Source organism: Kribbella sp. NPDC049584, assembly GCF_040675555.1.
Taxonomy (GTDB): domain Bacteria; phylum Actinomycetota; class Actinomycetes; order Propionibacteriales; family Kribbellaceae; genus Kribbella.
In genome coordinates, this window is sequence record NZ_JBFAPF010000007.1 from 1 (window position 1) to 55657 (window position 55657).

Here is a 55657-nt window from a genome sequence, read left to right on the forward strand (position 1 = left end):
TTTGTTTCTTTCCTGGTGTCTGGGGTTGGCCCCGGGGGGGGCCCCCCGGGGGGCCCCCCCGACCTCGGGTGGCACCGGATGGCCAGTTCTGGCCGTGGCCTACGTAGGCCAGAGATGTTGCTGGACACCCTGACGTAGCGCTGGCGAAACTGCTTGCGCGTCGTGCCCGTGCGGCGAGATCCGGGCGCACCATCAGGGAGGGTTCAGCATGCAGACTGGGTCCGAGCTGTCGATCCTCGGGGTCGGCGAGTTCGAGGAACGGGCGTACCGGATCCTGCTGCGCTGGCCGGGCCTCACCGTGAACGGGCTGGCCGACAGGATCGGTTCGCCGGCCGGGCGGGTTCGCCGCGCCGTCGCCCGGCTCGAGCAGACCGGGCTGATCACGAGGTCGCCGGTGCCCACGCCCCGGTTGTTGCCGGTGGCACCGGATGCGGCGATCGAGGCTCTGGTACGCCGGCAGGAGTCCGAACTCGAGCGGATCCGGGCACTGGCGACGGCGTGGGTCGCCGACTTCCGCTCGGGTCGCAGTACGGGGCCGACCGAACTGATCGAGGTCGTGATCGGTGCCGACGCGGTGCTGAGCCGCTTCGATCAGCTCCAGCGCGCCGCAACGCAGGAGGTGCAGGTCCTGGACACTCCGCCGTACGCGAGGGCGGCGGGGCCGGACACCAACGCCGTTGAGTTCGAGGTGCTGGCCAGGGGCGTGACCTGCAAGGCGATCTACGACCGGGCCGCGCTGGAACAGGCGCCGAACGCGGTGACTGCGATTCTGCGGTACGTCGCCGCCGGAGAGCAGGCCCGGGTCACGTCCGAACTGCCCTTGAAGCTGGCGACCTTCGATCGCAGGACGGCGTTCATCCCACAGTCGATCGACCAGGGCGACATCGCCAGCGCGATCGTCGTCCACCCGTGCAGCCTGCTCGACGTACTGCTGCTGGTTTTCGATCAGCTGTGGCGGCAGGCAACGCCGCTGACCGCTCACGGTTCGCTGCGGGCCGCCGACCAGGAGGGGACGTTCGAACCGGCTGAGCACGATCGACGCGTCCTGGTGTTGCTCGCCAGCGGGATGAAGGACGAGGCGATTGCGCGGCACCTGGGCTGGAGTTATCGAACCACCCGTCGGCGGATCGCCACGCTGATGGCGGCCTTGGGAGCCGAGACGCGGTTCCAGGCCGGTCTGCTCGCCGCGCGGGCGGGCTGGTTGTGAGCCGGATATCCCGACGGGAATGTCCCGCCGGGAGAGTGAGCGAGGGGTGAGGCGTGCAACGCATGACAAGACGTAATGGCCGGATGACAAGACGTGGTGGCCGAACTGCCCGGATCTTCACGGTCGTCCTGACCACGATTGCCGCCTTGATGGCGTCCGCAGTGACAGTCCCGGTCTTCGCGCCCTCGGAGGCGGTCGCGGCCGGCAGTCCGACGGCAGGTGGTCCGCACGGCAGCCGCACCGTCCCGGCGGGCTGCAATGTCGCCGAGACGGCCGCAGACGGTTCCACTCCGCTGGCCCGCTGCTATGCGGTCGGGTGGGCCGGCGATCACGGTGCCTTGGCGCAGCGGACGGCCGGGCCGCTCCCCGGCTCGTTGGGGCCGGCCGACATCAGGGCGGCGTACGCCCTGCCGGACGGCGGCGCCGGGAGGACCGTGGCGATCGTCGACGCATTCGGCTACGAGAACGCCGAATCCGATCTGGCCGTGTTCCGGGCGCACTACGGCCTGCCGCCGTGCACGACGGACAACGGCTGCTTCCGGAAGATCGACCAGCGCGGCGGAACGGACTATCCACAGGAGGATCCCGGATGGTCCATCGAGACTGCCCTCGACCTGGATGCGGTCTCCTCGGCCTGTCCGGACTGCCACATCCTCCTCGTCCAGGCCGACAGCAACAGCTCACCGAGTCTCGGTCAGGCGGTCGACACCGCCGCGTCCCTGGGAGCTGTGGCGATCTCCAACTCCTACGGCATCGACGGTGAACTCCCGTTCGAGACGTACTACGACCACTACTACGACCACCCCGGTGTCGCCGTCACCGTGTCGTCGGGCGATGTCGGCAACGTTCAGAGCTACCCGGCCACCTCGCCGAACGTGATCTCGGTCGGAGGTACGAACCTGAGCCGGGACGACTCGGCTCCACGCGGATGGCACGAGACGGCGTGGACCGACGGCGGCAGCGGTTGCTCGCTCTATGAGCCGCGTCCCGACTACCAGGACGGCCTCGACACCGGCTGCCCGGACACTCGGGCCACCGCCGACGTGTCCGCGGTCGCCGACCCGGAGACCGGGCTCGCGGTCTACAACACACTCGGGCAGGACGGATGGGCACAGTACGGCGGTACCTCGCTGTCCGCGCCGCTGGTCGCCGCGATGTACGCCCTCGCGGGCACGCCCGTACCCGGAAGCAATCCGGTCACCTACCTGTATCGCCACGACAGCTCCCTGAACGACGTCACCGAGGGCGCTGACGGTTCGTGTGGCGACGTACGGTGCACGGCAGGCGCAGGCTGGGACGGCCCGACGGGCGTCGGTACGCCCAACGGTGTGTCGGCGCTGACGCTCGGGTCGCCTGGTTGGGTCTCGGGCTCGGTGCGGACGCGGAATCAGCCGCTCGACGGTGCGACGGTCACGTTCACCGACAAGAGCGGCTATCGCACCCGCGCCGTCGTGGACAAGTCGGGGAACTACCGCGTCGCGGTGGCCGCAGGGACGTACCGGGTCGTCGCCTCGAAGTTCGGGTACGCCGACGCGACGTTCGACGAGATCACCGTGTCCGCGGGTGCAACACTGTCGAGGAACTTCGCGCTGACCGCAGTGGCACGTCGTACGGTCAGTGGCACCGTTACCGATGGATCCGGTCAGGGCTGGCCGATGTACGCGAAGATCTCCATCGACGGATATCCGGACGGAGCCGTCCACACCGATCCGTTCACCGGTCGTTACAGCGTCGAGCTCCCCGTCGGAAGGACGTACAAGCTGCGCGTCCAGGCAGCCGACCTGCCCGGCTACCAGACCGCCGACTCCAGTGTTGCCGTCGGCAACGGAAAGGGTGCGCTGGTGCGCGACGTCGCGCTGGGCGTGGACGAATCGAGCTGCACAGCGGCAGGGTACGGTCGCGCATTCCAGGGCGCCGGTACCGGCTTCGAGGGATGGTCGGGCGCGCAGGACGACTGGACGGTGACCGACGACGCGGGCAGCGGCAAGACCTGGACGTTCGACGACCCCGGTGCCAAAGGCAACCTCACCGGCGCCGGCGGCCAGTTCGCCATCGTCGACAACTGGTCGTCGCCGGTCGACCGGAATGACACGAGCCTGGTCAGCCCGGTCGCGGACCTGTCCGGGCGCTCGCAGCCGGTCGTCGGTTTCGACACGTACTACTACGACTACGGGTTCGGTGAGCAGGACGGCGTCGTCGACCTGAGCCTCGACGGAGGAGCGACCTGGCAGAACGTCTGGCGCGCGCCGGACTCCTTCGTCCAGGGACACGTGGAGGTGCCGATCCCGCAGGCCGCGAACAAGGCCGATGTCCGGGTGAGGTTCCGCTTCAGTGGGGCGGCCGACAACTTCTGGGAGCTGGACGATGTGTACGTCGGCAACCGGTCGTGCGAGGCGGCACCGGGTGGGCTCGTGGCAGGTTTCGTCCGGGACCACAACACCGGTGCCGGGCTGACCGGCGTACAGCTCGACGGTGGGACCACTCCGGCGGTGAGCCACACGACGACCGACGACTCGCAGCTCGCTGACGGCTACTACTCGCTGTTCGCCCCGACGGGCAACGTTGCGCTCAGCGCCACTGGACGGCAGTACGCCGAGGCGAAGCAGACAGGGCGGGTCGCCGCGCACCGGACGACCCGGCTCGATTGGTCCCTCGAAGCAGGACGGGTCACCGTGACTCCGTCGACGGTCTCGGTCAACGCCGGCAAGGGGCCGATCGGACCTCGGACGATCACGCTCACCAACCACGGCACGAAGCCTGCTCAGGTGTCGCTGGTCGAGCAGGACCGTGGATTCACGGCGACCGACGGTCACCACCGGACGACGGCTCCCGGGGCGCCGCTGCGGCGGGAGAAGGTGGACGCATCCCCGCTGTCGTTCGCGAAGGGGACCCAGAGCGGGCACAACCCGGTGCCGTCCCGGGACGCGTCGACGAATCCGGCGTGGTCGCAACTGCCGAACTACCCGACTCCGATCATGGACAACGTCGTCGCAGCGAACGACGGAGTCGTCTACTCGGTCAGCGGAGCCACGGACGACGGTCTGACCGCCGCCGGCTACGCCTACGACCGGACAGCCGGTTCGTGGCGGCGGATCGCCGACCTGCCCGAGCCGCGGGAGAGTGCGGTCGGCGGCTTCGTCGCCGGCAAGCTGTACGTCACCGGAGGCTGGGACCCGCAGGGCAACCCGAGCTCGGCGACGTACGCGTACGACCCGGCGAAGAACCGGTGGTCACGCGTGGCCGACCTCCCCGTGCCGAGCAGCGCGTCGTCGGGCGCGGTCGTCGGCGATGCCTTGTACGTGGTGGCCGGCTGTGCGTCGCAGGCGTGCACAGAAGCGACTCCGACCTACCGGTACGACGTCGGTCGCAACACGTGGACGCGCGTTGCCGCGTACCCGGAACACGTCGTGATGGCAGGGTGCACGGGGTCAGGTGACGGACTGATCTGCGCCGGTGGCCTGGTGCCGCTGCTCGACGACCCGTGGCACGAGTTCCCGATCGCGAGCGCCTACCAGTACAAGCCCGATTCGGACAGCTGGGCGCCGATCGCCGACATGCCGTACCCCGCCTGGGGCATGGCGTACTCCGGCAGCGGCGGCAAGCTGCAGCTGGTCGGCGGCATCACCGGTGGCTACATCACCAACCAGGCCGTCCAGTTCGATCCGGCGACAGGTGCCTGGTCGGACCTGCCGAATGCGACGTACAGCATGTTCCGTGGAAGTGCGGCCTGTGGGCTGAGCAGGATCGGTGGCTCGATCGGCGGTTTCACCGCGACGCCGTTCGCCGAGTACCTGTCCGGTCAGGATGCGTGTGTCCTCGGCGCGGACGTGAGTTGGCTGTCGGCTGACCGTACACAGGTCACCGTTCCGGCTGGTCGTTCGGTGACGGTTCGACTGCGGTTCGACGCTGCGGCGACGTCCACGGCAGGGAAGTACGACGCCCGCCTGGCCTTCACGTCGGACACGCCGTACGGCATCACACCGGCGACGGTCACGCTGACGCGGCGCTGACGCTGCGACGCAACGTAGATCCGGTGAAGGTTGCCGGATCTACGTTGCGGGCGTCCCGCGCTCGCCGTACACGGCCGTGACGAGTGCGATCAGCAAGCCGGCCAGGAACATGTGCACGAGCACGACACCCCAGGGCAGTCCGGTGAAGTACTGCGTGAAGCCGACGGCGCCCTGCAGCAGCTCGACGGCCAGCAACCAGGCCGCCAGCTTGCGCAACGTGCGCGAGGTCGCGGTGACCCGGGTCGCGATCACCAGCGCGATCGTGATGCCGAGCAGCCCGAACACCACGTCCGCGTGGAGCTGACTGACGAGTTCGGGATCGAATCCGTTGCGCCCGGTCTTCGGGTCGCCCGAGTGCGGGCCGGCGCCGGTGACAATGGTGCCGAGGGCAACAGTCAGCCAGACGGCCACCACGCAGGCGGTCGCGAGCGCGCGGACCACCGGGGGAGTGTGCGGATACGGGCTGGTGCGTGATCGGCGCATCATCGACACGGTCAGCGTGATGATGATCGGCGAGACCAGGAAGTGCGCAGAGACGATCCACGGGTTCAGTCCGGTGAGCACGCTGATACCGCCGATGACGGCCTGCAGCGGTACGCCGAGCGCCGCCGCCGTCGCGAGCCGGCGCAGGTCGCGGCGGATCGGGCGGTAGCGCATCACGACCAGCCAGGTGCAGATCGCGACCACACCGACCACGAACCCGAGCATGCGGTTCGTGAACTCGATCGCGCCGTGATAGCCGAGCGCGGCATGCGGCACGTACGAATCGTCCGTGCACGACGGCCAGGTCGGGCAGCCGAGCCCCGAGCCGGTCAGCCGGACCAGTCCGCCGGTCACCACGATGCCGATGTTCACCACGATCGAGGCCCAGCCCCAGCGGCGGACCACGTCCAGGCTCGGCTCGGGCACGAGTCGCCAGAAACGGCTGACTGGTTCAGCTTCTCGAGGCGGAGGCTCCGTCGTCATCACCGGGACACTCTAAAGGTCAGTCCCAGCGGAACGTTCGGGACACCAGGTAGCCGAGCACCCCGGCCCACAGGGCGAGCGACAGCGCGGCGGCCCACGGGATCACTCCTTCGACGGTCGAGTTGGCCAGCCCGTTGGCCAGGGCGGCACTCGGCAGCAGGCGTACGACGCTCTGCATGCCGGACGGGTACTCGTCGACGGGCGTCATGATCGCCCCGCCGACCAACAACAACAGATACAGCAGGTTCGCGGCAGCCAGCGTGGCCTCCGCACGCAGTACGCCGGCCATCAGCAGCCCGAGTGATGCGAAGGCCGCGGTGCCGCACAGGACCGTGAGGACCACCCCGACAACGGCTTCGGCTCCGCCTACCGGCTTCCACCCCAGGGCGAGTCCTGTCCCCATCAGGACGGCGAGCTGGATGAGCTGGACGATCAGGACGGCGCCGATCTTGCCGGCGAGCAGGCCAGTGCGGGACAGCGGCGAGGCGCCGAGTCGTTTGATGACGCCGTACCGGCGCTCGAAACCGGTCGCGATGGCGAGCGAGGTGAACGACGAGGACAGGATGGCCAGGGCTAGGACGCGCGGCACGGCCTGGTCGATCGGTCGGCCGTCGCCGAGCGGCAGGCGGTCGCCCAGCCCGGTGGCGCCGAGCAGGAGCAGGATGCCGAGCGGGATCACGAGCGCCAGCAGCAACTGCTCGCCGTTGCGGACGAGCAGCTTGAACTCCATCCGCGAGTGCGCCAGCACCTTCCGCGGCCACGGCGCACTTCCTGGCTGGGGTGCGTAACCGGTCATGGGGCCTCCCGGTCTGGACTGAGGAGCGCAGGGAGCGAAGCGACCGGAGCGACGAGGGAAGGCCGGGAGTTACAGCCCCATGACCCGCCGCGACGGAGTCGTGGCATTAGTAGAGTCACGAGCGCTCCGGTTTGGCGGTGAGTTCGAGGAAGACGTCCTCGAGGGACTTCTTGTGGTGTTCGGTCAGGTCGTCCGGGGTGCCGGAGGCGATCACCTTGCCGGCCGACACCACGTGGACCTGGTCGGACAGCTGTTCGGCCTCGTCCATCGCGTGGGTGGTGAGGACGACGGTCACGCCGTCGTCGCGCAGGTCGCGGATCACCTGCCAGATCTCGCGCCGGCCGTGCGGGTCCAGCCCGGTCGTCGGCTCGTCGAGGAACGCGATCTCCGGCCGCCCCACGATCGCCAGCGCGAACGACAGCCGCTGCTTCTGACCACCTGACAGCCGGCGGTACGGCGTCCGTCCGCAGCTGCCCAGGTCGAGACGCTCCACCAGCAGCGCGATGTCGAGCGGGTGGGTGTGCAGCGTCGCGACGTACTTGAGCATCTCGACGGCACGGACGCCGGACCAGGCGCCGCCCTCCTGGAGCATCACGCCGATCCGCGGCATCAACTCGTCGTGATCCGCGATCGGGTCCAGCCCGAGCACCCGGACCCGCCCGGAGTCGGGCCGGCGGAATCCCTCACAGCTCTCCACGGTCGTGGTCTTGCCGGCGCCGTTGGGGCCGAGCACGGCCGTCACCGTGCCGGCGGTTACGGTGAGACTGAGACCGTCGACCGCGGTCTTCTCGCCGTACCGCACGACGAGGTTGTCGATCTCTACCGCGACTGGCACAACGGCAGCATAGAGAACCGGTTGAGAGAACCCTCGCTCCGCTCGGGGTTGGGGGGCGGGAAGTGACCTCGCTCACGGTCCGGTCCGGAGCGCCGCGTGGACGCGTGAACCGGTTAGGGGAGCCTTATTTGAAGGCCCCGGGTATTTACGCGACACTGATGTTGTGAAAAATCCTGCGAACAACGGAGCCGTGCCCCACGGCGCCGGTAGCGCGCGGGACGAGTCCACCCGGGACCGGGTCGCACGCTCGATCCTGACCAACGGTCCGTCCAGCGCCGCGGTGCTGGCGGAGCGGCTCGAGCTGACCCCGGCGGCGGTCCGGCGGCATCTCGACCACCTCCTCGACGAGGGTCTGGTCGAGTCCCGCGAGGAGCGCGTCTACGGCCCGCGCGGCCGCGGCCGCCCCGCGAAGGTCTTCGTGCTGACCGACACCGGCCGGCACGCCTTCCACCAGGCCTACGACGACCTGGCGGCGACCGCGATGCGGTTCATCGCCGAGGCCGGCGGTGAGGACGCCGTGGCGGAGTTCGCCCGGCGCCGCGTCGCCGAGGTGGAGGAGCGGTACCGGGAGCAGCTCGCGCTGGCTCCCGAGAGCAAGAAGACGCAAGCGCTCGCCCAGGCCCTGACGGCCGACGGGTACGCCGCGTCCACGGCGGAGGCGGGCCACGGCGCCCAGCTCTGCCAGCACCACTGCCCGGTCGCGCACGTGGCCGAGCAGTTCCCCCAGCTGTGCGAGGCCGAGACCGAGGTGTTCTCGAGACTCCTCGGCAAGCACGTGCAGCGACTGGCCACCATCGCCCACGGCGACGGTGTCTGTACGACGCATATCCCAGGCCCTGTCGACTCAGTGCCTGCTGCCCCTGTATCCGACGGCGAAGCTGCGAGGACCGCACGATGACGCAAACCGCTCACCCCGAACTGGAAGGCCTCGGCAACTACCAGTACGGCTGGGCCGACTCCGACGCCGCCGGCGCGGTCGCCCAGCGCGGCCTGTCCGCCGACGTGGTGCGGGGCATCTCCACTCTCAAGAACGAGCCGGAGTGGATGCTCGACCTGCGGCTGAAGGGCCTGAAGCTGTTCGACCGCAAGCCGATGCCGTCGTGGGGCGCCGACCTGTCCGGGATCGACTTCGACAACATCAAGTACTTCGTCCGGTCGACCGAGAAGCAGGCGTCGAGCTGGGAAGAGCTGCCCGAGGACATCAAGAACACCTACGACAAGCTCGGCATCCCGGAGGCGGAGAAGCAGCGTCTGGTCGCCGGCGTCGCCGCGCAGTACGAGTCGGAGGTCGTCTACCACCAGATCCGTGAGGACCTGGAGGCGCAGGGCGTCATCTTCCTCGACACCGACACCGGCCTGAAGGAGCACCCGGAGATCTTCAAGGAGTACTTCGGCTCCGTGATCCCGGTCGGCGACAACAAGTTCGCCTCGCTGAACACCGCGGTCTGGTCCGGCGGCTCGTTCATCTACGTGCCCAAGGGCGTGAAGGTGGACATCCCGCTGCAGGCCTACTTCCGGATCAACACCGAGAACATGGGCCAGTTCGAGCGGACCCTGATCATCGTCGACGAGGACGCCTACGTGCACTACGTCGAGGGCTGCACGGCGCCGATCTACAAGTCGGACTCGCTGCACTCCGCGGTGGTCGAGATCATCGTGAAGAAGGGCGCCCGCTGCCGCTACACGACGATCCAGAACTGGTCGAACAACGTCTACAACCTGGTCACCAAGCGCGCCACCTGCGAAGAGGGCGCGACGATGGAGTGGATCGACGGCAACATCGGCTCCAAGGTGACGATGAAGTACCCGGCCGTCTACCTGATGGGCGAGCACGCCAAGGGCGAGACCCTGTCGGTCGCGTTCGCGGGCGAGGGCCAGCACCAGGACGCCGGTTCGAAGATGGTGCACAACGCGCCGTACACGTCCAGCTCGATCGTGTCGAAGTCGGTGGCCCGCGGCGGCGGCCGGACGTCGTACCGCGGTCTGGTCGAGGTGGCGCCGGGCTCGCACCACAGCAAGTCCACGGTGCGCTGTGACGCGCTGCTGGTCGACACCATCAGCCGTTCGGACACCTACCCGTACGTCGACGTCCGCGAGGACGACGTGGCGATGGGGCACGAGGCGACCGTGTCCAAGGTCAGCGACGACCAGCTCTTCTACCTGATGAGCCGGGGCATGGCCGAGGACGAGGCGATGGCGATGATCGTCCGCGGCTTCATCGAGCCGATCGCCCGCGAGCTCCCGATGGAGTACGCGCTGGAACTGAACCGACTGATCGAGCTGCAGATGGAAGGGGCCGTCGGCTGATGTCGTCGTCTGACACCCTTGTTGCTACCGGCAACAAGGCGCACTCCCACGGGCCGGGTTCCCCGGTCCCGCTCCAGGCCCGCAGCGAGCGGCCCACGTCGTACGACGTGGCCGACTTCGCGGTGCCGAACGGGCGCGAGGAGGAGTGGCGCTTCACCCCGGTCAAGCAGCTCAAGGCCCTGTTCGAGGACGCGGCCGGCACCGAGACCCCCAAGGTCGACGCGTCCGGCCCGGAGGGCGTGGTCTTCGAGACCGTCGCCGCTGACTCGCTCAAGGTCGGCAAGCCCCAGGACCGCTCCGCGGCCGTCGCCTGGAACCACGCGGGCGACGCGTTCGCGGTCCGGATCCCGGTCGAGGCCGAGCTGACCGAGCCGGTGCACGTGAACGTCGCGAGCCTCGGCGCCCGCGGCTTCAGCCACCTGATCATCGAGTCCGGCCGGCACAGCAAGGCGATCGTGATCATCGATCACAGCGGCTCCGGTGAGCTCGGCAGCAATGTCGAGATCGTCGTCGGCGACGGCGCCGACCTGCGGGTCGTGTCGATCCAGCAGGGCGACCACGAGTCGATCCACCTCGGCCAGCACGACGCGCTCGTCGGCCGGGACGCCCGGCTGCACCACGTCGCGGTCACCCTCGGCGGCAAGATCGTCCGGATCGGCACCAACGTCCGGTACGCGGGTCCCGGCGGTGACGCCGAACTGCTCGGGGTGTACTTCGCCGAGTCGGGCCAGCACCACGAGAACCGGCTCTTCGTCGACCACGAGGCGGCCAACTGCAAGAGCAACGTGCTCTACAAGGGCGCGCTGGCCGGTGACAACGCCCGCTCGGTCTGGATCGGCGACGTGCTGATCCGGGCCGCGGCCGAGGGCACCGACACCTTCGAGCTGAACCGCAACCTGGTCCTGACCGACGGCGCCCGCGCCGACTCGGTGCCGAACCTGGAGATCGAGACCGGCGAGATCGAGGGCGCCGGTCACGCCTCCGCGACCGGCCGGTTCGACGACGAGCAGCTGTTCTACCTGCAGGCCCGCGGCATCCCCGAGGACGCGGCCCGGCGGCTGGTCGTGTCCGGCTTCTTCAACGACATCATCGGCAAGATCGGTGTCCCCGAGGTCACCGAGCACCTGCACGAGGTGATCGAGGAGAAGCTCGCCCGGACGGCGGAGCTCAGCGCGTCCGCCAAGGCGGTCATCGGCCAGTGAGCGACACGTTCGAGCGCGCCTGCGCCGCCGCCGACGTACCCGACGAGGGAGTGATCCCGGTCGAGGTCGGCGGCGTGGAGGTCGCGGTCGTGAAGAGCGAGGGACAGTACTTCGCGGTGCGGGACGAGTGCTCGCACGCGCAGATCCAGCTGTCCGAGGGCGATGTCGGCGAGTGCGAGATCGAGTGCTGGCTGCACGGGTCCCGCTTCGACCTGCGCACCGGCGAGCCGACCAGCCTGCCGGCCTACGACCCGGTGCCGATCTACCCCGTCCGCCTCGACGGTGACGACGTGCTCGTCGACGTGAAGAACCCCCTGAACCAGCAGTCCCTGTAAACGAACCGGAGATAGAAGAACTCATGGCGACACTCGAGATCCGCGACCTGCACGTGTCGGTCGACACCGAGAACGGCCCGAAGCAGATCCTGCGCGGCGTCGACCTGACCATCGCCGGTGGTCAGACGCACGCGATCATGGGCCCGAACGGCTCCGGCAAGTCGACGCTGGCGTACTCGATCGCCGGGCACCCGAAGTACAACATCACCAGCGGCACGGTGACGCTGGACGGCGAGAACGTGCTGGACATGGCCGTCGACGAGCGCGCCCGGGCCGGCCTGTTCCTGGCCATGCAGTACCCGGTCGAGGTGCCCGGTGTCTCGGTGGCGAACTTCCTCCGGACCGCGAAGACCGCGATCGACGGCGAGGCGCCGAAGCTGCGCACCTGGGTCAAGGACGTCAACAAGGCGCTCGCCGACCTGGACATGGACGCCGACTTCGGCACGCGCAACGTGAACGAGGGCTTCTCCGGCGGTGAGAAGAAGCGGCACGAGATCGTCCAGCTGGAGCTGCTGAACCCGAAGGTCGCGATCCTCGACGAGACCGACTCCGGCCTCGACATCGACGCGCTGCGGATCGTCTCCGAGGGCGTCAACCGGTTCGCCGCCCAGGGCGACAAGGGCGTTCTGCTGATCACCCACTACACGCGGATCCTGCGCTACATCAAGCCGGACTTCGTGCACGTGTTCGTCGACGGTCGCGTCGCCGAGGAGGGCGGCCCGGAGCTGGCCGAGGAGCTCGAGGCCAACGGCTACGAGCGGTTCCTGAAGGCAGGCGCGAAGTGACCGACGCCCGGACCACATTCAGCAGTCCGCTGGACCTGCAGTCGGTCCGGGCGGACTTCCCCATCCTGTCGCGCGAGTTGGCCGGTGGTTTCCCGCTGGTCTACCTGGACTCGGCGAACTCGTCGCAGAAGCCGCGCCAGGTGGTGCAGGCGATCGAGGACCACTACCTCAAGCACAACGCGAACGTGGCCCGGGCCATGCACCAGCTCGGCGCCGAGGCCACCGCGGCGTACGAAGGCGGCCGGGACAAGGTCGCGGCCTTCATCGGCGCGCCGTCGCGGGACGAGATCGTCTTCACCAAGAACGCCTCCGAGGCGCTCAACCTCGCCGCGCACACGCTCGGCGCGTCGCTGAAGCCGGGCGATGTCGTGGTCGTCTCCGAGATGGAGCACCACAGCAACATCGTCCCGTGGCAGCTCGCCTGTGAGCGGACCGGCGCGACGCTGAAGTGGTTCGGCGTGACCGAGGACGGCCGGCTCGACCTGTCGAACATCGACGAGCTGCTCACCGAGCAGACCAAGGTCGTCGCGCTGACCTGGGTCTCGAACGCGCTCGGCACGATCAACCCGATCAGTGACATCGCCGCGAAGGCGCACGCCGTCGGCGCGACCGTTGTCGTCGACGCGTCGCAGGCCGTCCCGCAGTTCCCGGTCGACGTCTCGACGCTCGGCGCCGACCTGCTGGCCTTCACCGGCCACAAGGTGGTCGGCCCGACCGGCATCGGCGTGCTCTGGGGCCGCTACGACCTGCTCGCCTCGCTTCCGCCGTTCCTGGGTGGCGGCGAGATGATCGAGATCGTCCGGATGACCGGTTCGACGTACGCCGCTCCGCCGGCCCGGTTCGAGGCCGGTACGCCGCCGATCGCGCAGGCCGTCGGGCTCGGTGCGGCCGTCGACTACCTGTCCGGGATCGGCATGGACAAGATCGCTGCCCACGAGCACGCGATCGTCGAGTACGCGCTCGAGGGGCTGAAGACCGTTCCCGGTCTGAAGATCCTTGGACCGACGGAAGCCGCCGACCACGGCGGTGCGATCAGCTTCGCGCTGGACGGCGTCCACCCGCACGACGTGTCGACCGTGCTGGACACCCGCGGCATCGCCGTACGGGCCGGGCACCACTGTGCGCGTCCGGTGCACGAGCGGTTCGGAATGCAATCGTCGACCAGAGCGTCTTTCTATCTGTACACGACCCCCGAGGAGATCGAGGCGCTCGTGGACGGCCTCGGATTCGTGCGCAAGTACTTCAAGGTGGATTGATATGCAGCTCGACAACCTCTACCAGGAGATCATCCTGGATCACTACCGCAGCCCGCACCACGCGGGCCTCGCGGACCCGTACGACGTGGAGGTGCACCACGTGAACCCGTCCTGCGGGGACGAGGTCACGCTCCGGGTCGAGCTCGACGGCGACACCGTCAAGGGCGTCACGCACAGCAGCGTCGGCTGCTCGATCAGCCAGGCGGCGACGTCGGTGATGTCGGACCTGGTGATCGGCAAGCCGGTGTCCGAGGGCATGGCGACGTACGAGAAGTTCCTCGAGCTGATGCAGGGCCGGGGGAATGTCGAGCCGGACGAAGAGGTACTGGAGGACGGTGTCGCGTTCGCCGGCGTCGCGCAGTTCCCGGCCCGCGTCAAATGCGCGTTGCTGGGCTGGTCGGCGTGGCGCGATGCCACGGCCCAGGCCCTCGCAGCAGGAGAAGGAGTGAAGAATGCCTGACCAGACCGACGAGAAGATCGAGCTCCCCGAGGTCGACCTCGAGGCCGCGGCTGCCCAGCCTGGCACGACTCCGGCCAAGGTCGAGGACGTCACCGAGGCGCTGAAGGACGTCGTCGACCCTGAGCTCGGCATCAACGTCGTCGACCTGGGCCTGATCTACGGCATCACCGTCGACGACACCAGCACGGCGATCATCGACATGACGCTGACGTCGGCGGCCTGCCCGCTGACCGACGTGATCGAGGACCAGACCCGGATGGCGCTGGACGGTCTCGTCAACGACTTCCGGATCAACTGGGTCTGGATGCCGCCGTGGGGCCCGGAGAAGATCACCGACGACGGCCGCGACCAGTTGCGTGCTCTCGGCTTCAACGTGTGAGTCGCACGGTTTCGGTAGCGCCGGGCCGACTGGACAGGTGGCTGGACGGCTTCGGTGAGCGCCATGGCGCGGTGCGGTACGACGTGACGCCGACCAGTGTCACGTTGTCCGCCGAGGACGGCTCGACCGCCGTCGTCACGGTGCCCTTCGAGCCCCTCGCGGTCTTGTCCCGCGAGGGGCTCGTCGCGCATGTGCTGGCCGAGCGGCGTCTCGGCGTACTGCTCGTACGCCGGGGCGGGTACGGCGCCGGAGTGTTTGCCGGGGGCAAGCTGCTCGACTCGAAGGTCGGCTCGCGGCACGTGCAGGGTACGACGAAGGCGGGCGGCTGGTCGCAGCAGCGGTACGCGCGCCGGCGGGACAACCAGGCCCGCGAGGCGTTCGCGGCCGCGACGGAGGTCGCCGTACGGATCCTGGCGCCGGCGCGGCTGGACGTCCTGGTGTGCGGGGGAGACCGGCGTGCTGTCGACACCGTGCTCGAGGATCCGCGCTTGAAGGACCTGCCGGGGATCGTGCGGCCGCCGTTCCTCGGCGTACCGGATCCGAAGCAGAAGGTGCTCGAGCAGGCCGGCGTCGACGCGCTGGCGATCCGGATCGACGTGGATCAGTCGGCCTAGGCGTTCACTCGATGGTGGCCTTCGTCACGTCAGGATCGTTTGTACAGCGCGCGGAAATCCTCCAGCGTGCCGCGGTAGTACTCCAGGTCGTCGTGCAGCTTGGCGCGGCTGACCAGATGCGGGTGGCGGGCCTTCGCCGCCGCGCCGTACTCCGACCAGATGTCCGCGTCCGGGACCTCGTCCGCGCCGTCGGGCAGGAACTTGATCGCCTCGCTGACCGCGTCGGCGGCGAACTCCCAGTTCAGCTCGACGATGGTGCGGTCCTGGTCCGGCGCGCCGGTGTAGGCCATGTCGGCGTCCAGCGCCCGGCGGGCGAACGACGCGGAGACGATCGCCCACTGCGCCGCGTCGATCAGCTGGGACTTGCCCAGACCGAACCGCGCGCCGACAGCGGTGGCCGCGCGCTCCGAGGCGTACGGGATGGTGATCTCGCCGGCCTGCGACGCGAAGACCCACGCGTCCGGGCCCTCGGTGACGTTGACTCCCGGCTCGGGCCGGGCCGGCACGACCGCGGGGGCCTCCGGGTCGGCCGCGGTCACCAGGCTCACATAGATCTGGGCCTCGGTCAGGGTCCTGGCGGTCAGCATCGGTTATCTCGCTCCTAGCTCTCGGCCCAGCTCGTCGTACGTGTCCCGCGCTATCAGCAACCGCTCGAGCCGGAACCGCCCCGGGTCAGCATCGCGGACCGCACCACCTTCCCGCGTCCAGAACCCGTCCTGCGGTACGGCGTCCGCACCGGGCGGCACGAACTTGATCACCTCGTCCACGGCTGCGCGCGCAACGGCCAGCACCTTACCGGCCTCCGCGGGATCCGGGGGGACTTCCGAGGCAGCAGTGTCGGCGACCTCCAGCCACTGGCCCGCGTCCAGCACCTCCGACGGCTCCGATCCGCCGAACGTCGGCCAGTCGCGCACCGGCGTCTCCCGAACCGGTAGACCGAACAGGTACTCGCGTTGCGCGTTACAGCCGGGACAGATCGCGGCGTAGCTGGAGGTCAGCTCACCGTCGACCTCGATCAGCGCCTGCTCCCACGGCGCGTCGATCGACCCGCAGTCCGGGCAGGGGTGCAGCTCCAGATACAGCTGCGCCTCGTCCCGGGTCCGCGCCACCGCGAATGCCATACCGCCCCTCTCGATCGCCCGAAATCATCGCCTTCAAAGTCCGGTCATCGTCTGTCCGTGGCCGGTCGGTGCAACCGTTCGGCCGCCTGGCGGATGGTGCGCGGCCGGAGCGGCCGCCGGCGTCATCGTGTGCGCGGCGGTGGTGTAGTCGAGCGCTTTCAGCACATCCCGAGGTACGCCGGCTTTCTCCAGCTCGGCCGCGACCTTGCCGCTGAAGCTGCCGTCCGGCGGCGACGTGTTGTAGAGCTCGCGCAGGTCGACCCGGCCCTCGGCCATCCGTGCCAGCTGCGGATTCAGCGTCGCGAACGCGGAGGCGAAACCACCGTCGTTCACGCCGAGCAACGTCGGAGGCCTGTTGCGGGCGGGATCGCCGGGCAGCGCCTGGTACTTCCGCTCTGTGCCGTCGGCCTCCTTGACCAGCAGCACAACCGGCTTCTGCGTCGCTTGTGCCCGGTCGATCGCCGCCAGCAGGGGGCGGTACGGCTGGTGCACCCCTTCGGTCTTTCCGTCGGCGTACTCCGTCGCCACGAGGTCCGGCCGTCCCAGCTTCTCCGGCACGGCCTGCAGCCGGGAATTCGCCAGCACGGAATCCAGCTCTGCGCCCTGCTCCAGTTGCCGGAGGCCTTCGAGGTAGCGGTGAGCGAGCATCCGCACGAACAGCTGGCCGTTCGCCAGATTCGGCACGTGGGTGGTCTTCCTCGTGACCTGCTCGCCGCGGCCGTTGTCGGTGCTGGTGCGGATCGTGGCGTCGTACACGACCGGGATCCGGACCGTGACCATCTGGCCTTCGAGGAACCGGCTGAGCTCGAGCCGGGTGCCGTTCGCGTCGCCGGTCTGCTCCTTGACCTGCTCGCCCATCGAGCCGCTGACCGACACGATGCCGCCGTCCAGCCCGCCGGTCGCGGTCACCGGCGTACGACGGTTGCGGGAGCTGCCGGAGCGCGCCACCCGCTGGCTACGCCAGACGTGGCCCTCCTGACCCGGCGAGGGGTCGCCGTCCAGCTCCCAGCCGACCGGGGTGGCGTTGACGGTGACGTTGATCATCGTCTTCCCGTTGCCCGGCTGCGCCATCGGCACCAGGTCGATCCCGCCGTCCAGCAGCCGCCCGACCTTCGCCTTCAGCGCGCTCGGCTTGAGCGTCGCCCGGATCAGGTGCCGGAAGTCGGCCAGACCACGCCGCCCGAGGAACTGCCGCTGCCGCAGTACGGCGGTCAGGTTGTCGAACAGCTGGTCCTGCTTCTTCTCACCCCGTCCGAACGGCACCGACCGGAGCGGCATCGCGCCCTCCGGGAGCCGCACCGTGCGGTGGTCGGGTCGTTCCTCGGCCTGCTCAGCGGTCTGCGGCGCCGGGCCGTCCTTCAGCTCGCCTTCCGGCATCATCGTGTAGAGCGTCGCCGTCAGCTCGCGCGGCGCGGACCGGGTGACCTGGACGTCCGGGTCGAGCCGGCGCAGCTTCGCGCTGGTGCTGGTCATCGCTGCCGCGCCGGCGTTGTGCAGCCGGACCACCTCGGTGGTGAAGACCACCTTCCGCTCGGCAAGGTTCCGGACGAAGTCGCCGTGCCGACGGATGTTGGTGTTCTGGTGACCGTCGCCCAGGGTGTCGGTCGTGGTCAGGTCGGTCGACAGACCGCCGGTCGGATTGACACCGCCCTGCCCGGGCAGTCCGCCGTCGGCGCCGACGGTGATCGACCGGGTCCTGCTCACGGACCGGTCGCGCCCCTCGTAGTCGTACATCTGCTCGGCTCCACCGGCCTGTTCCGGTGCCAGCTTCGGCCGGCCGTGCTCGTCGAGGAGAAGCTTGCCGTCCTTGTCGGTCTGCACCGCGCGGACAGTCAGATCGCCCTCGAAGTGCGCCCGCACCACGACCACGATGACGTCGGGATGCTCCCGGCCGTCGAGCGGCGCCTCGAGCGGGATCTCCAGCCCGGCCGGGCCGAGCATGTCGTCGAGCTGGCCGCTGAGGTTCTCGGGTTTCAGAGCGATGTCCAGCCCGGCCTGCAGCACCGGACTCGCGTTCCGCAGGCCGGGTGCGACCTCGTCGACCTGGGCCGCGACCTGTGGTTCGAGGTCGACCGGGCGGGTCACCTGGCCGGAGATGACCACCAGCTTCTCGACCTCGGCCGCGCCCAGGCTGTCCTTGTAGGCCCCGGTGGCGTGCATGGTGCGGCCGGTCCTGGCAAGCTCGTCGGACTGATCGATGCTCGCGGTGAGCTTCTCGTCCTCGGTTCGGTACTGGTCTGCCGCGGCGAGGCCTTCCGCGCGGAGCTTCGCAGCGAACCGCTCGGTCGTGTGCGTCGCCGCCAGACCAGTGGTGACGCCCTGCTTCTCCAGCGTGTAGCGCCGGACGAAGCCGCCACGGACGCGCGGACTGAGCGGCAGCTTGTCGTTCAGGTACCGCTCGGCCGCATCGCTGACCACGCTCAGCGGCAGGTCGAGCTTGTTGGACGCGTAGAGCTCCAGCGCCCGCCGCTCGGCCATCAGCTTCTGCACGGTCGCATCGGGCAGCGGCACAGTCTTGACGACCTGCCCGTTGTGCACGATGTCCGCGAACATCCGGTACTGCTCGAGGAACTGATGGTGCGTGCCGGCATTGATCAGCAGACGCTCTTCGCCCGACGTCTCGCTGACCGTGGTCGATTGCGCAGTACCTCCGGTCCGGCCGAGCGACGCGCCTCCGGAGTACGCCGATCCGTCGGCCGCGACCGGGCCGCCGCCGGCCCTGCCGCTGACGCCGCCGGAGGTGGACGTCCCCGAGGTGTACCCGACGTCGCTCATCGTGAAGTTGATGTCGACGCTGTTCTGCTGGGTCATCGCGACATGGGTGAGGCTGACCGCCTCGCCGCGGATCTGCACCTGGTACTGCTGCGGCAGGATCGTGCCGTCCCGGAAGGCGTGGACCGGATTGCCCGGCGCCTGCACGACCATGAACGTCGGCTTGTACGTCCCGTTCATCCACTCGCGGTTGGCGATCAGACTGGTCGGGGCCAGCGCCGCGTGCAGCGCCGGCAGCGCGGTGGAGTCAGCACGGATCGCCGGGATCGCGTCGACCAGCGCGTCAGCCGCGTTGCCCGCGTCGACGGCGACGGGTATCGCCTGCTGGACGGCCTCCGCGGTCGGAGCCTTCGGGTTCTGTGCGAACACCGGTGCAGCGGCCCGGGCCAGCGAGCTGTCGTAGGCGAGTTCCATGCTGCCGAGGACATCGGCCAGCGGCGGGGCATCGCCCTCGTCGGTGATCTCCGCGAACCTGATCCGGATCCTCTGCCTGACCCGGTCGAGCGGTTCGGTGCTCTCGCGCAGCGTGACCCGGTTGATCCGGAGTCCCGCCGTCCAGCTCATGTTCCGCATGAACGCGGACCGGCTGACCTTCACCCCGAGCTTGGCGGCCCAGCCGCGGATGCCCTTCGCCGGTGCGATCCCGCCCTCGATCCCGGCGGAGACCGGGACCGAGCTGCTCCGTCCGATCGTCCGGCTGGAGGCCACCGAGCTGATGCCGAGCGGCACCTGGTTCTCGTTCGTGCTCGTGCCGCGGCCCTCGGACACGAAGGTCCCGGTCTTCTCGTCGTACTCCTGGTCGGCGGTCAACCGGAACGGGCGCCAGCGCGGTGTGCCGGCGAAACCCTGGTCCTCGAGTACGACGATCAGGCCGCCCTGGCAGGCCTCGTTCATCCCCGCCGCGAGCCGCGCCGCACTGATCGCCTGGACGACGCGCTCGTAGTTGGCGAGCTGGGACCTGGTCGCCGGCCGGTCTCCGCGTGGCCGGTCGTGCTCGTCGAGCTCCGGCACCAGGCCTTCCGCCTGGAGCCCCATCAGCGCGTCATGACAGGCATCGTCCGCGCCGACGACGTTCTGAACCATCCCCTGGCCGACGCCGCGGATCTGGTTCGGTCCGCGGCCCATCCACGGCGGCGCCGTCTGCGGGCCGGTCGGCGGCTCCGGGTCGTTGCGCAGCAGCACCCGGCCGTCCTGGTCGGTCCGGATCGCGTCGTGCTCGTCCCGACGGATCGCCTTCGCATCCGCGCGCCCGCCGGCCCGGAGCAGGTCGTTCTCCGCCACCCGCATGTGCGCCGTACAAGGACTCTTGACGACGATCGGGGGTTTCTTGTCGCCGACCCGGCGCAGCGTCGCGGTCGTCCGGAGCGGGACCTTGACGCCCTGGGTCCCCATGAAGCGGTGGACGACGGGCGAGATCGTCGTGTTGCTGATGTTCTGGCCGCCCTGCCGGGACACGTTCCGCCCGGCCGAGACGCTCGGCGAGAGGTTCACACCAGAACCACCGACATCGTTCAGCACCGTCGCCGCGCCCAGCGGGTGGGCCGCGTCCCGTACGCCGGGGAACGACAGCGATCCGGTGCCGGTGAGGGACGCGCCGTACGTCTGGCTGGCGTTGCCGCCGAGGAAGCCGACCGGAACCTTCTCCATCCCCATCTCAGAGCTGAACTCGCCGATCAGCTCGGCAGCGCTCCAATCGGGTGTGACCTCCCAGGTGAGCTCGTACTCGTTGTTGTCGGCGGCCCGGAAGCTCCGGGTGAGACCGCCCGGACGGCTCATGTCGTGGATCAGCCGTGGAGTGTCCGCCACGATCAGGCCGGAGATGTGGCTGGCGGTGACCTCGTCCAGGTCGCCGTACCGCTCCTGTGCCTGCCTGATGACGTCTGTCGCGACGCCACGCAGACCGTCGACGTTGTCCATCGTGAAGCGCGGGAACTCGCCGGTGACGTCCTGGGCGTGGCCGAGCTCCGCGAGCGTGACCGTTTTGGACGGTGGCTTCACGGTGTACGGACTGGCGACCCAGGTCTGCTGGGGACCGGCGTCGATGCTCCGGACCGGTGACCAGGGCTCGGTGGGGGAGTTGCGTACCTCCACCTCGAGAATGCCGTCCCACTCCACCAGAAGCGACTCGCCACGATGGACGCTGACCCAGCCGAGCTGATGGTGCCCGGTCTCGCCGGCGTTGTCGGCGAGAGTGTGGCCGTGGGTCACTTCGAGCTTCGGCTTGGTCAGCTGGGCGGCCGCGTGCAGCGGCGTACCCGGTGCGGCCATGGCGAGGATCGGCTGCAGGTTCAGGCCGACGGTGGTGCTGCCGGAATGCGTAGCGGTGGTGCCTGCGCTGATACCGCCTTCGCCGAGCGTGCCGGACATCTGCTCGGCCATCTCGAAGTCGCGGCGGGTGATCTCGCGGAGGTTGCGTGCGCGCATCCGGACCCGGACCTCGGGCATCTCCGAGACGCTGCCATCCCCGTCACCGGGGACCGGGAACACCATGCCGTCCTGCGAGAGCAGCAGGCGGTACTCCGCACTCTCCAGCGGCAGCGGCCCGGTCCGAGGCAGCTGGCGCGACGCGCCGCTCGCGGTCAGTTCCTCATTGATCACGTCGACCGGCAGGGTGACCGGAGCACCCTCGGGCGTGCCGGTCATCAGCACATCCGCGACCGGCATCGCGGCCTTGTAGCTCTGCTCGTACTTGGTGACCTGACTGCGCGCCGCGTCGGCCAGCGCGAGGAGCTGGCCTTGCGATCCGCCCGAGTCGATCCCGTCGAGGAGCGTCCGGTACGCCCTCAGAGCCTTCTGCGCCTCGGCCGCGGCATCGCCGTACGCGTCGCGGATCTCCTTGTGCCGGGTGGACTTGTTCTCAGCGGCCGTGGCCGTGACCCGCATCATCCGGGCGCGTTCGGCGGCACCGGCGTCGAGGCCCTGTTCCTCCGTGTCGGCCTTGCGCCTGGTCTCTTCGGCCAACTCTGCGGCGGCTAGCGCCGTCTCCGCCTTGGTGGCCGACTGCGACTGGAGCTCGGTGACCGAGGACTCGAGCGACTGGATCTGGGTGAGGACCTCTTCGCGCAGGTGCGCGACCGAGTGCGGCGCCGGCCGCTCGTTTGCGCGTGCTGCGGCGATGCCGAAGGCCGTTGCGTCGGGTCCTGCGATCGCCTCGGCGGACCAAGGCAGAACAGGCTCGAGTCCGCCGTGGCGCCGGATGGTCCTGGCCAGTCCGTTGAGGTCGCGTTCCAGCTCCGACAGGCTGCGCGGCCCACTCGGCGCGCCGTTGGCCAGCGTCTCGGCGCGTGCCTGCTGCCAGTCCCGCACCATGACCTGGTACGCCGCGTGGTCCGCGTGGAGCCGGCGGTCGCGCCGCTCGTGGCCGAAGACCGACTTCAGCCGGCGAAGTACGCCGTGCGGCCGGTCCGCCTGCGCGGCCGCGATCTCCTGTGTCAGCAGGGAAAGCTGGTGGGTCCATACGTGACGCAGCTGCTCGTCCGCGAGCCGCGGGGAGATCTGCAGGACGTGCGGGTCGTCCGCCGTACCGGACCGGATGATGCCCTGCGCCATCGCGCCGAGCGTGGTCTTCCCGATCTCGACCCGGACATACTGCGGTACGTCGGTGACCGTCGTCCGCAGGATCGCGTGCTGCCTCTGCAGGTCGATGACCGGCTGATCGGTCACCGAGGCGGCCAGATCCACCTGGTTCATCGCGGCAAGAGCCGTCAACGCACCGGACCCGGTCAGATCGGTCTGGCTACTCGGTCGTCCGCCGGCACCGGTCACCAGGCCCGTGCCGTGAACTTGCGAGGTCCAGACCCGCCGACCTTCGGCACGTCTGTGGTTGCTGCCGACCGGAGCGCGATGTCGCCGGCCGGCCGAGGGGTTCGGTGGCCCGTTCACGGGCCCGTTCACGCCGACAACGAGGGCATCGCGGCTGATCGTCGCCGAGGCCGACACGATCGTCGACAGCGCGACGGGTCGCGCCGATCCGCGCAGGCGGTCCAGCCTGGCTGCGGCCTCCGGGTCATCGGGAGCGGCACTGATCAGCGCGTATCTGAGCAGCGCCTCAGCCTCGGCACGGCGGGACTGGTCCAGCCCCGGGCCACGCAAGTACTGGTCGAGCGCTCCGACCGCGCCGCGAGCCGGCACCTGACCGCGGGCGCGGGCGACCTCGGCCCCGAGCACGCAGATGGCCTCGGCCAGCAGACGGTCGTCGGCGGCACGGTCCGCGGCCCGGCGAGCGAGTTGCGCCTCCAGGGCCCGCATGACGTGCGCCGGGACCATGTCGTCACGACCGGTCAGCCAGACCCTGCCGTTACGCAGCGGAACGGCTGACGGGTGAAGGATCCCGAGTGCGGTTCCCACTGCCCAACGGGCGCGAGTCGTCGGATCGACGGCAGACGAAATGGGTGTGGTCAGCCGACTCGCCCCCTCTCGTCGGGTGTCCAGATGCTCACCAGTTGTCACTAGGACGTCCTAGTTCCGGAATCTAGCAAACAATCGGTTACCCGCCAGCAACTCGAACCACCCGAACTGTTAACGATTTACGCCGGACCGCCCACCTAGGATCGAATCCATGGTCGAGCGGCTCGGTTCATCGCAGTGGAGCGTCTCCGAGGCGCGCAGCATGGTCGCCCGGCTACGGCACGTCGCCGGCGACGGCCCGGAGTACGACGGCATTGAGCTGTTCACCGCGCTGTGTGCGTACCTCGATCAGCTGCACGGGAAGTCCGGCTTCGACTACGTCTATACCGGAGCCGAGCGGCAGGCACTCGCGGACGCGGTCCGGGAGGTCCGCGGGCCCAGCGGCGTCGGGGATCCGGAGAGTGACCGGCTGGTTCAGCCGGTCAACGCGGCGGTCACGCTCGTCGAAGGACGGGAGCTGATGACCTGGCTGGAGCACCAGAGCGGGTGGCAGCAGGACCTGGGCAAGGCGCTGCGCGCGCTGTACACCTATCTAGACCAATTATATGGCGGTCCGGGCGCCTTCAACGAGCTGCTGACCACCTTCGAACGCAGGCGGGTCGCGGCGCGATAACGGCACCGGCCTGCTGGCCCGAGTGGTACCTAGCTGCCATTACGGTAGGCGCGTGAGTCTCTCGTCCTCCACGCGAACCCCTTCCCAAGGCGCCCGGGCCGCGGGCCGATCGGCAGGTGGCCCGAACCGCCTCCCGAGCAGCCGGGAGCGGCGTCCGGCCCTGGCCGCGCTCGCGGTGATCCTGATCCTGCTCGGTGCCGCCGGGTCGGCGTTGATCGCACTGAACAGCGGCAACCGCTCCGACTTCGTGGCGATCTCCGCCGACAGCCTCCCGCCCGGGCACAAGCTCGAGGCGAAGGATCTCTCCCGCGGCGACCTGGCCGGTGCGACAGGTGGTCTGATCCCGTGGTCCCAGGCGAGCAAATACCTCGGCCGCTACACAACTACCTGGCTCTACAAGGACCAGTTCGTCACGCCGGAGAACTTCAGCAAGGACGGTCAGCAGCCGATCCCGTCCGGCGCGGCCCTGGTCGGCATCAGCCTGGAAGCCGGGCGCGCGCCGTCGGACGGGCTCGACGTCGGCGACATCGTCTCGATCACCCGGGTCCCCACGGCCAATCAGGACGGGACGTCGGCGTTGACGCTGGTCAAGGCGGCCATGGTGACCTCGAGCGCGGGTGCCATCACGGACTCCAAGACCAGCGCGAACAGCTCGCTGAACGTGACCGTGCTGATCCCGTCCGACCAGATCACCACGGTCGGCGCCGCGGCGGCGTCCAAGTCGCTGATGGTGGCGAAGCTGGCCCCGGGGACCAAGACCGACGTGGAGCGCAACGGCGGGGCGAACTGATGGCGTTGGTGGCATTCGCGAGCGCGAAGGGTTCACCCGGCGTCACCACCGCGAGTCTGGTCATCGGTGCGCTCTGGCCGCGGCAGGTGCTGCTGGCCGAGTGCGACCCGGCCGGCAGCGACGTGGCGATCCGGATGACCGGACCGGGTGGTTCGGCGCTCAACTCCGACCGCGGCCTCGTCAGCCTGGCCGCCGCGAGCCGCAAGGGCCTGGGCGACGAGGTGATCCTCGCGCACAGCCAGCAGCTCGACGGCGGTCTCGACGTACTGCTCGGTGTTCGTTCGCCGGAGCAGGTCGGCGGCATGGGTGGTCTGTGGCATCCGCTGGGCATCTCGTTCAACCAGATGCAGAACAGCGACGTACTGGCGGACTGTGGCCGGATCGGTGCGTCCTCGCCGCAACTGCCGGTCATCCAGTCCGCGCGGCTCGTCGTACTGGTCTGTACGGCGACCGGCTCGTCGGTCGCGCACTTGCGCGAGCGCCTGTCCACTCTGGCGCACCACGTCGACGCACAGCTCGGAGTGGTCGTCGTCGCCGACCCGAAGCGGCGCGACGGCGTCAAGCAGGTCTGGACCGTGCTGGACGCGATGTCCGTACCGGTGCGGCACCGCTGGCACCTGGCGTACGACCCGGCCGGTGCGGCGTTCTTCGACGGACGCGGCCACGGTCGTCTCGACAAGACCCCGCTGATCCGGTCCGCGACCGACATCACCGCGGAGATGGCATCCCTGGTGTCCGCACCGCCGCCGCAGGACTTCGACATGGCCAACGCGGCTTTCCCGTCGGGTGAATATCGATGAGCGCTGATCAGGAGCTGGTGCGCAAGCTGCGGGTGCAGGTTGCGGAGCGGCTGAACGAGCAGCGTCGCCGCGACCAGGTGAACGGCGTACCTCCGATGAGTGCGGAGGACGAGCGGGAGTACGCACGGTCTCTGATCGTGCAGGTGCTCGAGGACCATGCGCGGTACGAGCTGGCCGAGGGCCGGACGCCGCCGACCCCGGACGACGACGCGCAGATCGCCGGCGCGATCCACTCCGCGCTGTTCGGGGTCGGCCGGCTGCAGCCGCTGATCGACGACCCCGAGGTCGAGAACATCGACATCAACGGCTGCGACCAGGTCTTCGTGCAGTACGGCGACGGCCGCGAGGAGACGCCCGGTCCGGTGGCCGAGAGCGATGAGGAACTGGTCGAGCTGATCCAGGTGCTGGCCGCGCATGCGGGCCTGACCAGCCGCCCGTTCGACTCGGCCAACCCGCAGCTGGACCTGCGGCTGCCCGACGGCTCCCGGTTGTCCGCGGTGATGGGCGTGACGTCGCGGCCGGCGGTCTCGATCCGGCGCGCGCGACTCGGCAAGGTGTTCCTGCGCGACCTGGTGCAGAACGGCACGATGACCGATGACATCGCCTCGTTCCTGCGGGCCGCGGTCGCGGCGCGGAAGAACATCATGATCGCGGGCGCGACGAACTCCGGGAAGACCACTCTGCTGCGCGCGCTGGCCAACGAGATCCCGCCGCACGAGCGCCTGATCACGGTCGAGCGCTCGCTCGAGCTCGGGCTGGGGGAGTTCAAGGACCTGCACCCGAACGTGGTCGCGTTCGAGGAACGGCTGCCGAACTCCGAGGGCGTCGGCGAGGTCACGATGGCCGATCTGGTCCGCCGCTCGCTGCGGATGAACCCCTCGAGGGTCATCGTGGGTGAGGTGCTGGGCGACGAGATCGTGACGATGCTGAACGCGATGAGCCAGGGTAACGACGGCTCGCTGTCGACGATCCACTCGAACAGCTCGATGGAGGTGTTCAACCGGATCAGCACCTACGCGATCCAGGCGATGGAGCGGCTGCCGATGGACGCCACCCAGATGCTGATCGCCGGTGCGCTCGACTTCGTCGTGTTCGTCCGCAAGCACAACGACTACACCCGCGGCGGCGGCCTCAGCCGGTACATCGAGAGCATCCGCGAGGTGACCGGCTGGGACGGCCGGGTGCTGTCCGGCGAGGTGTTCGCCCCCGGACCGGACGGTCGGGCCGCAGCGCACGCTCCGATCGCCTGCATGGACGAACTCGAGCACTTCGGGTACCAGCCGCTCGTGCACGGAACGTGGGCGTGAGGCGATGAGCAACCAGACTCTGCTTGCGCTGCTGTGTGGGGCGGTGGTCGGCGGCGCGGTGCTGCTGCTGATCGTCGCGATCCGCGGCACCGAGCCGAAGGACGAGACGCCGTCCCTGTTCCGCAACCGCGGCGCCGGCAGCCGGCGGAACCTGATCCGCCTCGGCGCCGGCATCGCGGTAGGCCTGGTCGTGCTGGTGGTGACCCGCTGGCTGGTACTCGCGATCGCGCTCGGTCTGCTGGCCGGTATGGCGGACCGCTTCTTCGGCGGCACCGGTGAGGAACGTCGCGCGATCGACCGGCTGGACGCCCTGGCCACGTGGACCGAAGCCCTGCGCGACACGATCGCCGGCGCGGTCGGTCTGGAGCAGGCGATCCCGGCAACCGCGGTCAACGCGGCGCCCGCGGTCAAGCCCAGCCTCAACCTGCTCGTCGACAGGCTGCGCATCCGCGAACCGTTGCCGTCGGCCCTTATGCGGTTCGCCGACGACCTGAACGACCCGTCCGCCGACCTGATCGTCGCGGCCCTGGTGCTCAACGCCCGGCTCCGCGGACCCGGTCTGCGGGAGGTGCTGAGCGCGCTGGCGGACTCGGCGCGCGAGGAGCTCGACGTACGGCGGAAGGTCGCGGCGGAACGGCGATCCACCCGGCGCAGCGTGCAGGTGGTCGTCGCGATCACGCTGATCATGGCGGCGGGCCTGGTGTTGTTCAATCCGACGTACATGGCGCCGTACCGCAGCTTCATCGGGCAGGCAGTGCTGACCGTTGTGATCGGCCTGTACGCGCTCGGTCTGCTGTGGCTGCGGCGACTGGCCAAGATCGAGGTGCCGGAGCGGTTCCTGATCGGCATGAGCGCCGACGGCCGGCTGAGCCGGCCCGGTGACGACCGGATGGAAACGGTGAGCGGATGACCTGGGCCTTCATCACCGGCGGCCTGGCCGGCCTCGGCGTGTACGTCGCGATCCGGATCTTCATCAAGCCGCGGACCAACGTGCTGTCGACGATCGCGCGGATCGACGCCGGGCGCGGCGGGTACACGAGTGGCGCAACGGCGAGCGCGGCCGGCGAGCGCGTGCTCGGCGGCGTCGACCGGGCCCGGGAGACGCTGGGCCGACGGCTCGAGGCCGAGGCGAACGCGCGCGGCTGGGCGTTCGGCAAGCTCCGCCGCGACCTCGCGGTGATGAACCAGCCGTTCGCCGCGATGCTCGCCACCAAGGTGTTCTTCGCACTCGGCGCGCTGATCCTGATCCCGATCGTGCTGTTCCTGTTCTCCGCGATCGGGTTCGCCGCACCGGGCGCGGCGCCGGCGATCGTGACGCTGGCGTTCGTGGTGCTGGCGTTCTTCCTGCCCGACCTGGCCTTGCGGCAGGAGGCGGAGAAGCGGCGCCGCGACTTCCGGCATGTGGTCGGCAGCTTCCTCGACCTGGTCGCGATGAACCTGGCCGGCGGCCGCGGCCTGCCCGAGGCGCTGATGACCGCGTCGACGATCGGCGAGCACTGGGCGATGGCCCGGATCCGGCAGGCGCTCGCGAACGCGCGACTGATCGGGATCACGCCCTGGGACGCGATGGCACTGCTGGGCGAGGACCTCGGTGTCGAGGAGCTGCGGGACCTCGCGTCGGCGCTGGCGCTGGCGGGCGACGAGGGCGCGAAGATCCGCTCGTCGCTGCTCGCGCGGGCGGCATCGCTGCGGCGCAAGGAGCTGGCGGACGTGGAAGGTAAGGCGGGTGAGCGCTCTCAGTCGATGCTGGTTGCGCAGCTGGTCATGATCTCGGCATTCTTCCTGTTCCTGGCCTTCCCGGCCGGAGTGGCCATCCTCGGAAGTTAGGGAAAACAGTGACCAGGGCACGGGATCCGCGAGGCGGCGTAGCCCGTCGTACAGGGCATACTGAGGCCTCCTTCGGCCTCACGATCTGGAAGGCAATCGGATGACCTCGGAGTTGATGTTCTGGCGGACCATGGCCCGCTACGCGCTCGCACGGGCGCAGGCCCAGCGGGCCCGGGCGCGACAGGGGCACACCGAGTTGGGCGCCTCCGCACTCGAGTGGGCGATCATCTCGGGGATCCTGGTCGTCGCCGCACTGGCGATCGGCGTAGTGGTCAAGCGCGTCATCAGCAAGCACACCGCCGATATCGATACGGGCAGCTGACGGTCGCAGGTATGCGTTCGGGCCGGCTGAAGTTGCGGCGCAGACGGTCGGAGCGAGGAGTCAGCACACTCGAGCTGGCCATCCTCGCGCCGGCGATCCTGACGCTGATCTTCCTGTCCATCCAGACGGCGCTGTGGCTGTACGGGCGTTCGGTCGCACTGAACGCCGCGGAAGAGGGTGTGTCCCGGCTCCGGCTGGTGCAGCCGACCGTCTACACCACCGCGGTGGGGGAGAAGGTGCGGTCGGACATCCAGTCGTACGCGGCACAGCTCGGCGGTACGACGTTGCAGCACACCGAGGTCCCGTTCCCGGCGTACAACAGCCCGGAAGGCTCGGTCTCGTTCACCGTCACCGGGGACACCGTCTCGCTGGTCCCCGGACTGAAACTGAAGGTGAGCCGGACCGCCACCGGCCAGATCGAACAGTTCCAAGCCGACAAGTGAGCGTGAGGATGAAACTGGGGACGCGCGGGCAGCACAGGCAGCGCGGCACGATGGCGCTGGAGATGGTGATCCTCGCGCCGGTGCTGCTCCTGCTGTTCATGTTCCTGCTCGCCTGCGGGCGGTACTTCCAGACGTCGTCGCTGCTGGAGAGCGCGGCGCGGGACGGAGCCCGCAGCGCCAGCCAGGCGCGGTCGTTGCCCGAGGCCCAGACCCGGGTGGACGAGGCCGTGAGTACGACGATGGGCCAGGCGATCAAGTCCTGCAAGGATTCCGCGTCCGGCTCGATCACCACCGGGTTCGTAGCCGGGTCGCCGTTGTCGGTCGAGGTCACCTGCACGATCAACTATCGCGATCTGGGGCTGCTCGGACTCGGCGGCGACACCACGATCACCAAACGCTTCACCTCGTCCCTCGACCCGTACCGGGGGGTGCGCGGTGACGGCTCCTGAACGGCACCGTTCGCGGGTGGTCGAGTTCTTCCGGATCGATGCCCCTGGCAACCATCGGCTGTTCTCCCGCGGCGCGCTGAGTCCCGCGGTCGCGATCCTCGCGGTGATGATCTTCACGCTGGCCGGCCTGGTGATCGACGGCGGGCGTCAGCTCGGCGCACGGTCCCGCGCGGTCGGGTACGCCCAGGAGGCCGCTCGCGTCGGCGCCGCGGCGATCCAGCTGAACGTCGCCGAGGCGAAGATCGACACCACGAAGGCGGCCACCGCGATCTCCGGGTTCTGCGCGCAGGTGCGCAACAACGACCCGGCCGTCACCTCCTGCGGTCCGACCACGCTGACCGACAAAGAGGTCGACATCCAGGTCGACATCGCCAACAAGACCACGTTCCTCGGCCTGATCGGCAAGACGTCGTTGAAGGCGAGCGGCACCGGTCAGGCGCACGCCGAGCAAGGTATCGAGAAGGCCGACGAGAGCCCGACGATCCCGCCGATCTCGGTGTACCCGACCACCGACGGCCCCGGCGCGCCGACCTCCATCGCCCACCCGCCGACGATCGACCTGCCCTGCCCGACCTGGACCGTCGGCTCACCGACCCCGACCTGGACCCTGTCGCCGTTCCCGTTCCCCGCCACCTGCTCGCCGAACGTCACGCCGCCCCCGGACACCAACTCCTCACCGCCGCCGTCCCGCGATCCGTCCGAACCCCCGTCCACTACGGAGCCGCCGTCAACGACCAAGCCGCCCGGCCGCTAGAGACCAAAGGATTGCCTCCCGTGCGTAGGTTCACCCTCCCCGCCTTGCTGGCCGCCGTCCTGCTGCTGAGTGCCTGCAGCAAGAACTCCAACGACGGCACCCTCCCGGTCCCCGCCGGCGGCTCCGACCCGAGCTCGCCCTCGACCACACCGTCCACCGAGCCCAGCACCACTACCCCGACCCAGCCCGCCACCACCACCAAGCCGACCACGGCACCCAAAGCACAAATCATCATCAAGGCCGGGAACTTCGCCTCCAACCCCGCCGTCCAAGGCCTCGTGACCAGCTACCCGCTGTACTTCCAGGCGCTGGTGTCGAAGGACGACACGGTCCTGCGGAAGAAGTTCCCGTCGTACTTCTACTCAGACGTGTCGCAAGGCATCTACGACGCCCAGCGCAATGGCTGGATCATGAAGCCCCCGGGCAGCGTGGTCATCGTCGGCGCGAAGCGCACGGCCGACGGCACGGTCGCGGTGCAGACGTGCCGTTCGCAGCGGACGCAGTACTGGGACCCGAAGGCGAAGCAGTGGACGGTGGTGACGCCGAACGGCTCGCCCGAGGTGATCGAGATGATCCAGACCGGCATCGGCTGGCTGCCGTACCGGTTGGCTACACCGAAAGGCGTGAACTGTGCGCGCGTGCACTATCCGGCCTAGATCGGAACCCGTGAATTCACATTCCGAATAGGTGACGGGGCATTGAGCAACGGGCATGATGCACCTGGTCGAAGATAACCTGCCGAAGAGCTGTCGAATCTGGGGAGTGAGGATGCAGAACCGAGTGGGCCGCGGACTGCTGGTCCTGAGCGCCGTCCTCGCACTACTCATGGCCGGCCCGGTCACCACGGCGTCCGCGGAGACGATCCAAACAGGCACCTCGGTCTGCAGCATGTACGTCAACTCGATCGGCTTCGGCGCGTACTGCAGCAACGGCTCGGCCTACATCCCGACCGGAAACAGCACGCCCCCACCCACCTGGCGGGAGCGACTCGGCGGCAAGCCGTTCATCCCATGCCGTGACTTCGACATCCCGGACGGCATCCGGCTGCCGAAGGCACCGGAGGGAAAGAAGTGGGTGATGCGGATCACGATCACCGACTACAACCTCGACACTTACGACGGTGGCGACAACGCGCATCTGGAGCGCGCATATGTCCCGGTCGGTCCGGTGGAGGAGGCGCAGTGCCCGTTCCCGAACTACATGGAGCCCTTCTGGCACCAGTTCAGGAGCAGCTATCCACCCCCGGCGCTGGTGGTCATGCCGACGTTCACGCCTCGGGTCAACGTGCCGGCCTTCTTCTCGCTGACGGCGGACAGCTCGAAGGTAGAGGCCGACCCGAAGAAGGATCCCGGCAAGTACAGCGGGTACATCGACCCGACGCACAACTTGACCATGCGCGGCCTGGTCGTCGAGATGACGATCGATCCGGGGGACGGGACCAAGCCGTTCAAGTGCGCGATGGGTGTGACTCCGGAGGACGATCCGGACGGGTATGACGAAACCCAGGATCCGTTCCATCAGATCAACACGTGCAAGCACACATACAAGCGATCCAGTGCGAACCAGCCCGATGACATGTACACCGTGAAGCTGACGATCACGTGGGAAGTGTCGTACTGGGTCGGTAAGGGCCAAGGCGGCTGGCAGCCGATCGGGCAGGCGAACGTGACGGCGGTCCAGCGGCTTCCGGTTCAGGAAGCGCAGGCCATTGGTGGTTGATGGTGGGGGTATGGAGGAGCGATGGTAAGGACGAATGAGCCGGTGCGTGCGGCGCGGTTGCCGCAGCGGCGGGTGGGGAGTCCGGGCGCGGACCGGTTGAAGGGGTTCGTCGCGCTGCTCGCGATTCTGGCGATCGTCGGCGGTGTGCCGTACATCTTGCTGCGGTTCTTCGGGACTCCGTGGCCGGACAAGATGCCGACCAGCAGCATGCTGCTCGACGAGCTGAGCATCCGCACCGTCCTCGGCATCATCGCGTTCGTCATCTGGGTCGCCTGGCTGCACTTCGTCATCTGCCTGATCGCGGAAGCCGTCGCGGAGATCCGCGGCCACGGCCTGTCTCCACATATCCCGTTCGGCGGCGGTTCGCAGACGATCGCCCGCCGGTTGATCGGCACCGTCGTACTGATCGCCGCCGGCGCGGGCGTCAGCCTGCCGGTCGCGAGCGCCGTCACCACTTCCGGCCCGGCCGCGCCGACCTCGGTGTCGGCACGGCACGGGAGCGAGCAGAGCTCGACGTCGCAGTTCCGTCAGACCGAGGCGGCCAGCAAGATCCTCGCGGGCAACCAGAAGACGACGACCGGCGTACGGACGAACCACGACCATCAGGGTCAGGTCATCAAGTACACCGAGGTCCGTCCGCCGCAGGGACGCAACTACGACTGCCTGTGGGACATCGCCGAGCGGTACCTGGGCGAGGGTCGCCGGTACAAGGAGATCTACGACCTCAACAAGAACAAGCTTCAGCCCGACGGTCGCCGGCTGACCAACCCCGATCTGATCATGCCGGGCTGGCAGGTGCGACTGCCGAGCGACGCCAAGGGTCCGGGTGTGCACACGGTGCGCGTCAGCATCGACGACCGCACGGGCAAGACCACGGTCAGCACGAAGACCACGACCGAGACCCGCACGGCCGTCAAGCCCACGGTCAAGGCGAAGACCGAGACCAAGGCCGGCGGCAAGACCGAGACGAAGACCAGCAGCCCGACCCGGTACTCCGAGCAGGGCATCGAGCCGGGTTCGTCGATCGTCATCGGCACCAGCCAGAGCGACCCGGGCGCGAAGAACGTCAAGCCGGGGGAGCCGAGCGTCTCCGTCGAGCCGCACGTTCCGGGGACGGGGCAGGCTGGGAAGGGCGAGCCCGCCGGTGGCGGTGTGCAGGTGCCCGAGGCGACGCCGGTCGCGACCGACGACGGCGGCATCAACCTGCAGCAGGCCGGTATCTACGGCTTCGGTGCTGCGTTGCTCGCGGCGGGCCTGGCGCTGGCGCTGAAGCGGCGCCGCGGCTGGGCGCAGGGTCCCGGCCCGAAGGCTGCGGGTCACCGTCAGACCGAGGTAAGCCTGCGGCTCGCGTCGGATGTCCCGACCGCGCAGTTCGTGGACAACGCGCTGCGCAAGCTCGGCGCGGACATGACGCAGCTGCAGCGGCCGATGCCGAAGGTGGTCGCCGCGCTGGTGACCGACCGGGCGCTGACGCTGGTGCTCGACCCGTACGAGACTCAGCCCGAGCCGCCCGGTCCGTGGCAGGCGATTGCCGAAGGCACCCGTTGGACGCTGCGCCGGGCGTACGGTCCGAGCGGCGAGGTGAACGCGCCCGCGCCGTACCCGACGCTGGTCACGGTCGGCCAGAACGCCGATGGCGCCACGGTGCTGATCGACCTCGACACTGCGAACGGGATCGTCTCGTTCGGCGGCGTGACCAATGCGTCTCGCGACGTGGTCGGTTCGCTCGCTGTTGAGCTGGCGACCAACCTGTGGTCCGAGGGCGCCCACATCAGCATGGTCGGGTTCGGCGACGACCTGTCGTCGCTGGCGCCGTCGCGGCTGAGCTACTGGATCCGTCTCGACGACGCGATAAGCGAGGTTGCCCGGCGTACCGAGGCGCAGGTGCAGGCGTGCCAGCGGCGGAACGTCGACTCGGTCGCGAACGCCCGGATGACGCACCCGGACGCGGCGTTGTGGGGCTCGGAGATCATCTTCGTGTCCGCGCCGCCGTCGCCGGAGGAGCAGGACCAGCTGAACCGGCTCGCCGCGGACGCCCAGCGCAGCATCGCGGTCGTCGTGGTCGGCGACGTGATCGACTCGCCGTGGCGCTTCGTCGTGGACGAGAAGAACCAGGCCGTCTGCCGGCTGCTCGGTCTCGAGGTCGACGCGCACAGCGTCAACCCGGAGCAGTTCGCCGACCTGGTCGCGCTGTTCGACGCGGCCGAGGTGGATGCGCGCGACAAGCGGCGCGCGGAGCAGGACATGCCGGCGTACGAGTTCTCGACCACCGATCTCAGCCAGCCGGCTCCGGTCGAGGTCGACCTGCTCGGTCCGGTCGAGGTCGACGCCCGCGGTGTCATCGACGAGGGCCGAGTCTCGCTGTCGACGGAGATCATCGCGTTCCTCGCGAGCCAGGACTACGGCGTACACCCGAACGTGCTCGCCGGTGCGATCTGGCCGCGCGGCATCAGCGAGGAGCTGCGTGACGCCGCGCTGGAGCACACTCGCCGGTGGGTGGGGGTGGACGCCATGTACGCCGACGAGTCGGGCCGCTGGATGCTGAACCGCAGCGTCGTGCGGGTCGACTGGGACGTGTTCCGGACCCTGGCGAAGCAGGCGACGATGGTGGACGACCCGCGTGGTCCGCTGTCGACGGCGCTGAGCCTGGTCCACGGTCCCGCCTGGTCGAACCTGCCCGGCGGCCGCTACTCGTGGCTCGCCGCGTCGGGGATCGAGCGCCGGATGGCCGAGGCTGTCGTCGACGCCGCACTGCGGCTCGCCGAGGCGTCCCTCAGCCACAACGACGGCAACCTGGCCCGCACGGCCCTCCAGACCGGCCTGAGCTTCTCGCCGGCCTCGGAAGAACTGTGGCGAGCCACGCTCCGCCTCGCGTCCCACTTCGGTACGACGGCCGACGTCACCAACGTCGCCGGCCAGATGTACGCCGCCCTCGCCAAACACGGCGCCCCCCGCGGCCCGGAAGCCGAGACCGACGCCCTCGTCGACGAACTCCTCCCCGGCTACCACCGCCCCGCCAAGGTCGCCTGACCCGCAGCAACCGAAGCAGCAAACAAGAACCGCCCCGCAGCACTGACTGCGGGGCGGTTCTGCTTGGCCGGTCAGAGGGGGTTGGCGGACCAGGTGTCGCAGGCGGTCATGTCGCCGGAGTCCATGCCCTTCTGGAACCACTTCATGCGCTGGGCGGCGGTGCCGTGGCTGAAGGACTCCGGGGTCACCTGGCCCTGGGTCTTCTGCTGGATGCGGTCGTCGCCGACGGAGGCGGCGGCGTCGAGGCCGCGGGCGATGTCGTCGTCGGAGAGTTCGGTGATGAGCGGCTGGCCGCTCTTGTTCGGGACCGTGGTGGCGTGGTTGGTCCAGATGCCGGCCAGGCAGTCGGCCTGGAGTTCGGAGCGGACCGAGTCCGAGGTCGGGCCGTTGCGGGTCTTGATCCGGTCGAGGATGCCGTACAGGTTCTGGATGTGGTGCCCGTACTCGTGCGCGATCACGTACGCCTCGGCGAACTCGCCGCCACGCGCGCCGAGGTCCGTCTGCAGCGTCTCGAAGAACCCGAGGTCCAGGTACACCCGCATGTCAGGCGGGCAGTAGAACGGGCCGACGGCGCTGGTCGCCGGGCCGCAGCCGGTGTTCACCGAGCCGTCGAAGACCCGCATCGGCGCGCGGGTGTACTTCTTTCCGCGCCGAGGCAGTTCCGCGGCCCAGAAGCTCTCGATCGAGTTCTGGTAGAAGACGAACCGGCAGTTCGAGTTCGACTGCAGGTCGGTGCCCTTCTTGCAGGAGCTCAGGTTGCCGGGTGCCGTGTTCTGCGCGGCGGGTTGGTCGCTGCCACCTCCGCCTGGCAGGCCGCCGGTCAGCAACAGGATCACGACCAGCAGGATGATGCCGCCGATGCCGCCGCCGACCGGGATCACCCCGCCGGGCAGGCCGCCACCGCGTCCGCCGCCACTGCCGCGGGTGTCCTCGACGCCACTGGTGTCGAGATCCGCATCCGGATTGAATTTCACGCCACATACACTAGACCTGAGAGCGGGGGATTTCGGCGTGCCGCGACACCGCCGTGGCCCGCCTCGTCAGCCCGTAGCCCAGCGTAAGGACGCCTGCGAACCCCGATGATCACTGTCTCCAATCTCGAGGTTCGCGTCGGTGCCCGGCAGTTGCTGGCGCCTGCTTCGTTCCGGGTCGGCCCCGGCGACAAGGTCGGGCTGGTCGGCCGCAACGGCGCCGGCAAGACGACCCTGACCAAGATCCTGGCCGGCGAAGGCCTGCCGGCGAGCGGTTCGGTGACCAGGTCGGGCGAGATCGGCTACCTGCCGCAGGACCCGCGGACGGGCGACCTCGAAGTACTGGCCCGGGACCGGATCCTGGCCGCGCGCGGGCTGGACGACGTCGTACGCCGCCTGCGCAGCGCGGAGAAGTCGATGGCCAGCGCCGACGAGAAGACCCGCGCCAAGGGCATGCGCCGGTACGAGCGCGCCGAGGCCGACCTGCACGCCGCCGGCGGGTACGCCGCGGAGTCCGAGGCGGCCCGGATCGCGGCCAACCTCGGCCTGCCGGACCGCGTCCTCGGCCAGCCGTTGGCGACCCTGTCCGGTGGTCAGCGCCGCCGCGTCGAGCTGGCCCGGATCCTGTTCGCGCAGGCCGAGACGCTGCTCCTGGACGAGCCGACCAACCACCTGGACGCCGACTCGATCATCTGGCTGCGCGACTTCCTCAAGTCGTACGCCGGTGCCGTGATCATGATCAGCCACGACGTGAACCTGCTCGAGGAGACCGTCAACCGCGTCTTCCACCTGGACGCGAACCGGGCCGAGATCGACGTCTACAACGTCGGCTGGAAGGCGTACCTGACCCAGCGCGAGACCGACGAGCGCCGCCGCAAGCGCGAGCGCGCGAACACGGAGAAGAAGGCCACCCAGCTGGTCGACCAGGCGAACAAGATGCGGGCGAAGGCGACCAAGGCGGCCGCCGCCCAGCAGATGCTGCGCCGCGCCGAGCGGATGATGTCCTCGCTGGAGGACGAGCGCCAGGCGGACCGGGTCGCGAAGATCGCGTTCCCGACCCCGGCCCCGTGCGGGAAGACGCCGCTGATGGCGCGCGAGCTGTCGAAGTCGTACGGCTCGCTGGAGATCTTCACCGACGTCGACCTCGCGATCGACAAGGGCTCGCGTGTCGTCGTCCTCGGGCTGAACGGCGCCGGTAAGACCACCCTGCTGCGGATCCTCGGCGGGATCGAGAAGGCCGACACCGGCGAGATCATCGACGGACACGGCCTCAAGCTCGGGTACTACGCCCAGGAGCACGAGACCCTCGACGTCAACCGGACCGTGCTGGAGAACATGAAGTCCGCCGCCCCGGACCTGAACGAGACGCAGGCCCGCAGCGTGCTCGGCTCGTTCCTGTTCACCGGCGACGACTCGGACAAGCCGGCCAGCGTGCTGTCCGGCGGCGAGAAGACCCGGCTCGCCCTCGCGACCCTGGTCGTCTCGGCGGCGAACGTGCTGCTCCTCGACGAGCCGACCAACAACCTCGACCCGGCCTCCCGGGCCGAGGTGCTGAACGCGATCCGCTCGTACACCGGCGCGATCGTCCTGGTCACCCACGACGAGGGCGCTGTCGAGGCCCTCGAGCCGGAGCGCGTCGTACTGCTCCCGGACGGCGTCGAGGACCTCTGGTCGAACGACTACGCCGACCTGGTCTCGCTCGCCTGATTACTCCGGAGTAATATCCGGTGGCATGACGGATCTCGGACTGCGGTTCTCGGTGGACGGCCCGGTGGCGCGCGTGGTGCTGGACCGGCCGGAGGTGCGCAACGCGCAGACCCCGGCGATGTGGAGTGCCCTGGCCGACTTCGGTACGTCGTTGCCGCCCGAGGTCCGCGTTGTCGTGGTGTCGGGGGAGGGGCCGTCGTTCTCGGCCGGCCTCGACCGGCGCCTCATCATGGGCGAGAACGACCTCGGCCAGGAGCCCTTGCTCACCCTCGGCGCGAAGCCGACCGCCGAGGTGTACGAGCTGATCGCCGGCTTCCAGGCAGGATTCTCGTGGTTGCGCCGCCCGGAGATCATCAGCATCGCCGCCCTCCAGGGCCACGCGGTCGGCGCGGGGTTCCAGCTCGCGCTGGCGTGCGATCTGCGAGTCGTCACCCCGGACGCCCGCTTCAGCATGCGCGAGCCGTCGCTCGGCCTGGTCCCGGACCTCGGTGGCACGCAGCCGCTGGTCCAGCTGGTCGGCTACTCGCGGGCGCTCGAGATCTGCGCGACCGGTCGCTGGGTCGAGGCGGCAGAGGCCAAGGAGCTCGGGCTGGCCAACATCGTCGTACCGGCTGAGGAGCTGGAGGCGACCGTGAAGGATCTGTCCGACGCGGTGCTCGGCCCGCTGCCCGGAGCGATCCGCGAGACCAAGGCGTTGCTCCTCGGTGCCGCGGACCGCTCGTACGACGACCAGCTCAAGGCGGAGCGGGAAGCTCAGGAGCGTCGACTCAAGGAGCTCCTCGCCGCGCTGCAGGGCTAGTGCCAGTTGCTGACGAGTACGTCGTTCGGCGCGGGCTCGCCCTTGCCGGTCTCGACGTACTGCTTGAGGCTCATCAGGAACGTGGCCCACTTGGTGCTGCAGTGGTACATGAACTCGACGGGCTCGCGCCATCCCTCTTGCTTGAAGAGCACGATCGTGTACTCGTCGGTCTGTGAGAGCTCGAAGCTGACGTGGGTGCCGATCCATTCGTCGGGTCCGCCAACGACCTCCCAGCGGACGAGCTTGCCGGGTGTGGTTTCGAGGACCTTCATGTCGAAGCCGTCCCCGCCGGCGGTGGCGAAGCGGAACTCGATGACGTCGTCGACGTCGCCTTTGGTGTCCTCGGTCCACCAGCCGGCGAGTCCGTCGATCGTGGTCAGTGCTGCGAACACGTCCTCCGGCGACGCGATGATTCCGACTCGGTGCAAGATGTCGTACATGGTTGTGCCTCTCAGTTGTTGTCTCGGGTTTTCTGGATCGCCTCGGCGATCCGCCTGATGCGCTGCAGCCGCCGGTCCCAGGCGTCGGTGACGTCGGTCAGCTGGTTGATCGCGCGGGCGAGCTGCGACTCGTCCACGGTGTAGCGACGTTCGCGTCCGGACGGTGTGGAGTGCACCAGACCGGCTCGCTCGAGTACGACGAGGTGCTTGGCAACCGCCTGGCGCGTGACGGGCAGCTGGTCGCTGAGGCTGGTCGACGTACCGCCGCCGTCGGCGAGCAGCAGGTCGAGCATCCGTCGCCGGGTGGGGTCACCGATCGCCGACCAGAGCTCGTCGTCGATCACAGCCGGTTCGCCAACCCTTCGGCGTACGGCGTGATGCGCGGGATGAAGTAGTCCCAGCCGCTGGTGTGGTCCGCGAGCAGGTCGTCGGACTTGTCGGCGTCGTCGTACCCGGTCTCGGCGAACCGGAGCAGCGTGCCGCCGTCGGCCGGGATCAGGTCGAACGTGACCAGCACCGAGTTCTCCGCGGTGGCGGGCTCGTCGGTGTAGGCCCAGCGGAAGGAGAAGCGCCGCGGCGGGTCGGCCTCGACGACCGTCAGCGGCTCGACCATCTTGCCGTTGTCCTGCCGGAAGGTGACCGTGCCGGTGGCGCCGGGCTTCGGGTCGAGGTCCACCTCGTCCGGCCACCAGGCGCACAGGTGCTCCGGCGAGCTGACCACCTCGTACACCACCTCGGGGGTAGCCTCCACCCGAATCTCCCGCTCGATGCTCCTGGCCATTGCCCTCATCCTTTCGCAACCTTTTGTTGCACATGACTGTAGACGACGATCGTGTGATGTGCAACCAATGGTTGCGGGAAGTCTCGAGCGGCGGGAAGTGTTAGAAGATCTATCCAGAGGGAGGGGACTGAATGTCGTCACCGATGATGCGGCCCGGCATGGGCGCGATGGGCTGGCGCCGGCAGGACGCGTCGGTGGCCGGGCAGAAGCTGGCGAAGGGCACGCTGCCGCGGATCGCGCGGTTCGCGAAGCCGTACCGCTGGCACATCGCCGCGTTCCTGCTGCTGGTGATCGTGTCCGCGGTGCTGGTGATCGCGTCGCCGCTGCTGTTCAAGAAGATCGTCGACGACGGGATCACGAAGGGCAACGCCCGCCTGGTGACCGCGCTGGCCCTGGTGGTCGCCGTACTCGCGGTCTTCGAGGCGCTGCTCGGTCTGATCCAGCGCTGGTTCTCGGCGCGGATCGGGGAGGGGCTGATCTTCGACCTGCGGACGAGGGTGTTCTCGCACGTCCAGCGGATGCCGATCGCGTTCTTCACCCGCACGCAGACCGGCGCGCTGGTCTCCCGACTCAACAACGACGTGATCGGCGCGCAGCAGGCCTTCACCTCCACGCTGTCCGGCGTGGTCTCGAACGTGATCAGCCTGATCCTGGTGGTCGGCGCGATGCTCGCGCTGAGCTGGCAGTTGACCGTGGTCGCGATCCTGATGCTGCCGATCTTCCTGATCCCGGCGCGGGTCCTCGGCCGTCGGCTGGCCGCCATGACGCGCGAGCAGATGAACCTGAACGCCGAGATGTCCACCGCGATGACGGAGCGGTTCAGCGTCGGCGGCGCGCTGCTCGTCACGCTGTTCGGCAAGCCGCACCTGGAGACCGAGGACTTCGGCGAACGCGCCGGCCGCGTCCGCGACCTGGGCATCCGGATCGCGATGCTCGGGCGGGTGTTCTTCACGGCGCTGACCTTGGTCGCCGCGCTGGCGACGGCCTTGGTGTACGGCGTGGGCGGCAACCTCGCCGTGCGGCAGACCCTGACCGTCGGAACACTGCTCGCACTCGTCGCGCTGCTCGGCCGGCTCTATGGGCCGCTGACCGCGCTGTCCAACATTCGGGTCGACGTGATGACCGCGCTGATCTCGTTCGAGCGGGTCTTCGAGGTGCTCGATCTCGAGCCGATGATCAAGGACGCGCCGGACGCCGTCGACCTGCCCGAGGACGCGGCGAGCGTCGAGTTCGAGCATGTGGCGTTTGCTTATCCGACCGCGGAGCAGGTGTCATTGGCCAGCCTCGAGGCTGTCGCCGTACTGGACAAGCGCGTCTCGGCCCAGGTCCTCGAAGACATCAGCTTCGCCATCCGCCCCGGCCAGATGATCGCACTCGTCGGCCCGTCCGGCGCAGGCAAGACCACCATCACCAACCTGGTGGCCCGTTTGTACGACGTGAGCGGGGGAGCGGTCCGCGTCGGCGGCAAGGACGTTCGCGAGGTCACGCTGCAGTCGTTGCACGACACGATCGGGTACGTCACGCAGGACGCCCACATGTTCCACGACACGATCCGCGCCAATCTGCTGTACGCCAAGCCGGACGCCACCGAGGACGAGATGGTTGCCGCGCTGACCGCCGCGCAGATCTGGGATCTCGTCTCCGGCCTGCCGGATGGGCTCGACACGGTCGTCGGCGATCGTGGTCACCGGCTATCCGGTGGCGAGCGGCAACGACTCGCGATCGCCAGGTTGTTGCTGAAGGCCCCGAAGATCGTCGTACTCGACGAAGCGACCGCACACCTCGACTCCGAGTCCGAGGTCGCGGTGCAGCGGGCGCTCGACACGGCACTGGAAGGGCGTACGTCGCTGGTCATCGCGCACCGGTTGTCGACCGTGCGGAACGCCGACCTGATCCTGGTCGTTGACCATGGCAACATCGTCGAGCGCGGCACGCACGAGCAGTTGCTCGCGGCAGGTGGCGAGTACGCTGATCTCTACCACACGCAATTCGCAGAATCCGGTGCAGTATCTGGTACCGCGGCAGGTGTCTGATGATCAAGCTGGCGCTCGTTCTCGCAGCGGGGTACGCGGGTTTCAAGGTCGCGTACCACTCCGAGGACGGCCGCCACTACGGCCGCACGGGTGAGCGTGCGGTCAGGACGACGCTGTCATTGCTGATCGCGAGTCTCGCCGGCGGCGTCACCTACGCGGCCCTGCTGTCGCACTGACGCAGCCTTCTGCGTGTCGTGCTCGAGCAGATGCAGGACGGGTACGCCGAGATGCCGGCGCGCCGAGGTGGTCCAGTCGAGGTGGAAGAACTCTGCCACGATGTGCGGGCGGGTCAGGATGATGACCTCCTGTCCCTGGGCCTGCTTCACGGTCGCGATCAGGGCGTCGATCGGCCGCTCGTGCGAGATCCCGCCTTCGGCGTGCTGCCCGAGGTCGCGGAGCCGCTGGACGCTGCGTCCGCTGCAGCCCTTGGCCTCGGTGTCGATCGCCTTCTGCGCCTCGGCGAGGTCCTCACGCTGGCCGGCGAGCCCCGGGCCGTAGAGGTCCGCGGTACCGAGTGCGCTGATCGAGGCCTCGACGCCAGCCTCGGCGTTGTGGCACGGCACGAGCACGTGGTACATCACCGGCTCCGGCATATCGTTGTGTAGTTCGACGACGCGTTTCGCGTCGGGCTCGGACAGTTCCTGTTCGACGAGCAGTACGACGTCGTACATCGCAAACCTCCGATGCTTACCAGTCGGTATACCCCCATAGTGCCCCGAACCGGTCCGAAAGTATTCAACTGGATCGTTGCAGTCTCCGGCGTCCGTACGTCCGCAGCGCGCGGAGCAGATCCACCTCGCGGAACGCGGGCCAGTACAGGTCGCAGAACTCGATCTCCGAGCGAGTTGCCTGCCACAACAGGAAGTCCGACATCCGCAACTCCCCGCTGGTCCGGATGACCAGATCCGGATCGGGGAGCCCGGGGACGTAGAGGTGCCGGCCGATCTCGTCCTCGCTCAGCCTGTCTGCGACATCGGCCAGTGTGCGCCCCTCGACGGCGGCCTGGTCGAGCATCGACCGTACGGCGTCGACGAGCTCGAGCCTGCCGCTGTAGCCGATGGCAATCGTCAGGTCGCCGGCGTCACCACGATCCTGACTGAGCTCGACGGCCTCCTTCAGCGCCCGAGTCGTTGAGTCAGGCAACAAGTCCAGCTGGCCCGCGATATGCAGCCGCCAGCGATGGTCCCGCCGGACGTGATCCGCGAGGACGGTCTCGGTCAGCTCCATCAGGTAGTCGACCTCGCCCGAGTCCCGCTTGCGCAGGTTGTCGGCCGACGCAACCCAGGCAGTCACGCACCGGATGCCGGCGTCCGCACTCCACTGCAGGAACTGCTCGAGGTGTTTGGCGCCGAAGCGGTGACCGATCCGCACGTCGTCGTACCCCGCGCCACGCGCCCAGCGGCGGTTGCCGTCCATCACGATCGCAACGTGCTGCGGCTTCGGCAATCCCGCGAGCTGGCGGCGGAGGCGGGCGCTGTAGAGGCGGTACAGGCTGCGCATCATCAGCGTTGCGCGCTCGAGAGCACGTCGGCCAGGTCGAACTTCACCGGCTCCTCCAGCTGCTCGTACGTACAGGACTCCGGCGTGCGGTCCGGGCGCCAGCGGACGAACTGGGCGGTGTGCCGGAAGCGGATGCCTTCCATGTGGTCGTACCGGACCTCGACGACGAGCTCGGGCCGCAGGGGCACGAAGGACAGGTCCTTGCCGGCCTGCCAGCGACTGCCTTCGGCGTTGCGCGGCGTACGGACGCCTTCCTCCTGTTTCGCCCACGCCCACGGGTGCTCGTCGAAGGTCGTGACGAGCGGTTGCATCTCCTGGAACAGCTCCTTGCGCCGCTCGAGCGGGAACGCGCCGATCACCCCGACGCTCGCGAGCGTGCCGTCCTCGTTGTACAGCCCGAGGAGCAGCGAGCCGATCCGGTCCTCGCCGCTCTTGTGCACGCGGTAGCCCGCGACGACGCAGTCCGCCGTACGCTCCGGCTTGATCTTGAACATCGTCCGTTTGTCCGGGATGTAGGTGCCGTCGAGCGGCTTTGCGATCAGCCCGTCCAGCCCCGCGCCCTCGAACTGCTCGAACCACTGCGCGGCGGTGTCGTGGTCGGCGGTCGCGGGGGTTACGTGGATCGGCGCCTTCACGCCGGCGAGCGCGTCGATCAGCGCCGTACGACGTTCGGCGAACGGTCGCTCCATGTAATCGTCGTCACCGAGCGCGAGCAGATCGAACGCGACGAATCGCGCCGGTGTCTTCTCGGACAGCATGTTCACACGGCTCGCGGCCGGGTGGATGCGCTGCTGCAGCATCTCGAAGTCAAGCCGGTCGCCGGACTCGCCGATCACGATGATCTCGCCGTCGATCGCACAGCGCTCGGGGAGATTCGCCTTCACCGCCTCGACGAGCTCGGGGAAGTACCGCGTCATCGGCTTCTCGTTCCGGCTGCCGATCTCCACCTCGTCGCCGTCGCGGAAGATGATCGACCGGAACCCGTCCCACTTGGGCTCGTAGCTCATGTCGCCGCGCGGGATCTCCTTCACCGGCTTGGCGAGCATCGGTTTGACCGGCGGCATGACAGGCAGTCGCATTCCTGCATTCTGTCCCACGCCACCGACACTCACCAGCAACGCCGCTGGTGGACAGTGAACCTGGCTCCCACGGACAATGCGATGTATGACGTCGGTACCGGTGGAGGGGACGCGTCCGTCGGACGCGGAGCGCGACCGCGCCCTCGCCGTACTGCGGGACGGCGCCGGGTCGGGCCGCCTGTCCCATGACACGTTCATCCGGCGGATGAATTTCGTACTGCGCGCGCAGAGCCGCGGCGAACTCGCCGACGCCATCCGCGACCTCCCGCCCACCGAACCTCGTCGCCGCGCTTGGACTCGGGCCGTTCGCGCCTACTTACCCCGCCTGAAGGTGGACTCCCCGAACGCTCGCTCCGGAGCGAGCCCGCACCGTCCCGCGGCCGGATCCACCGCTGACCGCCCGGCTCCACGGTTTGATCCGGTCGGGGTGGTTGCTTCGTGGCTCGACGGTCTTCCGCGGTTGAGCTTGGCGAGGCCGCCGGTCGCGGTACCGCTTCCCGGACTTGCGCTGCCGGCACCTGGCTCGCCGACTGTGCGGATCGGGCGTGGTCCGGGCGCGACGCTGCGGATGGCTGACGAGTCCGTGTCGCGTCACCACGCTGAGCTTCGGCACGTCGACGAAGGGTGGCTGCTCCGCGATCTCGGCTCGATGAACGGCACCACCGTCAACGGTCTCCGCATCACCACGACCGTCCGGGTCCGGCCCGGCGACAGGGTCGGCTTCGGCGCGGTCACGTACGTGCTGACGTGGACCGGCTGAGGGCTTGCATCCGGTACTTGGGTACAGGTTTACCGTCGATCTCATGGACGATCTGACCTGGGCCTCCGACGCCTGCACCCTGCCCACCGCCGACCGGCCGTTCCGTGTCGCGGAGTTCGACCAGCTGTTCGCCGGACACCTCCGCGGTTCCGACCGCGTGGACGCACAGACCCTCGAGCTCATCCTCGATCCCGAATCCCGCGCGACGGTCGAGGACCTGACTGCCCGCGAGACCGAGTGCTGCTCGTTCTTCACGTTCACCCTGCGCGAGACCGCCGGCGGCCTCCACCTCCGGATCGCGGTCCCGCCGACGCAAACCGCCGTCCTCGACGGACTGCTGTGAGATCGAGCGAGCTCGCCGCCGCGGCCGGCGTGAACCTGCAGACACTGCGGTACTACGAACGCCGCGGCCTGCTCGACGAACCGGCGCGGAGCCTCGGCGGGCATCGGACGTACCCGTCGGAGGCGGTCACGACGTTGCGTGTGATCAAGGCGGCCCAGCGGCTGGGATTCACGCTGACCGAGGTGTCCGAACTGCTCGACACCGCGCGCCACCGGCACGCCCTCGGCGAGGGAGCCGGGCTGCAGGCCCGAGCCCGCGAGAAACTGACGGCCGTGGAAGCCAAGATCGCCGACCTGACGGTCATCGCCGAGACCCTCCGCGCCGGCATAACCGCCGGGTGCAACAACCTCCAAACCTGCGCCGGCGACCCCAACTGCCCCCTCCCGTTCCCCGAGATCGGCCAGGCGTGACAGTCCTACGCTCGATCCTGCTCTTCGTCCTGGCCGCGGTCGCCGAGATCGGCGGGGCCTGGCTAATCTGGCAAGGATGGCGCGAACACCGGGGCATCGTCTGGATCGCCGCCGGAATAGTTGCCCTAGGCGCCTACGGCTTCGTCGCCACCTTCCAGCCCGACCCCAACTTCGGCCGCATCCTCGCGGCCTACGGCGGAATCTTCGTAGCCGGCTCCCTAACCTGGGGAGTCCTGGTAGACCGCTTCAAACCCGACCGCTACGACCTGGCAGGCGCGGCAATCTGCCTCCTCGGCGTAGCAGTAATCATGTACGCCCCCCGCAGCTCGTGACCCACGCCGCAAGCTCCTCGGAGACATCACCGACGGACCTCGAGCAACTCTGGATCCGACTGGCCGAGGCTGGGATCACGGCGATGGTCAAGATCGACCATGAACGCCTGGCCGAGCACGGTCGACCGTGGACGATCGTGTTGTCCGGTCCGCCGCTGGGTGATGGTTTCGTCCGTGCGGAGGAGTCCTCGCTCGACAGATGCCTACAGGTCAGCCTCACCCGCCTCCGCGCCAAGGCCAAGGGCGAATGGAGTTGGCTCACCGAGTTCCTGCGATGATCGCCGTACGAATCAGGGCCCTGGGGGGAGCGTCGTGGGGGTTGATGTGGTGCTGAATGTCGTCGACCAGCCGGGCACGAGTTCGAGGCGCCGCCGGCTGACCCAGCTGGACGTCGTACCGGATTCTCGCGACGTGTTCGCCAGGATCTGCGGACGAAGCAAGCTGCCGATGCTGCGGCGGGTCGATCCGTACGGCGATCTGATCCTGACTACAGCAGAAGCGCCTCAATTCCTGGAGGAGCTGGAGGCCGAACTCGAGCTCGCCACCGGCGACGAAGAGCGTTCGCTCCTTACCGCCGTACACAAGCTCGCCGAGCGCTGTCTGATGGACCCATCCACCGAATTGCAGCTCCAAGGTGACTGACCTTTACCCGAAGCCGCCGCACCTGATGATCGCGGTCTGGTCGGCCGATGACGAGGAGTGGGTCTTCGGGCGGGCTTGTGATGTTGCGGGGGAGTTCGGGTGTGTGCCGACGGGTGTTGCGGAGGAATGGCCTGCCAAGAAGGTCTGGTATCGCCGCAAGGGGTTGGGCACGGTGATCGTGGAGCGGCTGTTTGGGACGGAGTCGGAGACGCATCCGGTGGCGATCTCGTCGTCGGCCGGGGCGTTGGGGTGGCCGGAGGAGTTGTGGACGGCGAAGGACCGGAAGGCGGCGTACAAGCTGGCTGGATGGGCGACCGACGTACTGCGAGATCTCAGCAGCCGTACTGCGGCTGTCTACGGGGCGATCGCGGTTGAGGAAACGCTGCCGACTCCCAGCGCTCTCCGGGCAGGTATTTCAATCGGCAGTCTGCCGTTCCTGTCGGCGGGGCTTCCGACCGCGGTCCACGACAAGTTCCACGCCGCACTGGGTCGGACCCAGACCGTTGACTGGCCGAACGGAACCTTCTTCCCCGGGTGGAGACCCTACACCAGAGGCAACGCCGCCACACCCGACCGAGCAGCCCTGACAGCAGCCTCAACCACGCTCGGTAACACGCTTCTACGGAGGAACAATGAGCAGTGACTTCGCCTTCTGGAAGGCGGTTCCAGGGGATCTCGGAGAGATCTACGACAAGGTTTGTGAAGGGATCACCGACGGGCTGTTGGCCAGTGGGGACGTACTGCAGTTCCGTGGGGAACTGCTGCGGCGGTTTCCGGAGGTGAAGGACGAGCTGGAGCCGGGCGATTTCGACCTGGCGGACAATCCGGAGGACGCCGAGAAGTACGTTCTGCTGACGCTCTCCTACGGGCGGTTGCGCGACACCTTCGGCGAGGTCCTGGACCTCGCGAAGGCGCACGGGTTGGTTGGGTTCAGCGGGGTAGCCGGCGAGCCGATCTTCTTCGAGGAGTGATTAGCGGTCGGCGATGTTCTGGCCTGCTTTCAGGAAGGGGTCGAAGGAGCCGTGGGCGCCCTTGCCGTCTTTGGAGGGGATGATTTCTTTGGAGTATTGGGCCAGGTAGACGCGGCGGTGGCGGTCAGTCTGGTTGGGGCCGCTGCGGTGGATGACGACGCTGGAGAAGACGACGATGGAGCCGGCGGGGGCGGTCATCGGGATGCCGGGATCGCTGCCGAAGTAGCAGACCATGTCGTTGAGGTCGGGATCCTTGATGTGCTTGATGTAGGACTTGATGCCCGACCGTGAGTACGGCAGCAGGTAGACGGATCCGTTCTCCTCGGTCACGTCGTCGAGGGCGATCCAGCAGGTGAGGTACGGCTCGTGGTTCTCGTGCACGTAGCCGGAGTCCTGGTGCCAGGCAAAGGCCGTGTCCGGATCGCCGGCCTTGATCACGTACTGCTCCCAGAACAGCCACGCGTCATCGCCCAACGTCTTCTGGCAGATCTCGGCCATCGTGTCGCTGAACAGGAACTGCCGCAGCTCCGGCCGGCCCTGGTAGATCATGCTGCTGAAGTACCGCTTGCCCCGGTGGTTGATCCCGAGCGAGTCGGTGCCGGCCTCGTCCATCGCGGCGTCGAGTTTGTCGATCGAGTACTGCGCTCCGCCGCGCAACAGCTCGAGCTGCTCGTCGGTGAGCACCCGTTCCAGCACGAAGTACCCCTCGTCGCGGAACTGGGCCAGGTGGTCGGGCGTGACCAGGTCGTTCATGGCGTCCTCCGGTGAAATCGGCTTACCGGAACGCTAGGTCCGCAGCACTCGGCAAAGAATGTCTCGCCGCGACCCGGACATGAACATTTTGGCGTACCGTGCACCAATGACCGAGCGCACGATCGTCACGATCGCCGAGGGTCCGGTGACCAGGCTCGGGCAGTTGGTGCTCGCCGGCGAGGTGATCGACTCCGAACCGATCATGTCGCCCGCGCTCCGGGTGATGGACGCATACGTACTGTCGGTGCTGATCGATGGCGAGGGCAACTATCGGGACGCCGACGGTCGCGCGGAGCGGATCACCGCGGGTGCCCACACGCTCGTACCGCCGGGGTTCCCGCACACGTATCACACGGATCCGGGGGAGCGGTGGACCGAGCTGTTCGCCGTCTTCACCGGCCCGATCTTCGACGCGCTCCCACACCTGACCGGCGCCGGTCCGCGCTACCCGACCCCGCAACCCTCGGTTGAAGCACTCCGCACCGTACTGCGTGCACCGCCCAAAACCCGCCGCGCCGCCGAACACCAACTGATGGCACTGGCCGACTGGCTAGTCGACGTCGAGGACACTACGACGGAAGACGTCAGCATGGAGATTATGGACGCCATGACCCGCCTCGCCGACGACCTCACCGCGAGCACCGACCTGGCCGCGATCGCCGCCGAGGCCGGCCTGAGCTACGACACGTTCCGCCGCAGATTCGCCAAGCAGGTCGGCCAGACGCCCGCCGCGTTCCGGAACGTACGCCGCTTGCAGGCGGCGGCCACGCTCCTACGCCTCACCGACCTCACCCACCGCGAGATCGCCCGAACCCTCGGTTTCGCCGACGAATTCCACCTCTCACGCCGCTTCCGCACGCACTTCGGCGTCGCCCCGCGCGACTACCGACGCACCTGAGCGCCCGCGCCGGGTGGCGCACTGCGTGCCCGTGGGAGTCCGGCGTACGCCGCACACGAGCCGCCCGTCGTACTGCGTGCGCCCGTGGGAGTCCGGCGCACTGCGTTCCCGCGGGGCTACGGCGTACTCCGCACGTCCGGCGTACTGCATGCGCCCGTGGGAGTCAGGAGTACTGCGTGCCCGCGGGAGTGCGGCGTACTCCGCACTCCTGCGTGCCCGGCGCCATGCGTGCGTCCATGGGCCTGAGGCGTACTGCATGCGTCCGGGGGCGGCCTACTGCGTGAGGTCGGCCCGCTGTCCTGCCTGTGCCCGCGTGCCCGACGTACTGCGTGCCCGCCGGGGGAGGGGACGTACGGCGTGTGCCTGTGTCGGGCGTGTGCCTGCGTGCGCGATCTACTCGGTACGCCTGGATCCCGGCGTACTGCGTGTGCTCGGGGGCGGCGTACGGCGTGAGCCTGTCGTGCGTGTGCCTGCGTACGCGATCGACTCCGTACCTCGGTGTCCACGGCGTACTGCGTGCCTCCTTGGGCGTTCGGCGTACTGCCTGTGCCCGTCGGCCCGGCGTACTGCGTGTGCCCGTGGCGTGTCTGGCGTACTCCGCACGTCCGCGTGCCGGCATACTGCGTGCATCTGTGGGCCTGCGGCGTACTTGGTGTGCCTGTAGGCCCGGCGTACTGCGACACCGGGCGGGGCGGGCGTACTGCGGCGCCGGGCGGGGCGGGGGCGTACTGCGGCGCCGGGCGGGGCGGGGGCGTACTGCGTGGGATAGGCCGCTGTACGGCGTGAGCCTGGCGGCCCGGCGTGCTGCGTATGTCTGTGCGGCGTGGGATCCGACGGCGGCTAAGGGATCAGGATGACCTTGCCTGTGGTGGTGCGGTTTTCTAGGGCGTGGTGGGCGGCTGGGGCGTCGGACAGGGGGAAGGTTGTGGTGAGTGCCTTCCAGCGGCCGGAGACCGTCTCTTCCAAAGCCGCCGCCTCGAGCTCGCGAAGTTGGCCGGCGAGCTTCGCGCCGATTGCCCAGCCGGCGGTTAGGCCTCGCGACATCAGGTCCTCGTGGGTGAACTTGATCGGTCCGCCGCCCGACCAGCCGAACATGAACGCGCGTCCGCCGGCCCCGAGCAATTCGAACGCCTTCTGGCCATTCGGCCCGCCGACACCGTCCAGCAGCACGGTGGGCTCTACCCCGCCCTTCAACGCCGCGGCCCACTCCGGATCACGGTAGTCCACGGCGTACTGCGCGCCCAGCGACCGTACGAGCTCCACCTTCGCCGGACCGCCCGCCAACCCAACGACCGTCGCCCCAACGTTCCGAGCCGCCTGGACGAGATAGCTGCCGATCCCACCCGCGGCGGCAGTCACCAGTACGACGTCGTCTGCGGTCAGACGCGCCTGTCGAAGGATGCCGGCCGTCGTCCGACCCGTACCGATCGCCGCGACCGCCTGCGCCGCGTCGACATGATCAGGAATTTCGTACAGCGACTCGACCTTCGCCACGGCGCGCTCGGCGTATCCGCCTGGCACCATGCCGAGATGGACCACGACCCGTTTGCCGACCCACGAGGAGGAGACGTCCGGCCCGACGGCGATCACCCGGCCGGCGACCTCGCGCCCCGGGATCGTCGGCAGCTCCGGCACCGGGATCGGGCTGCCGCCCGTCGCGCCCGCCCGGATCATCGTGTCGACGAGATGAACCCCGGCAGCCTCCACCTCGACGAGCACCATGCCGTCAGAGGGAACCGGGTCCGGCACCTCCTCGTAGCGCAAGTTCTCGGCCGGACCGAACGCGTGCAATCTGATCGCCTTCATGCCGGACAACGCTAGAACCTCAACAATGATTGAGGTCAACCACTGCCACTTCCTTACGTTGTGTACTAAAGTGCGATCCGAGGGAGGGTGACGTGGCGAAGATTCTGAGAGGTGCGACCGCGCAGGAGACCCACAGCGCGATCCTGGACCTGATCCGCTCCAGCGACACGGTCACCCGCGTCGACCTCGCCGACCGATCCGGGCTGACCGGCGCGTCGATCTCCCGCGTGGTCAAGCGACTACTCGCCGACGGCCTGATCATCGAGACCGGGTACGGCGACCCCACCGGCGGCAAACGGGCCACGCTGCTGCAGTTCAACCCCCGCGCCCGGCACGCGATCGGCATCGCGGTCGACACGCCGAGCACGACGTACGTCGTCACCGACATGAGCGGCCGCGTGATCGAGCAGGTCTCGTCGCGGGGGATCGGGAAGGACGCACCGGCGACGGCCGTGCAGCGGATCACGGCCGAGCTCGAAGACCTGATCGTGAAGGCGGAGATCGAGCCGTCGACGCTGGTCGGCGTCGGGGTCGCGCTGGCCGGGCGGCAGGGGCGCGGCGGCACCCGGCTCCTGCGAACGGACTCGGAGAAGTACGCCTGGGAGCCGTTCGCGGTCCGCGACACGCTCAAGGACGCGATCGACCATCCGATCGTGGTCGAGAACGACTCCACCTGCGCCGCGATCGGCGAGTTCTGGGCGGGCAAGATCCCCTCGGTCAACGACTTCGCCACCGTCTACATGGCCGCCGGGTTCGGCCTTGGCCTGGTGACGAACGGGGATGTGTACCGTGGCTCGTCGTCGAACGTCGGCGAGATCGGCCACATGGTGCTCGACGTGAACGGTCCGCAGTGCTGGTGTGGCGGCCAGGGCTGCCTGGAGAGCCTGGCCGCACCTGCCGCGGTGGTCGCACGCGCGGGCCAGGATGAGCAGCTCGCGGACAAGCTCGGCCTCCGCGGCCGCCGTCTGTCCATCCGCTCCGACTTCGCGAAGATCGCCCGCCTGGCCGCGGCCGGGGACCCGCGCTGTCTCGAGCTGATCGAGGAGTCCGCGACCTATCTGGCCAAGGCGCTGCTCTCGATCACGAATCTGCTCGACCTCAACCAGATCATCCTCGCCGGCCCCGGGTTCAGCGAGGCCGGCGATATCTACGTCCGCGTGGCCGCGACCGAACTCAACCGCCTGTCGTTCGTCCGCGCCATGCACCCCACCAGGGTCGAGCTCTCCAAACTAGGCCCGAGCGCAGCGGCCTTAGGTGCCGCCTCCCTCGTCCTCCACACGCAGCTGACCCCGCACCAGAACACCCGCGCCTAACCATTCGAGGGCGCGGGCGGTGCTGAGCCGGCGTGGGCGGATCGCCAGGCCATCACAATTGTGCGCGGGCGGGGCGGCCGTTCGGTGCAGGGCGGTTGCGGTGGGGAATTGTGATGGGCTGGGGATCCGCCGTGGCCGGTCTTAGCCCGCTGGCGGCTGGCTCAGGTGGTCCTTGAGCCAGTGGGCGCTCTTCTTGAGAGTTCGGGTCTGGGTTTCGTAGTCGACGTACACGATGCCGAAGCGCCGGCTGTAGCCCCAGGACCACTCGTAGTTGTCCAGGAGCGACCAGACGAAGTACCCCTTGAGCGGGAAGCCCTCGGCGACCAGGTCCTCGCACACGGCGATGTGCTGCTTGATGTAGTCCAGCCGGTCGTCGTCCTCGATGGCGCCGTCCGCGGTCACCGAGTCCGGGTACGCCGCGCCGTTCTCCGTCACGTACAACGGCAACTCGGGCGCGAGCTTGTTGATCGTGACGAGGATGTCGCGCAGCCCGGTCGCCTGGATCGGCCAGCCCATCTGCGTGCGGGGGAGACCGGTGTCCACGGCAACGACATTCTCGCTGCCCGGCTGCGTCGACGCGACCGGCGACGAGATCGGTCCGTCCGGCGCGGCAACCGTGGTCGGGCAGTAGTAGTTGACGCCGATGAAGTCGAGCGGCGCCGCGATGACCGGAAGATCCGCCTCTTGAGCGGCGAACCATTCGGTCATGCCGGTGTCTTCGAGAACGTCCGACGGGTACCGCCCGGACAGCAACGGCTCCAGGAAGAGACGGTTCCGCAGGCCGTCGACCCGGCGCGCGGCGTCCCGGTCGGCGGGGGAGTCGGTCGCGGCGTGGATCGGCGCCGGATTCAGCGCGATCCCGTACGACGAACCCTCGGTGCGGATGGCGTCGAGCGTCAGCCCGTGCCCAAGCAGCAGGTGGTGTACGGCCTTCAGCGCGTCGGCGCCTTCGGTCCGACCCGGGGCGTGCTCACCGTTCCCATATCCGAGGAACGCGGAGCACCACGGCTCGTTCAGCGTCATCCAGTGCTTGACGACATCGGACAGCCCGTCATGCGCAAGGACCGCATAGTCCCGGAACCGCTCGGCCGTGTCGCGGTTCAGCCAGCCGCCGGCGTCCTCCAGCGGCTGGGGCAGATCCCAGTGGTAGAGCGTCGCGTACGGCGTGACGCCGTTCTCCAGGCACGCCTCGGCCAACCGCCGATAGAAGTCCAGCCCCGCCGCGTTGGCAGCGCCCGATCCGCCGGGCACGATCCGCGGCCACGCGATCGAGAACCGGTAAGCGTTCAGCCCGAGATCCGCCAGCATCCGGATGTCCTCGCCGAACCGGTGGTAATGGTCGTCGGCGACGTCACCGTTGGTGCCGTCCGCGATCTTGCCCGGGGTGCGCGCGAACGTGTCCCAGATGCTCGGGCCGCGCCCGTCGGTGGAGACCGCGCCCTCGACCTGGTACGACGCGGTCGCCGCGCCCCACGTGAATCCGCTCGTCACGTCGTCTCCTTCTCAACCCAGTACTGCCTGTCCGGAAGTAGGCTACCTAACCGGTTAAGCAACTCCTCCGGGAGGTCCACGGCGAGCGCCGTCTCGAGCGCGTCGACCCGGGCCGGCTTGGTGATCCCGACGACCGTGCCGGCGATCCCTGGGCCGTCCACCGAGTGCCGCAGCGCCGCAGTCGCGAGGTCCACGCCGTACTCCTGGCATGCCTTCTCCATCTGCGCCACCGCGTCCAGCACAGCCGGTGCAGCATCCCGATACGCGTACTTCGTGGCGCCGGCCGGATTCGCGAGGATCCCGCCGCCGTAGACCGCCGCGTTCACCACGGCGATGCCCTCGGCACGGGCCCGCTCGAAGATACCGAGAGCCGAGTGATCCACCAGGCTCCATCGGTTGTGCACGAGCAGCACCTCGAAGCCGCCGAGATCCAGGTAACGAGACAGCTCGCGAGTGTCCCCGCCCGCCAGCCCGACGTGCCCGATCTCGCCGTCCGCGCGCAGCTGCATCAACGTGTCGACCGCGTCCCGCATCGAGTCGAAGTCGTGGAACTCGGGGTCATGCAGATACACCAGCGGCAGCTCATCCAGCCCGAGCCGTTCCTTACTCTCGGCGACGCTCGCCCGGACCCGCGCACCCGAGTAGTCCCCGTCCCGGGCGTCGACCTTGGTCGCGACGAGGAACCCGTCGGGCAGACCGCCGTGTTCCTTGATCGCCAGGCCGATGCGCAGTTCGCTCTCGCCGTCGCTGTACCCGTTCGAGGTGTCGATCCAGGTCAATGGGCCGGCGAACACGCGCAGTACCAGGTCGATCGCTTCCTGCCGCGTCACGTCGTACCCGAACACCGCGGGCATGCTTCCGAGCCCGCTTCCGCCGGCGCAGACGGCGGACACGGTCAGGCCGGTGGAACCGAGGGGACGCAGCCAGTTGTCTGTCATGCCTCGGAGCCTACGGCGAACGCGAAGCCGTCGCTGTCGACGTAGACCTTGGTTCCGTCCGGAGCGGTCTCGGCCGGCAGGTCCGGCGGGTCGCCGACGAGTTCGGCGTACGCGAACCCGGCGACGTCGAGCTGCGGAGCGCGGGCGCTCTTGTCCACCTCGTACGTGAACACCTCGAGGACGG

General features: G+C 68.9%; 57 protein-coding genes (1 of these 57 cut by a window edge). 39 read left to right on the forward strand and 18 right to left on the reverse strand.

All coding sequences use genetic code 11. From position 1 onward, the window contains the following. Window positions 1-208 precede the first annotated feature (208 nt). Both AB0J62_RS23355 and AB0J62_RS23360 read left to right on the forward strand, forming a co-directional pair. Complete coding sequence (locus tag AB0J62_RS23355; RefSeq protein WP_363874728.1) at window positions 209-1207, forward strand: helix-turn-helix transcriptional regulator; 999 nt, start codon at window positions 209-211, stop codon at window positions 1205-1207. A gap of 83 nt (window positions 1208-1290) precedes the next feature. Then, entirely contained in the window at window positions 1291-5217 is a 3927-nt protein-coding gene (locus AB0J62_RS23360) for a carboxypeptidase regulatory-like domain-containing protein (protein ID WP_363874731.1), read from the forward strand. A gap of 39 nt (window positions 5218-5256) precedes the next feature. Here the strand turns inward: AB0J62_RS23360 and AB0J62_RS23365 are convergent, their stop codons facing one another. The 3 genes from AB0J62_RS23365 to AB0J62_RS23375 form a co-directional block, all read right to left on the reverse strand. Further along, a complete protein-coding gene (locus tag AB0J62_RS23365) occupies window positions 5257-6183 on the reverse strand; it encodes a COX15/CtaA family protein (protein WP_363874734.1) in 927 nt (308 codons plus the stop codon). 19 nt (window positions 6184-6202) lie between these two features. Then, complete coding sequence (locus AB0J62_RS23370) at window positions 6203-6979, reverse strand: ABC transporter permease (RefSeq protein WP_363874737.1); 777 nt, start codon at window positions 6977-6979, stop codon at window positions 6203-6205. A gap of 115 nt (window positions 6980-7094) precedes the next feature. After that, the gene (locus AB0J62_RS23375) at window positions 7095-7814 is read right to left on the reverse strand and encodes an ABC transporter ATP-binding protein (RefSeq protein WP_363874740.1); all 720 of its coding nucleotides are present in this window, start codon (window positions 7812-7814) and stop codon (window positions 7095-7097) included. Window positions 7815-7977: 163 nt separating this feature from the next. Here AB0J62_RS23375 and AB0J62_RS23380 point away from each other — a divergent pair, with 163 nt between their 5' ends. The 9 genes from AB0J62_RS23380 to AB0J62_RS23420 are packed head-to-tail and all read left to right on the forward strand — an operon-like array spanning window position 7978 to window position 15152. Continuing rightward, complete coding sequence (locus AB0J62_RS23380; protein ID WP_363874743.1) at window positions 7978-8712, forward strand: metalloregulator ArsR/SmtB family transcription factor; 735 nt, start codon at window positions 7978-7980, stop codon at window positions 8710-8712. Continuing rightward, window positions 8709-10121 (forward strand): Fe-S cluster assembly protein SufB, encoded by a 1413-nt coding sequence (gene sufB / locus AB0J62_RS23385; RefSeq protein WP_363874746.1) that lies wholly within the window; start codon window positions 8709-8711, stop codon window positions 10119-10121. The genes AB0J62_RS23380 and sufB overlap by 4 nt, the downstream gene beginning before the upstream one ends. Next, window positions 10121-11323, forward strand: a complete 1203-nt coding sequence (sufD, locus tag AB0J62_RS23390; protein WP_363874749.1) for a Fe-S cluster assembly protein SufD — start codon at window positions 10121-10123, stop codon at window positions 11321-11323. Before sufB ends, sufD begins: the two co-directional genes overlap by 1 nt. Next, window positions 11320-11658 carry a non-heme iron oxygenase ferredoxin subunit gene (locus AB0J62_RS23395; RefSeq protein ID WP_131292671.1) on the forward strand — a complete coding sequence of 113 codons (339 nt, stop codon included), beginning with the start codon at window positions 11320-11322 and terminating at the stop codon, window positions 11656-11658. Before sufD ends, AB0J62_RS23395 begins: the two co-directional genes overlap by 4 nt. Before the next feature lie 23 nt (window positions 11659-11681). Beyond that, window positions 11682-12443, forward strand: coding sequence for a Fe-S cluster assembly ATPase SufC (gene sufC, locus AB0J62_RS23400; RefSeq protein WP_363874753.1), 762 nt, complete (start codon window positions 11682-11684; stop codon window positions 12441-12443). Then, window positions 12440-13699, forward strand: a complete 1260-nt coding sequence (locus tag AB0J62_RS23405) for a cysteine desulfurase (protein ID WP_363874756.1) — start codon at window positions 12440-12442, stop codon at window positions 13697-13699. The genes sufC and AB0J62_RS23405 overlap by 4 nt, the downstream gene beginning before the upstream one ends. 1 nt (window position 13700) lies before the next feature. Next, on the forward strand, window positions 13701-14159 hold the full coding sequence (gene sufU / locus AB0J62_RS23410; RefSeq protein ID WP_363874759.1) for a Fe-S cluster assembly sulfur transfer protein SufU: 459 nt from the start codon (window positions 13701-13703) through the stop codon (window positions 14157-14159). Next, complete coding sequence (locus AB0J62_RS23415; protein WP_363874762.1) at window positions 14152-14538, forward strand: metal-sulfur cluster assembly factor; 387 nt, start codon at window positions 14152-14154, stop codon at window positions 14536-14538. The genes sufU and AB0J62_RS23415 overlap by 8 nt, the downstream gene beginning before the upstream one ends. After that, window positions 14535-15152 carry an acVLRF1 family peptidyl-tRNA hydrolase gene (locus AB0J62_RS23420; protein ID WP_363874765.1) on the forward strand — a complete coding sequence of 206 codons (618 nt, stop codon included), beginning with the start codon at window positions 14535-14537 and terminating at the stop codon, window positions 15150-15152. Before AB0J62_RS23415 ends, AB0J62_RS23420 begins: the two co-directional genes overlap by 4 nt. A gap of 29 nt (window positions 15153-15181) precedes the next feature. Here the strand turns inward: AB0J62_RS23420 and AB0J62_RS23425 are convergent, their stop codons facing one another. From AB0J62_RS23425 to AB0J62_RS23435, 3 genes are read right to left on the reverse strand one after another with little or no spacing between them, the layout of a single operon-like run. Beyond that, complete coding sequence (locus tag AB0J62_RS23425) at window positions 15182-15739, reverse strand: hypothetical protein (protein ID WP_363874768.1); 558 nt, start codon at window positions 15737-15739, stop codon at window positions 15182-15184. A 3-nt stretch (window positions 15740-15742) separates the two neighbouring features. Further along, window positions 15743-16273, reverse strand: a complete 531-nt coding sequence (locus AB0J62_RS23430; protein ID WP_363874771.1) for a hypothetical protein — start codon at window positions 16271-16273, stop codon at window positions 15743-15745. A 33-nt stretch (window positions 16274-16306) separates the two neighbouring features. Beyond that, window positions 16307-23392 carry a hypothetical protein gene (locus AB0J62_RS23435; protein ID WP_363874774.1) on the reverse strand — a complete coding sequence of 2362 codons (7086 nt, stop codon included), beginning with the start codon at window positions 23390-23392 and terminating at the stop codon, window positions 16307-16309. A 211-nt stretch (window positions 23393-23603) separates the two neighbouring features. On the opposite strand from AB0J62_RS23435, the gene AB0J62_RS23440 reads away from it, so the two are divergent. The 13 genes from AB0J62_RS23440 to AB0J62_RS23500 all read left to right on the forward strand — a co-directional run bounded on the left by AB0J62_RS23440 (window position 23604) and on the right by AB0J62_RS23500 (window position 35506). Next, window positions 23604-24065 (forward strand): hypothetical protein, encoded by a 462-nt coding sequence (locus AB0J62_RS23440; RefSeq protein ID WP_363874777.1) that lies wholly within the window; start codon window positions 23604-23606, stop codon window positions 24063-24065. A gap of 52 nt (window positions 24066-24117) precedes the next feature. Continuing rightward, entirely contained in the window at window positions 24118-24855 is a 738-nt protein-coding gene (locus tag AB0J62_RS23445) for a hypothetical protein (protein ID WP_363874780.1), read from the forward strand. Continuing rightward, the gene (locus AB0J62_RS23450; RefSeq protein ID WP_363874783.1) at window positions 24855-25655 is read left to right on the forward strand and encodes a hypothetical protein; all 801 of its coding nucleotides are present in this window, start codon (window positions 24855-24857) and stop codon (window positions 25653-25655) included. Before AB0J62_RS23445 ends, AB0J62_RS23450 begins: the two co-directional genes overlap by 1 nt. Continuing rightward, the gene (locus tag AB0J62_RS23455) at window positions 25652-26962 is read left to right on the forward strand and encodes an ATPase, T2SS/T4P/T4SS family (protein WP_363874786.1); all 1311 of its coding nucleotides are present in this window, start codon (window positions 25652-25654) and stop codon (window positions 26960-26962) included. Before AB0J62_RS23450 ends, AB0J62_RS23455 begins: the two co-directional genes overlap by 4 nt. A 4-nt stretch (window positions 26963-26966) precedes the next feature. Then, complete coding sequence (locus AB0J62_RS23460) at window positions 26967-27872, forward strand: type II secretion system F family protein (RefSeq protein ID WP_363874789.1); 906 nt, start codon at window positions 26967-26969, stop codon at window positions 27870-27872. Beyond that, entirely contained in the window at window positions 27869-28789 is a 921-nt protein-coding gene (locus AB0J62_RS23465) for a type II secretion system F family protein (RefSeq protein ID WP_134099202.1), read from the forward strand. Before AB0J62_RS23460 ends, AB0J62_RS23465 begins: the two co-directional genes overlap by 4 nt. A 100-nt stretch (window positions 28790-28889) precedes the next feature. After that, window positions 28890-29111 carry a hypothetical protein gene (locus AB0J62_RS23470; protein ID WP_137254948.1) on the forward strand — a complete coding sequence of 74 codons (222 nt, stop codon included), beginning with the start codon at window positions 28890-28892 and terminating at the stop codon, window positions 29109-29111. 11 nt (window positions 29112-29122) lie between these two features. Next, complete coding sequence (locus AB0J62_RS23475) at window positions 29123-29554, forward strand: TadE/TadG family type IV pilus assembly protein (RefSeq protein ID WP_363874794.1); 432 nt, start codon at window positions 29123-29125, stop codon at window positions 29552-29554. An 8-nt stretch (window positions 29555-29562) separates the two neighbouring features. After that, window positions 29563-30003 carry a TadE family protein gene (locus AB0J62_RS23480; protein ID WP_363874797.1) on the forward strand — a complete coding sequence of 147 codons (441 nt, stop codon included), beginning with the start codon at window positions 29563-29565 and terminating at the stop codon, window positions 30001-30003. Further along, window positions 29990-30757, forward strand: coding sequence for a Tad domain-containing protein (locus AB0J62_RS23485; protein WP_363874800.1), 768 nt, complete (start codon window positions 29990-29992; stop codon window positions 30755-30757). Before AB0J62_RS23480 ends, AB0J62_RS23485 begins: the two co-directional genes overlap by 14 nt. Before the next feature lie 20 nt (window positions 30758-30777). Continuing rightward, window positions 30778-31413: a hypothetical protein gene (locus AB0J62_RS23490; RefSeq protein ID WP_363874803.1), complete on the forward strand. Its 636-nt coding sequence runs from the start codon at window positions 30778-30780 to the stop codon at window positions 31411-31413. 112 nt (window positions 31414-31525) lie between these two features. Beyond that, on the forward strand, window positions 31526-32476 hold the full coding sequence (locus tag AB0J62_RS23495; RefSeq protein WP_363874806.1) for a hypothetical protein: 951 nt from the start codon (window positions 31526-31528) through the stop codon (window positions 32474-32476). Window positions 32477-32497: 21 nt separating this feature from the next. Continuing rightward, entirely contained in the window at window positions 32498-35506 is a 3009-nt protein-coding gene (locus tag AB0J62_RS23500) for a hypothetical protein (RefSeq protein WP_363874809.1), read from the forward strand. Window positions 35507-35577: 71 nt separating this feature from the next. Here AB0J62_RS23500 and AB0J62_RS23505 read toward each other — a convergent pair whose 3' ends face one another. Then, window positions 35578-36480 (reverse strand): neutral zinc metallopeptidase, encoded by a 903-nt coding sequence (locus tag AB0J62_RS23505; RefSeq protein ID WP_363874812.1) that lies wholly within the window; start codon window positions 36478-36480, stop codon window positions 35578-35580. Window positions 36481-36585: 105 nt separating this feature from the next. Between AB0J62_RS23505 and AB0J62_RS23510 the strand changes: the two genes are divergently transcribed. Together AB0J62_RS23510 and AB0J62_RS23515 are read left to right on the forward strand one after the other, a co-directional pair. Next, window positions 36586-38184: an ABC-F family ATP-binding cassette domain-containing protein gene (locus AB0J62_RS23510; protein ID WP_363874815.1), complete on the forward strand. Its 1599-nt coding sequence runs from the start codon at window positions 36586-36588 to the stop codon at window positions 38182-38184. A gap of 25 nt (window positions 38185-38209) precedes the next feature. Continuing rightward, complete coding sequence (locus AB0J62_RS23515) at window positions 38210-38983, forward strand: enoyl-CoA hydratase/isomerase family protein (protein ID WP_363874818.1); 774 nt, start codon at window positions 38210-38212, stop codon at window positions 38981-38983. On the opposite strand, the gene AB0J62_RS23520 is transcribed toward AB0J62_RS23515, so the two are convergent. From AB0J62_RS23520 to AB0J62_RS23530, 3 genes are read right to left on the reverse strand one after another with little or no spacing between them, the layout of a single operon-like run. Continuing rightward, complete coding sequence (locus AB0J62_RS23520; protein ID WP_363874821.1) at window positions 38980-39423, reverse strand: SRPBCC domain-containing protein; 444 nt, start codon at window positions 39421-39423, stop codon at window positions 38980-38982. The two genes, AB0J62_RS23515 and AB0J62_RS23520, sit on opposite strands and share 4 nt — an antisense overlap. Before the next feature lie 11 nt (window positions 39424-39434). Continuing rightward, window positions 39435-39767, reverse strand: coding sequence for a metalloregulator ArsR/SmtB family transcription factor (locus tag AB0J62_RS23525; RefSeq protein WP_363874825.1), 333 nt, complete (start codon window positions 39765-39767; stop codon window positions 39435-39437). Next, on the reverse strand, window positions 39764-40204 hold the full coding sequence (locus AB0J62_RS23530; RefSeq protein ID WP_363874828.1) for an SRPBCC domain-containing protein: 441 nt from the start codon (window positions 40202-40204) through the stop codon (window positions 39764-39766). Before AB0J62_RS23530 ends, AB0J62_RS23525 begins: the two co-directional genes overlap by 4 nt. Window positions 40205-40335: 131 nt before the next feature. On the opposite strand from AB0J62_RS23530, the gene AB0J62_RS23535 reads away from it, so the two are divergent. Both AB0J62_RS23535 and AB0J62_RS23540 read left to right on the forward strand, forming a co-directional pair. Then, entirely contained in the window at window positions 40336-42237 is a 1902-nt protein-coding gene (locus AB0J62_RS23535; RefSeq protein ID WP_363874831.1) for an ABC transporter ATP-binding protein, read from the forward strand. Further along, on the forward strand, window positions 42237-42413 hold the full coding sequence (locus tag AB0J62_RS23540) for a hypothetical protein (RefSeq protein WP_363874834.1): 177 nt from the start codon (window positions 42237-42239) through the stop codon (window positions 42411-42413). The genes AB0J62_RS23535 and AB0J62_RS23540 overlap by 1 nt, the downstream gene beginning before the upstream one ends. Here the strand turns inward: AB0J62_RS23540 and AB0J62_RS23545 are convergent. The 3 genes from AB0J62_RS23545 to AB0J62_RS23555 all read right to left on the reverse strand — a co-directional run bounded on the left by AB0J62_RS23545 (window position 42354) and on the right by AB0J62_RS23555 (window position 44816). Continuing rightward, window positions 42354-42908 carry a hypothetical protein gene (locus tag AB0J62_RS23545; RefSeq protein WP_363874837.1) on the reverse strand — a complete coding sequence of 185 codons (555 nt, stop codon included), beginning with the start codon at window positions 42906-42908 and terminating at the stop codon, window positions 42354-42356. The genes AB0J62_RS23540 and AB0J62_RS23545 overlap by 60 nt on opposite strands. A 64-nt stretch (window positions 42909-42972) precedes the next feature. Then, on the reverse strand, window positions 42973-43740 hold the full coding sequence (uppS, locus tag AB0J62_RS23550; RefSeq protein ID WP_363874840.1) for a polyprenyl diphosphate synthase: 768 nt from the start codon (window positions 43738-43740) through the stop codon (window positions 42973-42975). Beyond that, on the reverse strand, window positions 43740-44816 hold the full coding sequence (locus AB0J62_RS23555) for an ATP-dependent DNA ligase (protein ID WP_363874843.1): 1077 nt from the start codon (window positions 44814-44816) through the stop codon (window positions 43740-43742). Before AB0J62_RS23555 ends, uppS begins: the two co-directional genes overlap by 1 nt. An 85-nt stretch (window positions 44817-44901) precedes the next feature. On the opposite strand from AB0J62_RS23555, the gene AB0J62_RS23560 reads away from it, so the two are divergent. The 8 genes from AB0J62_RS23560 to AB0J62_RS23595 all read left to right on the forward strand — a co-directional run bounded on the left by AB0J62_RS23560 (window position 44902) and on the right by AB0J62_RS23595 (window position 48274). Continuing rightward, window positions 44902-45576, forward strand: coding sequence for a DUF1707 and FHA domain-containing protein (locus AB0J62_RS23560; RefSeq protein WP_363874846.1), 675 nt, complete (start codon window positions 44902-44904; stop codon window positions 45574-45576). A 43-nt stretch (window positions 45577-45619) separates the two neighbouring features. Continuing rightward, the gene (locus tag AB0J62_RS23565; RefSeq protein WP_363874849.1) at window positions 45620-45919 is read left to right on the forward strand and encodes a hypothetical protein; all 300 of its coding nucleotides are present in this window, start codon (window positions 45620-45622) and stop codon (window positions 45917-45919) included. Further along, window positions 45916-46329, forward strand: coding sequence for a MerR family transcriptional regulator (locus AB0J62_RS23570; protein ID WP_363874852.1), 414 nt, complete (start codon window positions 45916-45918; stop codon window positions 46327-46329). The genes AB0J62_RS23565 and AB0J62_RS23570 overlap by 4 nt, the downstream gene beginning before the upstream one ends. After that, on the forward strand, window positions 46326-46661 hold the full coding sequence (locus AB0J62_RS23575; protein ID WP_363874855.1) for a YnfA family protein: 336 nt from the start codon (window positions 46326-46328) through the stop codon (window positions 46659-46661). The genes AB0J62_RS23570 and AB0J62_RS23575 overlap by 4 nt, the downstream gene beginning before the upstream one ends. Window positions 46662-46744: 83 nt before the next feature. Beyond that, entirely contained in the window at window positions 46745-46939 is a 195-nt protein-coding gene (locus AB0J62_RS23580; RefSeq protein ID WP_363874858.1) for a hypothetical protein, read from the forward strand. A gap of 34 nt (window positions 46940-46973) precedes the next feature. Then, window positions 46974-47303: a hypothetical protein gene (locus AB0J62_RS23585; RefSeq protein WP_363874861.1), complete on the forward strand. Its 330-nt coding sequence runs from the start codon at window positions 46974-46976 to the stop codon at window positions 47301-47303. Then, window positions 47296-47946, forward strand: a complete 651-nt coding sequence (locus AB0J62_RS23590; RefSeq protein WP_363874864.1) for a hypothetical protein — start codon at window positions 47296-47298, stop codon at window positions 47944-47946. The genes AB0J62_RS23585 and AB0J62_RS23590 overlap by 8 nt, the downstream gene beginning before the upstream one ends. Next, complete coding sequence (locus AB0J62_RS23595) at window positions 47936-48274, forward strand: hypothetical protein (protein ID WP_363874867.1); 339 nt, start codon at window positions 47936-47938, stop codon at window positions 48272-48274. The genes AB0J62_RS23590 and AB0J62_RS23595 overlap by 11 nt, the downstream gene beginning before the upstream one ends. Here AB0J62_RS23595 and AB0J62_RS23600 read toward each other — a convergent pair whose 3' ends face one another. After that, on the reverse strand, window positions 48275-49027 hold the full coding sequence (locus tag AB0J62_RS23600) for a phytanoyl-CoA dioxygenase family protein (protein ID WP_363874870.1): 753 nt from the start codon (window positions 49025-49027) through the stop codon (window positions 48275-48277). It lies immediately after the preceding gene. A 106-nt stretch (window positions 49028-49133) separates the two neighbouring features. On the opposite strand from AB0J62_RS23600, the gene AB0J62_RS23605 reads away from it, so the two are divergent. Together AB0J62_RS23605 and AB0J62_RS23610 are read left to right on the forward strand one after the other, a co-directional pair. Then, on the forward strand, window positions 49134-49925 hold the full coding sequence (locus tag AB0J62_RS23605) for an AraC family transcriptional regulator (protein ID WP_363874873.1): 792 nt from the start codon (window positions 49134-49136) through the stop codon (window positions 49923-49925). Between the two features lie 498 nt (window positions 49926-50423). After that, entirely contained in the window at window positions 50424-50711 is a 288-nt protein-coding gene (locus tag AB0J62_RS23610; protein WP_363874876.1) for a hypothetical protein, read from the forward strand. A gap of 54 nt (window positions 50712-50765) precedes the next feature. Here AB0J62_RS23610 and AB0J62_RS23615 read toward each other — a convergent pair whose 3' ends face one another. After that, window positions 50766-51731: a zinc-binding dehydrogenase gene (locus tag AB0J62_RS23615; RefSeq protein ID WP_363874879.1), complete on the reverse strand. Its 966-nt coding sequence runs from the start codon at window positions 51729-51731 to the stop codon at window positions 50766-50768. Window positions 51732-51823: 92 nt separating this feature from the next. Here AB0J62_RS23615 and AB0J62_RS23620 point away from each other — a divergent pair, with 92 nt between their 5' ends. Then, a complete protein-coding gene (locus tag AB0J62_RS23620; protein ID WP_363874882.1) occupies window positions 51824-53044 on the forward strand; it encodes an ROK family transcriptional regulator in 1221 nt (406 codons plus the stop codon). A gap of 141 nt (window positions 53045-53185) precedes the next feature. Here the strand turns inward: AB0J62_RS23620 and AB0J62_RS23625 are convergent, their stop codons facing one another. The 3 genes in view from AB0J62_RS23625 to AB0J62_RS23635 are tightly spaced (each overlapping or abutting the next) and all read right to left on the reverse strand, a layout consistent with a single transcriptional unit that may run on beyond the window. Continuing rightward, window positions 53186-54535: a GH1 family beta-glucosidase gene (locus tag AB0J62_RS23625; RefSeq protein ID WP_363874885.1), complete on the reverse strand. Its 1350-nt coding sequence runs from the start codon at window positions 54533-54535 to the stop codon at window positions 53186-53188. After that, on the reverse strand, window positions 54532-55473 hold the full coding sequence (locus AB0J62_RS23630) for an aldo/keto reductase (protein ID WP_363874888.1): 942 nt from the start codon (window positions 55471-55473) through the stop codon (window positions 54532-54534). Before AB0J62_RS23630 ends, AB0J62_RS23625 begins: the two co-directional genes overlap by 4 nt. Continuing rightward, a protein-coding gene (locus tag AB0J62_RS23635) for a VOC family protein (protein WP_363874891.1) crosses the window boundary here: on the reverse strand, window positions 55470-55657 show its 3' portion. The gene runs 589 nt beyond the window's last position; only the last 188 of its 777 coding nucleotides appear in the window; its start codon lies beyond the right edge, outside the window; it ends in the stop codon at window positions 55470-55472. The genes AB0J62_RS23630 and AB0J62_RS23635 overlap by 4 nt, the downstream gene beginning before the upstream one ends.

Excerpts from the sequence above, each read along its gene's own strand:
- AB0J62_RS23515 (WP_363874818.1), top strand. The coding sequence starts at position 38,210 with ATGACGGATCTCGGACTGCGGTTCTCGGTGGACGGCCCGGTGGCGCGC.
- AB0J62_RS23475 (WP_363874794.1), top strand. The coding sequence starts at position 29,123 with ATGCGTTCGGGCCGGCTGAAGTTGCGGCGCAGACGGTCGGAGCGAGGA.
- AB0J62_RS23355 (WP_363874728.1), top strand. The coding sequence starts at position 209 with ATGCAGACTGGGTCCGAGCTGTCGATCCTCGGGGTCGGCGAGTTCGAG.
- AB0J62_RS23460 (WP_363874789.1), top strand. The coding sequence starts at position 26,967 with ATGAGCAACCAGACTCTGCTTGCGCTGCTGTGTGGGGCGGTGGTCGGC.
- AB0J62_RS23565 (WP_363874849.1), top strand. The coding sequence starts at position 45,620 with ATGGACGATCTGACCTGGGCCTCCGACGCCTGCACCCTGCCCACCGCC.
- AB0J62_RS23560 (WP_363874846.1), top strand. The coding sequence starts at position 44,902 with ATGACGTCGGTACCGGTGGAGGGGACGCGTCCGTCGGACGCGGAGCGC.
- AB0J62_RS23600 (WP_363874870.1), bottom strand. The coding sequence starts at position 49,027 with ATGAACGACCTGGTCACGCCCGACCACCTGGCCCAGTTCCGCGACGAG.
- AB0J62_RS23510 (WP_363874815.1), top strand. The coding sequence starts at position 36,586 with ATGATCACTGTCTCCAATCTCGAGGTTCGCGTCGGTGCCCGGCAGTTG.
- AB0J62_RS23365 (WP_363874734.1), bottom strand. The coding sequence starts at position 6,183 with ATGACGACGGAGCCTCCGCCTCGAGAAGCTGAACCAGTCAGCCGTTTC.
- AB0J62_RS23370 (WP_363874737.1), bottom strand. The coding sequence starts at position 6,979 with ATGACCGGTTACGCACCCCAGCCAGGAAGTGCGCCGTGGCCGCGGAAG.
- AB0J62_RS23425 (WP_363874768.1), bottom strand. The coding sequence starts at position 15,739 with ATGCTGACCGCCAGGACCCTGACCGAGGCCCAGATCTATGTGAGCCTG.
- AB0J62_RS23360 (WP_363874731.1), top strand. The coding sequence starts at position 1,291 with ATGACAAGACGTGGTGGCCGAACTGCCCGGATCTTCACGGTCGTCCTG.
- AB0J62_RS23605 (WP_363874873.1), top strand. The coding sequence starts at position 49,134 with ATGACCGAGCGCACGATCGTCACGATCGCCGAGGGTCCGGTGACCAGG.
- AB0J62_RS23545 (WP_363874837.1), bottom strand. The coding sequence starts at position 42,908 with ATGTACGACGTCGTACTGCTCGTCGAACAGGAACTGTCCGAGCCCGAC.
- AB0J62_RS23540 (WP_363874834.1), top strand. The coding sequence starts at position 42,237 with ATGATCAAGCTGGCGCTCGTTCTCGCAGCGGGGTACGCGGGTTTCAAG.
- AB0J62_RS23465 (WP_134099202.1), top strand. The coding sequence starts at position 27,869 with ATGACCTGGGCCTTCATCACCGGCGGCCTGGCCGGCCTCGGCGTGTAC.
- AB0J62_RS23535 (WP_363874831.1), top strand. The coding sequence starts at position 40,336 with ATGTCGTCACCGATGATGCGGCCCGGCATGGGCGCGATGGGCTGGCGC.
- AB0J62_RS23415 (WP_363874762.1), top strand. The coding sequence starts at position 14,152 with ATGCCTGACCAGACCGACGAGAAGATCGAGCTCCCCGAGGTCGACCTC.
- AB0J62_RS23430 (WP_363874771.1), bottom strand. The coding sequence starts at position 16,273 with ATGGCATTCGCGGTGGCGCGGACCCGGGACGAGGCGCAGCTGTATCTG.
- sufU (WP_363874759.1), top strand. The coding sequence starts at position 13,701 with ATGCAGCTCGACAACCTCTACCAGGAGATCATCCTGGATCACTACCGC.
- AB0J62_RS23455 (WP_363874786.1), top strand. The coding sequence starts at position 25,652 with ATGAGCGCTGATCAGGAGCTGGTGCGCAAGCTGCGGGTGCAGGTTGCG.
- AB0J62_RS23495 (WP_363874806.1), top strand. The coding sequence starts at position 31,526 with ATGCAGAACCGAGTGGGCCGCGGACTGCTGGTCCTGAGCGCCGTCCTC.
- uppS (WP_363874840.1), bottom strand. The coding sequence starts at position 43,740 with ATGATGCGCAGCCTGTACCGCCTCTACAGCGCCCGCCTCCGCCGCCAG.
- sufC (WP_363874753.1), top strand. The coding sequence starts at position 11,682 with ATGGCGACACTCGAGATCCGCGACCTGCACGTGTCGGTCGACACCGAG.
- AB0J62_RS23555 (WP_363874843.1), bottom strand. The coding sequence starts at position 44,816 with ATGCGACTGCCTGTCATGCCGCCGGTCAAACCGATGCTCGCCAAGCCG.
- AB0J62_RS23480 (WP_363874797.1), top strand. The coding sequence starts at position 29,563 with ATGAAACTGGGGACGCGCGGGCAGCACAGGCAGCGCGGCACGATGGCG.
- AB0J62_RS23580 (WP_363874858.1), top strand. The coding sequence starts at position 46,745 with ATGGTCAAGATCGACCATGAACGCCTGGCCGAGCACGGTCGACCGTGG.
- AB0J62_RS23615 (WP_363874879.1), bottom strand. The coding sequence starts at position 51,731 with ATGAAGGCGATCAGATTGCACGCGTTCGGTCCGGCCGAGAACTTGCGC.
- AB0J62_RS23520 (WP_363874821.1), bottom strand. The coding sequence starts at position 39,423 with ATGTACGACATCTTGCACCGAGTCGGAATCATCGCGTCGCCGGAGGAC.
- AB0J62_RS23440 (WP_363874777.1), top strand. The coding sequence starts at position 23,604 with ATGGTCGAGCGGCTCGGTTCATCGCAGTGGAGCGTCTCCGAGGCGCGC.
- AB0J62_RS23595 (WP_363874867.1), top strand. The coding sequence starts at position 47,936 with ATGAGCAGTGACTTCGCCTTCTGGAAGGCGGTTCCAGGGGATCTCGGA.
- AB0J62_RS23450 (WP_363874783.1), top strand. The coding sequence starts at position 24,855 with ATGGCGTTGGTGGCATTCGCGAGCGCGAAGGGTTCACCCGGCGTCACC.
- AB0J62_RS23470 (WP_137254948.1), top strand. The coding sequence starts at position 28,890 with ATGACCTCGGAGTTGATGTTCTGGCGGACCATGGCCCGCTACGCGCTC.
- sufD (WP_363874749.1), top strand. The coding sequence starts at position 10,121 with ATGTCGTCGTCTGACACCCTTGTTGCTACCGGCAACAAGGCGCACTCC.
- sufB (WP_363874746.1), top strand. The coding sequence starts at position 8,709 with ATGACGCAAACCGCTCACCCCGAACTGGAAGGCCTCGGCAACTACCAG.
- AB0J62_RS23500 (WP_363874809.1), top strand. The coding sequence starts at position 32,498 with ATGGTAAGGACGAATGAGCCGGTGCGTGCGGCGCGGTTGCCGCAGCGG.
- AB0J62_RS23530 (WP_363874828.1), bottom strand. The coding sequence starts at position 40,204 with ATGGCCAGGAGCATCGAGCGGGAGATTCGGGTGGAGGCTACCCCCGAG.
- AB0J62_RS23630 (WP_363874888.1), bottom strand. The coding sequence starts at position 55,473 with ATGACAGACAACTGGCTGCGTCCCCTCGGTTCCACCGGCCTGACCGTG.